The organism is Brevibacillus panacihumi W25 (genome assembly GCF_000503775.1).
Classification (GTDB): domain Bacteria; phylum Bacillota; class Bacilli; order Brevibacillales; family Brevibacillaceae; genus Brevibacillus; species Brevibacillus panacihumi_A.
Window position 1 is genome coordinate 516,122 of record NZ_KI629785.1, and the last position, 56,774, is coordinate 572,895.

The following is a 56,774-nucleotide window of genomic DNA, read 5'->3' on the forward strand; positions in this document are numbered from 1 at the left end:
GCTCCATGCCGACCTTTACGTAGCGGATATGTCCCTGCAGAGAAGTCAGGCATTGCTTGACCTCTGCCAGTGTAGAAAAGTCGAGCGCGACGATCATGCGCTCACGAGTATCGATGGTTTCTGGTTTCACACTGCCTCTCCCCTTTGATCCCCAGTCTGGTTTTACTCTATCTACACCTATTTTTTAGATAGTTACGGCGATCTTCGCGCCTGCGCGCTGTGTCGGCATCGCTTCCGTAGAGAATGTGATGGTCTCCAGGACGTGCAGCAATGCTGTCGCAGTGTCTAGGGAAGTGAGGCAGACAGCCCCGTTCTCGACTGCTTCCCGGCGGATGCGGAATCCGTCGCGCTGCGGTGTTTTTCCTTTGGTCAGGGTGTTCAGCACGATGTTGGCTTCTCCGGTGTGAATCATGTCCAGCAGATTCGGAGTGCCTTCAGACAATTTGTTGACACGGGTGACAGAAAGGCCTGCCAGCTCCAGGTAATCGGCTGTGCCGGAAGTAGCCAGCAGCTTGAAGCCGAGCTTGCGGAAGCGTTTGACGATGGACAGCGCCTCTTCCTTGTCTTTGTCTGCAACGGTGACGAGCAGCGTACCCTGTGTCGGGATGTTCATGCCTGCTGCGATCAACCCTTTGTACAGCGCTTTTGCCAATGTGCTTTCGCGTCCCATGACTTCACCTGTCGATTTCATTTCCGGACCGAGTGTGATGTCTACGCGGCGCAGCTTGGCGAAGGAAAATACCGGCACTTTGACTGATACCATTTCCTCTTCCGGATGGTAGCCTGGCGTGAAGCCTTGTTCCACGATCGAGTGTCCGAGGATCGCCTTCGTCGCGATGTTTGCCATCGGAATGCCTGTCACTTTGGAGAGGAAAGGCACGGTGCGGGAAGAGCGCGGATTGACTTCGATCACGTATGGACGGTCTTTGTAAATGACGAACTGGATGTTGAGCAAACCTTTGATCTGCAAGGCGCGGGCAATCTTCGTCGTCATCGCGATCAGTTCATCCTTGATCGCTTGGGTCAGGGATTGCGGTGGGTATACCGCGATCGAGTCGCCGGAGTGGACACCTGCCCGTTCGATATGCTCCATGATTCCCGGAATCAGCACATTTTCACCATCGCAGATCGCGTCTACTTCCGCTTCGATCCCGACCATGTAACGGTCTACCAGCACCGGATGATCCGGGTTGATTTTTACTGCCTGCTCCATGTATTCAAGCAGTTCAGGCTGATTGTAGACGATCTCCATCGCACGTCCCCCGAGTACGTAGGATGGACGTACCAGAACCGGGAAGCCCAGTCCTTCAGCCGCTACTACTGCTTCCTCCACCGAAGTGACGGTCTTTCCAGGGGGCTGCGCAATATCCAGGCTGCGCAGGAGCGCTTCGAATTTCTCACGGTTCTCAGCTGCGTCGATGTTCTCCAGGCTGGTGCCGAGGATTTTGATGCCGCGAGCAGCCAGCTTGTCTGCCAGGTTGATTGCCGTTTGCCCGCCAAACTGGACGATGACTCCTTCAGGCTTTTCTACATCCAGGATGTTCATCACGTCTTCGATGTAGAGCGGCTCGAAGTACAGACGGTCCGAGGTATTGAAGTCAGTAGAGACGGTCTCCGGGTTGTTGTTGATGATGACCGCTTCATAGCCTGCTTCTTTCAGCGCCCATACAGCATGCACGGTCGCGTAGTCGAACTCGATCCCTTGACCGATGCGGATCGGACCGGAGCCCAGAACGACGACGCGTTTTTTGCCCGTCTCGATGCGCTCGTCTTCTACCTCGTAGCTGGAGTAGTAGTACGGTGTCTGCGCTTCGAATTCTGCCGCGCAAGTATCTACCATTTTGTACACTGGTACGTAGCCATGCGCTTGGCGCTGCTCGCGCACTTCCTCTTCGGAAAGTCCGGCAAGCTCGGCGATTTTGCGATCGGTATAGCCCATGCGTTTGGCTTCATACAGCTTTTCTGCTGTCAGACCTTCTTCTAGCACCGCTTCAAAGGATACCATTTTATGGAATTTATTCAGGAAGAATAGGTCAATTTTCGTCAGGTCATGCAGTTGTTCGATCGTCCAGCCACGACGCAGCGCTTCCGCCAGGAGGAACAGGCGCTCATCGTCTGCCGCGATCAGTCTTGCTGTCATCTCCTCGTCCGAGATCTCTTTTGCCTCTTTAATCTCGATGTGGTAGCTGCCGATTTCCAGGGAGCGGATCGCCTTCATGATCGATTCTTCGAAGGTACGTCCGATTGCCATGACTTCGCCGGTAGCCTTCATTTGCGTACCCAGCTTGCGGTTGGCGGACTGGAATTTATCGAACGGCCAGCGCGGGATTTTGCTTACCACGTAGTCGAGGGTCGGCTCGAAGCAAGCGTAGGTTTGTCCGGTCACCGGATTTTTCAATTCATCCAGGGTGTAGCCGATTGCGATCTTGGCAGCCATTTTGGCGATTGGGTAGCCTGTTGCTTTGGAAGCCAATGCAGACGAACGGCTCACGCGCGGGTTTACCTCGATGACATAGTATTGGAAGCTGTGCGGATCGAGCGCGTATTGCACGTTGCAGCCGCCCTCGATGCCCAGTGCGCGAATGATGTTCAGCGCGGAGGAGCGCAGCATTTGGTATTCACGATCAGACAGGGTCTGGCTCGGTGCCACGACGATAGAGTCACCTGTGTGCACCCCTACCGGATCGATGTTCTCCATGTTGCAGACGACGATGCAGTTGTCATTGGCGTCGCGCATTACTTCGTATTCGATTTCCTTCATGCCGGCGATGCTTTTCTCGATGAGACATTGTGTGATCGGGGAGTATTTCAGCCCGCTTGCGACGATCTCGCGCAGCGTTTCCTCGTCATCGCAGATCCCGCCGCCAGTACCGCCCAGCGTGTAGGCAGGACGCACGATGATCGGATAGCCGATCTCATTGGCAAAGTCGACTGCTTCCTCTACGGTGCTGACGATCACGGATTCCGGCACAGGCTCGCCCAGCTCGTTCATCAAAGCGCGGAACAGTTCGCGGTCTTCCGCTTTCTTGATCGATTCCAGCTTGGTGCCGAGCAGCTTGACATTTTCCTGTTCCAGGATGCCTGCTTCTGCCAGAGCAACTGCCATGTTCAAGCCCGTTTGTCCCCCGAGAGTCGGCAGGAGGCCATCCGGCTTTTCCTGGCGGATGACACGCGCGACGAACTCGGGCGTGATCGGTTCGATGTAGACTTTGTCCGCCATGTTGGTGTCGGTCATGATCGTTGCCGGGTTGGAGTTGATCAGGACGACCTCCATCCCTTCTTCCTTCAAAGCTTCGCAGGCTTGTGTACCCGCATAGTCAAATTCGGCGGCTTGCCCGATCACGATCGGACCGGAACCGATCACGAGGATTTTTTTCAGATCAGCGTGTTTTGGCATGGGTTTTCTCCTCCTTAGCGGTATCCATCATGGCAAGAAACTGGTCGAACAGATAGCCGGAATCATAGGGGCCAGGGGCCGCTTCCGGGTGGTACTGCACAGAGAAGGCGTTTTTCGCTGCGTTGCGCACACCCTCAATCGTTCCGTCGTTGAGTGCGATATGTGTAATTTCCAGCTCGGTTCCTACTAGTGATTCTTCTTTGATAGCGTAGCTGTGGTTCTGGGAGGTAATGTACGTGCGTCCGGTCGCCAGTTCTTTTACCGGATGGTTCCCTCCGCGATGTCCGAATTTCAGCTTCATGGAGTCGGCTCCAGAAGCCAGCGCGAACAACTGATGTCCCAGGCAGATGCCGAACAGCGGGTATTCACCCAAAATGTCGCGGATCATCTCGACGGCTTGCGGCACGTCCTTGGGATCCCCAGGGCCATTGGACAAGAGGATGCCGTCTGGCTGGATGCGGCGAATCTCTTCTGCCGTCACATTGTATGGCACAACCACCACGTCGCAGTTGCGCTTGGTCAGTTCGCGCAGAATGCCGTGCTTGGAGCCAAAGTCCACCAGCACCACGCGATGTCCGGTGCCAGGGCAGCTGAATACGCTCTTGGTCGAGACGCGCGATACCTGATCGGTCATCAGCGGCGTGGCTTGCAGGGAGGCGACCAGCTCTGCCAGCGGGGCGTCACTTGTCGTAATCATCCCTTTCAAGGTGCCGTGGTAACGGATTTTTCTCGTCAGCATCCGCGTATCGATGCCAGAGATGCCGGGAATATCGTAGGTTTTGAGCAGCTCATCCAGGGTTTGGGTGTTGCGCCAGTTGCTTGGCATCTCGCAATGCTCGCGAACAACAAACCCGTGGATATGCGGGCGAACCGCTTCGAAATCATCGCGGTTGATCCCGTAATTGCCGATCAGCGGGTAGGTCATGGTCACGATTTGTCCGCAATAGGACGGATCGGACAGCACCTCTTGATAACCAGTCAATCCGGTGTTGAACACCACTTCTCCGCTCGTTTCCTTCGTCGCACCAAACGCGCTGCCGATGAATTCTGTTCCGTCTTCCAAGATCAGTCTTGCACGCATCTCTTGTTCCTCCTCCGTAATCGCTCCTGTTGTCTTGCCATCGAAGTCTCTCTCTTCAGAACGTTTCTTTTTTGGGCGCCTCTTGATACACGATCTTGCCGTCTACCAGTGTCAGGATCGGCCAGCCCTTGCACGCCCAACCGCTAAATGGCGTATTGGTTCCTTTGCTCGCAAAGGTACTTGGATCTATGGTTTTTTCCGTTGTCAGGTCAATCACGGTCAGGTCTGCCGGTGCACCTACCTCCAGGCGGCCATATGGCAGTCCAAATGCTTGCGCCGGTTTTACGGTCAGCAGCTCCACCAACTTTTGCAATGTCAGCTCACCGGTCTCTACCAGATGGGTGTAGAGCAGCGGGAAGGCTGTCTCCAGGCCGACGATTCCGAATGGGGCACGGTCGATGCCGTTTGCCTTTTCCTCTGCCGTATGCGGTGCGTGGTCTGTCGCGATCATATCGATGGTGCCGTCCTTCAGCCCGGCGATCAGCGCAGCGCGGTCCTCGCGGGAGCGCAGCGGCGGATTCATCTTCCAGTTGGTATCCAGGTTCTCCGGAATATCCTCGTCGCACAAGAGCAGGTGATGCGGGGTTACCTCGCAGGTCACATTCACGCCCGCTCTTTTGCCGTCGCGCACCAGGCGCACCGACTCTTTCGCGCTGATGTGGCATACATGGTAGTGAACGCCTGTCTGCTCTGCCAGCAGAATGTCGCGTCCGACATGGATGGACTCGGACTCGGACGGGATGCCAGGCAAGCCGTGACGTGCTGCTACGACTCCGTCATGCAAGGCGCTGCCCGGGATCAACAGATCGTCATCCTCGCAGTGCGCTACGATGGAGAGGCCCAGCTCCTGTGCTGCTTTCATCGCTTTTTTCATCATGGCGGTCGATTGGACGCCGACGCCGTCATCGGTCAGGGCGAAGATGCCCGCTTCCTTTAATGCCGCGAAATCCGTCAATTCTTTCCCCAATTGGCGAACCGTAATCGCGCCATACGGGATGACCCGCGCCTTGCCTGCTTCTTTGGCTTTTTCGAGAATATAGGTGACCGTCTCGACGCTGTCGATGGAAGGTCGGGTGTTGGGCATGCAGGCGATGGTTGTAAATCCGCCGCGAACTGCTGCCGCAGCACCTGTCGCAATGGTTTCTTTTTGTTCAAATCCAGGCTCGCGCAAATGCACGTGTACATCGACTAATCCTGTGCTGATCATTCCCCCGTTGCAATCGACCCACTCATGTCCTTCGCGTGGGATGGACTCTCCTATCGCTGCAATTCGTCCGTCTTCTACTAAAATTTCGACAGGTGCCAGTTGTCCGTCTTGATTGATCAGTTTGCCGTTGCCAAGGATGATACCCATGTCATTTCGCTCCCTTTCAGCAATGTTTCCAGTACGGCCATGCGCACTGCTACTCCATTGGTTACTTGTTTTTGGATCAGTGAGGTTTTGCTTTCTACGAGGTTGGTATCGATCTCTACACCGCGATTGACCGGTGCCGGATGCATGATGACCGCGCCTGCCTTCATCATCTTCGCTCGCTCCAGCGTCAGGCCGTGTTTTTGGTGGTACTCTTCTTTGGAGATGTAGAGCGCTTCTGAATGCCTCTCCAGCTGGACACGCAGCATCATGACTACGTCCGCGGTCTGGATCGCTTCATCGATCTCGACGATTTTGACGCCGTCTGGAATCTGCGCCGGTTGCGGCATCATCGTGGTCGGTCCGCTGAGCAAGAGCTTCACGCCCATTTTCGGCAGCGCGTGCAGATGGGAACCTAATACACGGCTGTGACGCAAATCCCCAATGATGGCGACAGTCAGCCCTTCCAGTCTTCCGAACTGCTGTTTCATGGTCAGCATGTCGAGCAGACATTGCGTCGGATGTTCGTTCGTACCGTCCCCCGCGTTGATCAGGTGCAGGTCCACACTCTCTGCCAACTCTTGAAGCAAGCCTTCCTTTTTCGTGCGGATGACCGCTGCTTCCACCCCCATCGCTTCGAGTGTGCGCAGCGTATCGTAGACCGTCTCCCCTTTCACCGAAGAGGAGGTCTCCGGGATAAAGTTCAACACGTGAGCCCCAAGACGTTTTTGCGCGACTTCAAAGGAAAAGCGCGTGCGCGTGCTCGCCTCAAAAAACAGGTTGGCGACAAAGCGGCCTCGCAGAATCTCTGCTTGCTCACCCGGGCGTTTCGCCCAGTATTCTCCGCGTTCCAAAAGCTGTGCCATCTGTTCTCTGCTCAAATCCGACAGGCCAATCAAGTGCCGAGTCTTGTTCATCGTGTATCCCTCCGTATGATCTGTTCTGTCCAGAAAAAAAGCTTCTCGTCATCCGGTGCCGTGTGGGCAGGCGTAGACAAGAAGCTGCGATTCTGTCTGCAGGCAGACAGGAGAAAACAGCGTTCATCAGCCTTGCCAGCCTCACGGGACCGGGTTAAAGGTTCTGAAACGTGTTGGATATTTATGCGTCTTGGGATGGGGTTGCTTCTCCCATCGCCGATTCCTTGCCTGGCAAGATCAGATGCAGGATGATCCCCAGGAAGGTAGATAAGGCGATGTTGTCGATGGCAACATGGCTCAGAAAGCCTTCCATTCCCTCAAAGCTGATTTTGTAGCCGCCGATCCCGGTAACCAGGATGACTGCCGCGATAATCATATTGCGTTTGTTTTCAAAACTGATCTTGTTGTCCACATACATCCGCAAGCCTTGTGCGGCGATAATCCCGAACAGGATAACGGAGACACCGCCGAGCACCGGAGTCGGAATGCTCATCAGCAAGGTGTTGATTTTGCCGGAGAAGGCGAACAGGATGGCGAAAACGGCTGCCAATCCGATCACGACTCTACTATAGACGCGTGTGATCGCCAGAACTCCGATATTCTCTCCATACGTAGTCGCTGGAGGTCCGCCCAAGAGAGCGGCCAGGGAGGTTGCAACCCCGTCCCCAAACAAGCTGCGGTGCAGACCCGGATCTTTCATCAGGTCGCGATCCATGACCTTGCTCGTCACCAGCAGATGTCCCAAGTGCTCAGCCAAGGTAACGAATGCTACAGGAGCGATGATGAGGGCGGAGATCCAAGCCGATGGGTTGCCGATGGCTGCTGCTACTTCTGCAAATTTGAAGTTCTGTGTAAACAGTTCATGTACGCCGACAAACCACTTTGCTTCTGCCACTTTTTGCAGGTCGATGAGATCTGGGTGGCGCAAGAGCGTGTAGAGATAGCCTACGATAATGCCGATCAGGATCGGGATCAGGGCAAAGAATCCGCGCAGCACTACAGCTGCCAGCACGGTTACCAGAATTGTAACCAAGGAGATTTCAATGGAAGTAAGGGAGATCACAGATACATTATCGACGGTAACCTTTGTGGCCATATCTACGGCCACCCCAGCGAGGCTGAGCCCGATCACCACGATTACCGAAGCGATGACGACCGGAGGCAATACACGATCCAGCCATTTTACCCCGGCCTTCTTCACGATGCCTGCCACGATCATGTAGATGATCCCGGAGAGGAAGCAGCCCAGCAAGGCTGTTCCAAATCCGTACGCCTTGCTCACCATGATAATGGGTCCGATAAAAGCGAAGGAGGAGCCTAGATAGTTCGGCAGCTTTCCTTTTGTTATCCAGAGGAAGAGCAGTGTCCCAATCCCGCTGGTAAATAGGGCTGTAGCCGGATCAAGTCCTGTCAGAATCGGTACCAGTACCGTCGACCCAAACATCGCAAACAGATGTTGGATGCTGAGCGGGAACAGCTTCGATAATTTCGGTGTCTCATGCACGTCAATGTAGTTCTTCTCGTTCATTTCTTGACTCTCCCCTGTTATGTCTTGTCTTTATCATTCTCTTTCTCGTTGGCGGCAAACAAAAAACCTCTTTGTGAGCGCACAAAGAGGCCAGCCTTTCCTTCAGACACAGGAAGGTAGTCTGCCTCTTGCCGATCTCACGGGATCGTTTTTAAAGAGGAATATGTTCTTTTTACAAGAGCTGCCTGATCGATACGATGTCCATGACATCCACCTCCGCCAACTGTACGTCGACGATTTCGGTGCGTGATGTCGGGACATTTTTTCCGACGAAATCCGGGCGAATCGGCAGTTCGCGGTGACCGCGGTCTACAAGTACCGCCAGCTGAATCATACGCGGGCGCCCGTTGTCAATTAAAGCATCCAGCGCTGCGCGGACTGTGCGTCCGGTGTAGAGCACATCATCTACGAGGATGACGGTCTTGCCTGTTATCTGATCCGGCAATTGCGAGCCTTGCAGGACGGCATCTTCGGACTTGTGCTGCAGGTCGTCGCGATAGAAGGTAATGTCCAGTTCGCCGACTGGCACCTTGACATTCTCGATCAGCTCGATCCGCTCCACGAGTCGTTGCGCCAAGTAGATTCCACGCGTCTTGATGCCGACGATGATGCAATCCTCGACTCCTTTGTTGCGTTCAATGATCTCATGGGCGATCCTGGTAAGTGCACGGCGGATAGCCGCTTCGTCCATAATGACGCTTTTGTTGATCATCTTCTTATCCCTCCTCGACGGGAACAGGTGGACAGAAAAAAGCTTCTTGTCAGGAGACAAGAAGCAGGGTGGACAATCAGTAGGCGGTACAGGAGAAACCTCATCTCTCCTGCCGTCACCTCTTGCTTGTCGATTCCGTGCCCTTGCCAGCCTCACTGGACTGGATTAAAAGGTTCCATTCGTCATGTAGGATTATGTCATAATCCAGGACGGGTGTCAATGAAAAATCGACAATCAGAGAGAATCACTTGTCCCAATAGACTTCGATCCATTCAGGCAAATAGTTGGCGTAATAGCCGATATTCCCGGTAACATGACGGATCAGCTCAACTTCTTCCCCTCCTTTATCCAGGTAGAGCGAGCCGTGGCCGGCAGCGTCCAGTCTGACAAAGAGAAGCTGCTCGCCGTCTTGTGATGGAGACGGAAACGTATCTGCCGTGTGCTCACTCCCTTTCGTGACCTGTGCAGCCTTTCCATCTTTACCTCGCATCCAAATCCGTTGGCCGGGAACCATGACTTTCTCCGGCTCGTAGTGATACTCTTTTGCCAATCCTCTAGTGAAGAACAGGCGATGCGGGGACTCTTTTGTCCAGACAGGAAAAGACTCCACCTGTCCCTTCTCCCCTTCGAAGGTCAGCTTCCCTTGACGGTCGACTACTTTCACTTGCTTGTTCTGTGTCGCCATCCGATCTGAGCCGTCGATCCAGGCAAGCTGGCTGCTGTCAGGCGACCAGCTCATCCACTCCGCGTAGGCCAAGCCTGTACCCAAATCCAGCGGCTTTTGCTTTGGCTGGCTGAGATCAAATAATTGGACAGGCACACCATCGGCTGACAACGAAGCCGAGTTGTACTGCACATAGTACGCGACCTGTTTGCCGTCTGGCGATACCTGCAAGGCCTTCGCTGCCCAGCCATAGATCTCTTCCCCCGCTTTTGGCGAATCGGCAATGGCGTAACTCGCTACCGTTTTTCCTGCCAAATCCCGCAGGCTTAGGGTCATGGGGCGATCTTTTTCTACCGGAAGCGAGACGAGAAATTGCTTTGCGTCCGGCATCCAGGCGAAATCGACGAAATCCGCCTTGACCGTTCTGATGATGCTGACGGTATTGTCCTCGTTCATCTGTGCTGTAACGAAGGATGTTTCCGTTTCAGTATTGGTACTGTTTGCTGCACCAGCAACATAGGCGAACTGATTGGTGATCGGGGACCATTTCGGCTTCTCCACGATTGGCCTCTCATCGATCTGCAAGGAAGTGCTTCCATCCTTGCTCACTGCCCAAAGATACCCTTTGGTGTAGTACGAGTCCCCATCTGGATATTTCATAAATAAAAGCCAGTGCCCATCACTGGACCAACCGATAATTTCACTGATCCCCTCCTTGGTCACCTGAACGGGCTTGCTTTTCTTGTCTGGCCCATTCAGCATCCAAAGCTGCTGGTTGCTGGTAAAGGCAATCTGTGCCGGCACCGTGACCGGATTGACCCGTTCTGGCAGTGGCTGCGTTTCTGCAGCCAGGACCCCGGCACTGCTTCCCTGACTCCATAGACTCGCCGCCAATGCAATTCCTGAAAATACTTTCATCATGGATAACAACTTGCTCTCCTCCTCTTTCCTGCCTTTCTCGCCTATTATTCGCAATTGGAAATAGTTCCAAGCGTGAACACCAACTTTTTTCATGTCATCACACCACGTTTCTTCCCTGTGTTACAATGGTACGAAAATCGCAAGGGAGAGAAAGTCGCTTGTCTGCACGCTCACCATTCCAATATCGAATATTCGGAAAAAGCCTTCCAACAATATGACGTCGACACTCTCCATTTCGTTGACCCTGGACTGCTTATTTGCGTGACTCAAGAAGCCTCCTTTCGTCATTCGGATGCTCAGCGCAAGGCAGCAGAGCAGATTGCCTGGATCGAAAAATGCGGAGCAGATGCCATCCTCATCACCTGTACGAACTACATCGCTTTGCTGGAAGAAGCAAATTTGAACTGCTCCATCCCGATCCTGAAGATCGACGAGCCTTATTTTGAAGCGCTCTGCCGCCAACCCCGGCCCCCAATTATGCTGTTTACGAATCCTGCCACAGTGGAAGGTACGGTAAAGCGTTTTACCGATTACGCGAAGGCCAAAGGAAGCGAGATGCAGCCGGATGTGCGTGTCTTGGAGGGGGTATTCCCGTTGATCATGCAGGGAAAGAAGGAAGAGTATCTGCATGAGATATGTGCTTTTTTGCACAATCTCGTGAAAGAGGATCCCGAACAAATCGTTTCCGTTGCACAATTGTCTATGGTAGAAGCGGCCCAGCAGTTTGAAAGACAGACGTCGATCCCCGTCATCCATCCTCTGGGGACACTTCAGGCGTACATCGCAGACGAATGGAAGTTGAACCGCTTTTGATTGTTCTTTGGGCATGAGAAAACTCCCCTTCCATAGCAGGTTTCCTTATTTCACCTGTCTACGTAAAGGGGAGCCTATCATTTATTGTTGTCTTAAAAAATGAATGACCTGTTCCAACTCGTCCGGCATGGGGGCCTCGAATTCCAAATGCTCCCCCGTACGCGGGTGAACGAAACCGAGTGTCTTGGCGTGCAAGGCCTGTCCATCCAGATCCAACGTCTGCTTCGGTCCGTATTTGGGGTCGCCCGCCAAAGGATGGTCGATGTATTTCATATGGACCCGAATCTGATGGGTACGGCCCGTCTCCAGCTTCAATTCGACCAGAGTGAAATTCTTGAAGCGTTCCAGCACAACAAAATGGGTGACAGCGGGTTTGCTGTTTTCAAACACAACAGCCATCTGCTGACGGTTTTTCGGATCACGGCCAATCGGCGCCTCGATCGTGCCCATCTCGTGCGGGATCACTCCGTGCACGATAGCGACATACTTCCGATTGACGCTATGCTCCTTCAATTGCGCTGCCAGACTCATATGCGCCTTGTCATTTTTGGCGACCATCAACAGACCGGACGTGTCCTTGTCGATGCGATGGACGATCCCGGGGCGCAGCACGCCATTGATCCCGGACAAATCCTTGCAGTGTGCCAAAAGTCCATTCACAAGCGTACCGCTGTAATGGCCCGGTGCCGGATGGACGACGAGTCCGCGCGGCTTGTTCACGATCACGACATCGCTGTCTTCATAGACGATATCGAGCGGCATCGGCTCCGGCAGAATCTCCATCTCCCGCGGAGGCGGCACGCGCAAGGTAAGCTCGTCTTCTGCCTGCAGCTTGTAGTTGTTTTTTACAGGTTCGCCGCCGACTGTGACGCGCCCTTCCTTGATCCAGGCCTGAACCTGAGAACGGGACCAGTCCTCGTTTTGCAGCGTAATGTATTTGTCGACCCGCTCACCTGCGTCAGACGGCTCTATATTCCAGTCATAGCGTTCAAAAAGCTGTGTGTCGGTCATGTTTGTCTCCTCGCAATGTTCATTATGCGGTTTTCTTTTTTCCTTCCAGGGCCATATCCAGCAGCAAGACTGCTACGCCGATTGTAATCGCCATATCAGCGACGTTGAAAATCGGGAAATTGATCAGGGTAAAGTCGAGGAAGTCAACCACTTGTCCGGTCATGATACGGTCGATAAAATTGCCGATAGCTCCGCCCAAAACAAGGGTTAGGGCCATGGAAACACGCGGCTGTTTTCTGCCGATGCGAATCAGCGAGACCAGGATTCCGACCACAACCACCGTGGTGATTACGATAAAGAGCCAGCGCTGATTTTGCAAAATCCCGAACGCTGCCCCCATATTGCGGTGTGAAGTAAGATGAAAGACATCCTGAATCAGCGGAATCGATTCCCCCAAAGCCATGTACTTCACCACGAGTAGCTTGGTTACCTGATCAAGAGCGATAATACCTGCTGCTGCCAATAGATAATAAAACAATGGTAAATCCTCCTTCGTCTGACTCGCGCCGACCTTCGAACACAATTGTCAAATGTATATGATACCACAAGCAACACACAGAAACAAAAACAGTCATCACCGGAACGGTCGGCGTATTTTCCGGTACAGGCGATACCCTTTGCGCACCGTATTCATCACCCATAACGGGATTTTCCAGCCGCGATCCTTGAGGAACGGCACATAGACCCGATCATACGCCTTGCGCAAATCCTTCCACTTTCGGTCCGGGATGTTTTTCAGATAATCGGATACGTCAATCAAATAGCCGCGCCCTTGATTCATCAGCACATTTTTTCCGTGTACGTCATGAGGAAATAACCCCTTCGCACGGGCGAGGGCCAGGGCTTCCTCCACATCCTCAATCACCTGCGGAGGGATCGGGATTCCGAAACGCAGGCAATCAAACAAGGAGATGCCGCTCATCTTTTTCATGACGATGTATCCTTCCTCCGCCTGATAACAGATCGGAAACCAGGGAGTTACCCCCAATCTCTTATACACCTCCACCTCTTGCTCCCATCCTGGCCGTCCTGGTGCGTAAAGCTTGAGGACCACTTCGGGAAAATCCGGATGGACAAAGACTGCCGCGTAATTGCCAGTACCCAGCAGCTCCCATGGCGCCGGCGTGTGGTGGACAACAACGGGATCAATCGGTGACTGGCTCTCCAGGCGAACATCCTGTAAAAACGATTCGATTACTCTTTGGTCTATTTTCACTCATTCTCATCTCTTTGCTGTCACCGACTTCAATCTTGATTCTAGCAAATCAAGCAAGCCAAGGAAACCAGGAATCACGTATGAGATCGTATGCGCTACCGCCAGTCTGAATTCCAGGGCAATAAAAAAAGTGCGCCATCCGACGCACGTAAAGATTATCCCTTGCTCCATTTTGCCCGCCACTGTCGGAACATCCCCACGATCCCCTGCGGGAAGAACATGACAGCGAGTATATAAATCGCTCCAAAAAAGATCATCCAGCGCTCAAAAATCCAGTGAATTTTTGCCAGGTCGGTCAGCCCTGCATGCACCAGCAGGATCAGCGCAGAGCCCAGAATGCTGCCAAACAGCGTCCCTACTCCCCCGATAATGGTCATCAGCAAGGCGTCGAGCGTGACATTGGTGCCAAACACCGCCGTATTGACAAATCGCAGGGTAATCGCGTACATCGACCCGCTTAGACCTGCCGCCAGTCCGGCCACCATGCTGGCGATGATCTTGTAGTGCAGGATTTGGTAGCCGAGCGACTCCGTCCGCTGCTCGTTCTCACGGATCGCTTGCAACACCTTGCCAGTCGGAGAATCCGTGAAGCGCTTGAGCAGGAAAAACATGAGGATCATGAAGGCAAGCGCGACAAAGTAGAGTGATGTGCGATCCTTCAAAAGATCGGGAATGTAAAAGGTAAAGCCGTCGCTGCCTTTGGTCACATCACGCCACTTCTCTGCCAGCACCAGAAACAGGCCCGCTATGGCCAAGGTCAGCATCGCATAAAAATGACTTTTCAGCCGCAGGGTCATGACGCCGATCAGGTAGCTGACGATTCCGGTCAGCACCAGAACTGCCAGTAGCGAGACCAGAAAAGACAGCAGGCTGTGATCCCAGCGATGGAGAAAAATCGCCGTCGTGTAGGCTCCGATCCCGAAAAACATCGCATGACCAAACGAAATGATGCCGGTGTATCCAAGCAGAATATCGTAGCTCATTGCAAAGACTGCATAAATAAAAATCTGCGTCATCAAGATCAAGGCACCGCGCGAATCGCTGACAAAGGGAAATCCAACGAGCAGCAAAATAACCAGGCCTATCCACCACCGCGAGGAAGCAAGACGTCTCGTTATCATGGTCATCCCCTCCCCAGCAAGCCTGCCGGCCGGAACATGAGGACTCCAAACATCAGCAGCATATTCACAGCAAGTGCCACGCTAGGAACGTAAAAGGTCATAAAGGCGCCCAATACACCCACCAAAAGAGCAGCCAACGCGGAGCCGACCATGCTGCCCATCCCGCCGATGACCACGACGATAAAGGCAAGAATTCCATAATCCATGCCGATCTCCGCGTGGATGACACCCGAATACGGAGCGAACAGCATTCCGCCGAGCGCTGCCATGCCGCAGCCCAGGATAAAAACGTACAGGAACACCTTTTTGATATTGACGCCCAAGGCCTGCACCATCTCCTTGTTCATCACGCCAGCCCGCACGATCAATCCAAGCCTGGTCCGTTTGAGCATGTACTGCAGACCCAGGAAGACGAGAATGCCGATTGCGATGACAAAAAGCCGATATTTGATCAGGATGACCCCGCCGATCAGCCAGCTTTCATCCAGATAGGAAGGGAGCTGGACACTGACCTGATTGGGGCCAAAAAAGACTTTGATACACTCGTTCATCACCAGCAGCAAGCCCATCGTCACCTGGATCTGCGACATCGTATTGGTATAGACCGGCTGGATGATCCATCGCTCCAGCAGCCATCCGAGCAATGCTCCAATCACGATTGCCCCTACAATCCCGATGACAAAGCTGCCCGTCTGGGTGTAAATCCAAACTCCGAAATAGGCTCCCCAGGCAAACAGCGCACCGTGGGCAAAATTAAGCACGTGCATCAGGCCGAAGATCAGCGTCAATCCGGCGGCCAACAGGAAGATCAAACTGCCTGTCGCGATTCCATTTATTGTCAAATTCAACAGCACTTCCAAGCGGTACACCTCCTCATGCGATGCCGAGGTATTCTTTTTTCAACGCTTCGTTCTCCTTCAGCTCTTTCATCATGCCCGTATGCACCGTCCGCCCGTCATCGATGATGTAGTAATCATCCCCGATCGTGCTTGCCATATAAAAGTTTTGCTCGACCAGCACGACCGTTACCCGCTGCTTCATTTCTATAATCACGCTCATCACCTTGTCTACCATGATCGGTGCCAAGCCCTTGCTCGGCTCGTCGATCAGCAGCAGCTCGTTGTCGTTGACACAGGCACGGGCGATCGCCAGCATCTGTTTTTGACCACCGGAGAGCAGGCCCGACGGCTTTTTCCAGAAGGTTTTCAGATCGGGAAAGAGCTGCAGGATCCAATCGCGCCGCTCCAGTGTAGCCTCGTCGGTCTTGCGCATTGCCAGCTTCAGGTTTTCTTCGATAGTCAGATCGGGAAAAACTCCCTGATCCTCCGGCACATATCCAATTCCCTTTCGCGCGATTTCGTAGGTGGGCAGATGATGAATCGCTTCTCCCTTGAAGGTGATCGCTCCGGTGGCGATCGGATTCAGTCCCATCAAAGAGCGAAGCGTTGTCGTCTTCCCCGCTCCGTTACGGCCCAGCAGAACGGTTACGCCTCCTTTTTTCACTTCAAAGGAAACGCCCTGCAGGATGTGGTACTGGTCGATATACGTCTCGATGCGGTCCACTTTAAGAAGCGTCATCATACAGTCCCCCCAGATATGCGGTTTGGACCAGTTCGCTTTTCATGATATTTTCCGGGGTGTCCTCCGCAAGCAGTCTGCCGTTGAACAACACCAGCAGCCGATCTGAAAAGCTGAGCACCATGTCCATCTTGTGCTCGATGAGAAGGATCGTCCGGTTCCCCTGTTCCTTGATTCGCCGGATGACCTCTAGAATGGACGGGACCTCCTCCAGGGACATCCCCGCTGTCGGTTCGTCCAGGAGCAGCACCTCTGTCTCCAAGGCGAGCAGCATGGCGATTTCCAGCTTCCGCTTTTCCCCGTGCGCCAGGTTTTTGGCGAGAGAATCCGCTTTTGCCCCAAGCAAAACCGTCTCCAGAAGCTCGATGGCTCGCTTCTCAAAGTGTGCGTGTTTTTTGGGGCTGGCAAACAGGCTGTAATAGACGCCCTCCTGTGCCTGGACGGCAAGACGGACGTTCTCCAACACCGTTAAAGAGGGGAAGACATTGGTGATTTGAAAGGATCGGCCCAAGCCCAGCCTCGTGCGCTTCGCCACCGACAGATGGGTGATGTCCTTTCCCTTTAGCCACACTTTGCCCTCTGTCGGCTTGAGCTGGCCGCTGAGCAGATTGAACAGGGTCGTCTTGCCCGCGCCATTGGGACCGATGATCGAGGTGAATGTGTGGGGCATGACGTTCAGGCTTACATCCTGGACAGGCTTGTGTCCGCCAAACGCGATCGTCAACCCTTCCGTCTGAAGAATCGGCTGCATGCTATCACCCTTTTTTGATTGATCTTGTGTCTATCGTTTGTTTCGAACCGGCGGAGCGGTATCCTCCGGTGACAGTTCTCCCATCAGGACAGGTACCGGCCACTCCATCCCGTCTTTTTGTTCCAGACGAATCGCGTACATGACCTGCAGCGCTTGATGGTCCTCAGGACGGAAGGTCATTTTTCCTTTTGGTGAATCAAACGACATGCCTTCCATCAGCGGGATCAGATTGTCTGCATTGGTATCGCCATTCGATTTTTTCACAGCTTCGACGATGGCCATCGCCGCTGTCATGCCGCCTGGGACGAACAGATCTGGGGCTTCGCCGTTGTGACGCTTTTTATGCTCCTCGATCAGCCAGTCGTTGACCTCGTTCTTGGGCAGATCGTAGTAATAGAGCGTGAAGCCCTCCATGCCTACCATCGTTCTCATCGTCTTCAGGGTTGCGAAGTCCGCCGTCCCCGTCGAAACCTTGATGCCTTGCTCTTGCAGCTTCATATCCGCAATTTGGCTCCACGGCGTGTTGGCACCGGACCAGATGACGAACAGATACTCCGGCTTGGCCTGAATGATTTTTTGCAAATTCGGCGTGAAGTCTGTCGTCTTTTGATCCGCGTACTCCTCCAGCACGATCTGGGCGCCCTGTTTTTCCGCCACTTCCTTGAAAGCGGCTACTCCATCGCGTCCAAACGCGTAATCAGGCGCAAGGGTGGCGATCTTCGTTCCCTGCTTGGCGATGGCGAGCGCTCCCGCGATGGCGTCCTGCGAGGAGTTGCGCGCCGTGCGGAATACGTACTTGTTCCAGTTGTCTGCGGTGATGCTGTCTGCAGCCGCAGGTTCCACCACCATGATTTTCTTGTGCTCTTCCGCCAGCGGAACGACTGCTAAAGTGTCGCCGGAGCTGGACGAGCCTACGAGAAAGTCCACCTGATCGTCTTCAATCAGCTTCGTCGCCTTTTTTACCGCTACGTCCGACTTGGTCTCGGTGTCCTCGATGATCACCTCGATCGGACGTCCTGCCACTTCATTGGTTCCTCCGGTCGCGTAGGCAATTCCCAGTTCAAAGCCGCGCGTCGTCTGTTTGCCGTAATCCTCCAGCGCTCCGGTCAGAGAGGCGAGGACGCCGATTTTGATGGGCTGTTTCGACTCGCCCTGCGAGGATGGCGCACCCTGTCCTGACCCAGGCTGGCTTGGCTGAGCCGCTGGCTGCTGTGAACAAGCGGCTGCCAACAATGTCGTCGCGACCAGCAGTGAGGTGATTGTGAACTTGAATCCTTGCTTTCTCCTTCTCATCTTCGTTCCCCCTCTATTGTCATTCGAGCCATTCCAGTACTGTTGCGGCCCAGGTATAGCCTGTTCCAGCGCTTACGGTGACGATTTTGTCTCCCTTTTGGAAAAGCTGGCGCTCTTGCCCTAGGTGCAAGCCGATGCAAGGGTCGAGCGCAGACAAGTGACCGTAATGGTCCAGATAAATGGCCTGCTCTTCTCGCAGCTCCAGTCTGTCCAGCAGTTCACGAAACATCGAGCGCTTGGTGTGAAGCGGAATCAGCCAATCGATCTCGCTTACGGAGCTGCCGCTTTTCGCCATCGCTTCCTGAACGACATGCACGAAATTGCTTACAGAGACGGGGTCCAGCCGCTGTTTCATATCCTTGGGATCCTTCACATCGAGAAAATGGAGCCGCTGCTGCACACTCTCGAGACTGGCCGGATGCTTGGAGCCGCCGCCCACTACCCGCACATCGTCATGAAAAGAACCGTCCGTGTATATGCAGGAACCGAGCACGCGGCTTCTGCTGGAGTCCCGCGAAACTAGCGCTGCTGCCCCTCCGTCAGCAAAGTTGAACATGAAGCGGGAGCGCACATTCTGGTAGTCTACCAGCTCCGCTTCCTTGCATCCCCCGACCAGAAGGATGTTGCGGATGGAGTCATCTGCGACGAGCATGTCCCGGGCTACTTTTAACGCGATGGGAAAGCAGGAGCTGACATTCATGATCTCGAAGGCGTACGCGTTCTTCAGCCCCAGCTCGTGCACGATTTTGGTGCCGCAGGTCCAGACCATGTAGTCCTTGTAGGAGCTTCCGAAGTAGATCAGAACATCGATGGAGAGCGGATCTACTTTTTCCAAAATGGGTTTCGCAGCCTGAATCGCCATATCGGAGGCGTGGATGCTGCTGTCTGAGACATGCTTTTGCACCAATCCGAATTTTTCCACAATGACATTCTCGGGAATCTCGGCCCGCTGTGCGATCTCCTTCGCGGTCTCAATTCTTGGCGGAAAGTATACGCCTGTATGGGTAATACCGATCATGCTGCTCCCCCCTGTTCCTCACGCGGCACCCGCATCTTCGCTTCTCCCTCAAGGACCAGCTCTCCATGCTGATTGCGGCATTCCGTCTTGAGCCGCATGTTCCCTTTTTCAGGGTCAAAGTCCAGCACCTCTACGGTAGCCGTCACGGTATCGTTGATAAACACAGGCTTGACGAAGCGCAGCGTCTGTCCCATGTAGACACATCCCGGTCCGGGCAAATGCATCCCCAGCACCCCCGACAGCAGGCTGGTCGTCAATAGCCCATGCGCGATCCGTTGTTCAAAGCGCGTGTTTTTCGCATATTCCCGATCGACGTGAATGGGATTGAAATCTCCGCTGAGTCCCGCGTATGTCACGACGTCCGTCTCGGTAATCGTTTTGCTGAAAGAAGCTGTCTGTCCGATCTCGTACTTAGCCATGCTGTTCCTCCTTCATAAAATCTGCTTTGATTGTTTTTTTGTCGATTTTTCCGGTTGCATTCTTGGGTAGCTCGTTGACAAAATCTATCCTCACGGGCACCTTGTACTTGGCCAGCCGCTTTTGGCAGTACAGCTTCACATCATCTGCATGAAGCTCATGTCCCCTTTTGACGGCGATCGCCGCTACCGGTACTTCTCCCCATTTCGCGTCCGCAACCCCTACCACAGCCACCTCATCAACGGCTGGCAATTGGCTGATTACCTGCTCTACTTCGAGGGGATAGATGTTTTCGCCGCCGGAGATGATCATGTCTTTCTTGCGGCCGATGATGGTGACGAAGCCCTCCTCGTCCTGCGTCACCAGATCGCCGGTCAAAAGCCATCCATCATGAAACGATTCAGCTGTCGCCTCAGGCCGATTCCAATACCCCTGCATGACGTTGCCGCCCTTGATCCACAGCTCGCCGATTTCCCCGGGGCCGACATCCTCTCCCCTTTCATCGACGACGCGAATGTCGCAAAACATCACTGGCTTGCCGATTGAACCAATCTTGCGGCCGTAGTCCTCGCGTGAAGTCATAAATACGGTCGGGCTTGTTTCCGTCATGCCAAAGCCTTGGGCGAACGGTACCCCGCGATCCAGATAGCTTTGAATCAACTCATGCGGACAAGGCGCTCCTCCGCAGTAAAACCAGCGGATCGAGTCGAGATTTGTAGTTGGAAAATTGGGACTTTTCCGAATAAAATCGTAGATCGTAGGTACGCCCATGACGATCGTCACACGATGTTCTTCGATGAGCTGAAGCGTTTTTACCGGGTCGAAACGATGAGGCACGATGACTGTCCCTCCGGCAAAAAGCGTCGGCAAAGCGAACAGTCCGATCCCGCCGATATGAAACAGCGGCAATAAGGTGAGGGATTTGTCAAAGGAGGTGAGTTCGAGTGCCAGCACGTTGTTGACAGCGTTCCAGAACATATTTTCCTGGGTGAGCACTGCCCCTTTGGGCTTTCCTGTAGTGCCTGATGTATAGCAAATGATGAAGGGAGTGTCTCCGGCAACCCCCTCCCTTCTCAGCAAGTCACTCGGATAAGCTGCCGCCTGCTCGGGTAGCTGCTGACGGGAGCCTTCTCCTTGATCGAACCAGAGTACCTGCTGAACCTCGGTGCTCGCGAGGATGGATTCCGCCTCCTGTCGAAAAGCGGTCTCGACGATCAGCAGCCGTGAGCCGCTGTCGTTGAGCTGGTATTCCAGCTCGCTAGGTGTGAGCCGTACATTGAGTACGACCGCAATGCACCCCAGCTTGGCGATCGCAAACAGCAGCATGAGGTATTCGATGCTGTTGGTCGCCCAGATGCCGATGCGTTCGCCAGGCTGCAGCCCGTACCTCACTTCAAGCATGTGGGCGTAGCGGTTGATTTCCGCGCTCATTTCTCGGTAGGTAAGCTGCCGTTTCTCATCGATGAGTGCGATTCTGCCGGGTGTAATGAAGGCTCGCTTATCAATCCAGTCCGCAATCCCGTTCATCCTACTCCCCCTTCTGATCCTTTCCTTCCTGGCGTACCAGCCCTTCAAAAATAAAGGTGATGGCATCCTGCACGACCTCGTCAGGCACCTCTTTATCCTCCCAGTAGACCCAGCGCATCCCGATGAAGGAGGTGACTCCCATCAGGCAATAGGCTACCGTCTCGGGATTGAGGTTTTTGAATTCGCCCCGCTCGATCGCGCCTTCCAGTCCTTTCAGGTAACCTTGTGCCAGCCGTTCGTAATAGGCGCGGTACAACTGCTCATCCACCAGCACGGATTGCTGGACGATACTGTACAGGTTGCGGTGGTTTTTCACCCATTTGAGGAAGACGTGGATCCCGATCTCCAACGCCTCGCGCTGGCTTTTCGCCTGAGCTACCTCCTGCTTGATCTCGATGCGGAAATCCCGGCTCAGCTGGCGGATGAGCTCCGCGTAAATTTCGTACTTGGATTCAAAGTAATTGTAGAAGGTTCCCTGTGCGACGTTGGCCTGCTGGGTAATGTCAATGATGGAGGCAGCGAAGTAACCTTTCGCCCCGAAAACCTCTTCGGCTACGTTCAGCAGCTTTTGCCGCGTCTTCGCGCCTTTCGTCGTCGCCGGTGTCTTGCTATGTTGTTTCATCGCGGGAGTTTGCTCCGTCATTTGCATCACCTTTTGTCTGAAAAGAAGTAGTTGCGCTCTCAAAACTGAAAAGTGAATCAGTTGTCAGTTTTTCTGATTATTATGATAGCGTTTTCAAAATTGTTTGGCAATTGTTTGTTGGTAAATTTTCTCTGCCATTTTCTAAAAGATTTTTAAATAGGGATTCGTTTCGAAATATTGCAAAGCTACGACCAACAGTGATATACTTTGAGAAGCGAAAATGTGATCGGCTCATTGAAATGCTGGGAGCCTGTTTATGGTTGGAGGAAATCCTCATCCATAAGCAGGCTCCTTATCGTTTTTATTAGGGACTAAAAAATCCCTAGAAACGCAAAGAGGAGCGTGGAGTATGAGAACCGTTTTTGGAGATCGTCATTTTCGCAAATTATTTTTTTCCAACCTGTTTTCTGGCTTTGGTCAAGGCATGACCATGATCGGAATATCGTGGTATTTGGTCGAATCGACCGGCACAGTCGGCGTGCTTGGCTCAACCATGTTGATTTCGGCTATCCTGTCGCTCCTCATCGCACCCTACGTGGGTACGTTGATTGACCGCTATTCTCGAAAGCTCATGCTGCAGATCGAACAGCTCGGAGGTTTTGCGGTTTTGTTCTTCCTGGCGGCTTGGGGATTTTGGGCTCCTTACGAGGAGTGGATGCTTGTCCTTCTCTATTTGGCGACGATGTTTATGTTTCAACTACATGAGCCTGCCCAGGCTGCTCTCGTACAAGAGATCTTTGAGCAAAAACAGTACAAAGCGGTCAATGCGGCGTTGGAGGTGGAGAATCAGACCGCTCTCATTCTGGCAGGAGCATGTGCCGGACTTCTTCTTGGGCAGTTCGGCCTTCATGTGGTCCTTCTCTTGAACGCATTCGCCTATTTTCTCGCTTTCGTGACGCTGACAGGGATTGATTATGCGTTTACGCCGAAAAGGCAAGCGGAAAGCGCTGCCCGAACCTCTTGGTGGGTCCTTTTTTCTCAAAGCTGGGTCTATATCAGGACGAAACCGGGTTTCCTCATCTTTGGAGTTTCCGCTCTGATGCCATTCATTGCGGTGTTGTTGACGAACCTTCTGAATCCTCTATTTGTAAGCCAGGTTCTAAGAGAAGGAGTGAACATTTATTCATTCGGAGAGGTTACATATTCCATTGGCGCGGTGGCAGCAGGCATGTGGATGGGATGGCTGAGCCAACGATTCGGCGCAATCGCCTATATGGTTTTTCATTTTATCTGGATGGCCGTAGCTCTCGTCATGACGGTCGCCATGCCGATCGGTTGGGTATTTGTTCTTTTATCGGCATTCTTAGGCTGGTGCAACGTATCGACACGGTTGATCCGTCAGAACCTGTATATGGAGTTGCTGCCGAATCATTTAATGGGAAGAGTCTTGAGCTTTTTTCGAGCTATTGGTACCTTGATGAGACTGTGTTTGCTGGCTCTGTTCACGTTCATGCTCGATTCCACCAATGCTGCTGCCGGATATTTGGTGCTCGCAGTGTTAGTCATCATCGCGGCTGCGGGAATTGCTGTTTCCATGCCTACGTTACTCAGGCAGACAGCTCCGAGGGATACGACTTCTTCTTGACATCGCGTCACTATTCGTACCAGTTTGCCCGGATGGTTGGATCATCCAGCACGCCAGATACCGTATATATTCTCTATAAAAAAGGGATGGCCCATTGGCCATCCCTTAAGCTATTCAATCGACTTATGCTTCTAAACCGATACCCGAATATCCAGAAACCAGTCCCGAATGGCTTCCTTGATTTTTTCCAGTGCCTGCTGTGTTGTAGCTTCACAATAGATGCGGACCAACGGCTCGGTTCCAGATGGTCGAATCAAGACCCAATGCCCGTCCTCCAATAACAATTTGCGTCCATCCTTCGACTGAATTTGTTGAACGGCAAAGGGACCGATCAATTGAGGTTCTGCATCCATGATTCGTTGGAGCAAGCCTTCCTGTGAGGTCAAGGGCAGGTCCAGGCGTGTGCTGAACCGCTCGCCGAACTGTTCGTGGATGTCGCGCCTGATCTCGCTGATGCTCTTGCCCTCCCAGGCGCACAGCTCTGCGATCAGCATGTTGATCAAGACGCCGTCTTTTTCCGGGATATGGCCCAGGATGCTGGCTCCTCCGCTCTCTTCCCCGCCGATCAGGACATCGCCGCGCAGCATCTGCTCCCCGATATACTTGAAGCCGACTGGCGTTTCGATCAACTCCAGTCCGTAGACCTTTGCCATTTTGTCCAGCAAGTGCGTGGTCGCTACCGTACGCACGATTCTACCTGTCAGCTTGCGGTTTTTTACCAGATGGTAGGTGAGAAGCACCAGGACATCATTGGCTGGAATGTACCTGCCTTGCTCGTCTACCACGCCAAAACGGTCGGCATCCCCGTCATTGGCCAGTCCCATCGTTGCCTTTTGGTTCAGCACCTCTTGCTTCAGCAAGGCCAAATGCTTGTCATTGGGTTCGGGAAGATCTCCTCCGAATGCGGCGTCTATGCACTCCCTGATGCCGACGGTTCGGACTCCCGCTTCCCGCAGCAAGCCGCTTACATACCCGATGCCAGCACCATGCATGGCATCGACGACCACATGCAGGGAAGATCGGCGCAACACGTCCATTTTTACCATCCGCCGCAAATGGGCCTCGTAATGTGGACGCAAAACGATGATTTGCAGACGCTTTTGTGCCTTGGCTTCTTCCAGGGAGATCGTTCGCACCTCGCCGCTCTCTGCGATCCGGGCAATCCAAGCCTCCAGTTTTTTGGTGATTGCAGGCGTCGCAGGGCCCGCGTATTCGGGGATGTATTTGATGCCATTGTACTCGGGCGGGTTGTGACTTGCCGTGATCATCACCGCTCCACTCGCGGCGAAATGCTTCACGCCGAATGCGACCGCCGGCGTAGGAGCAGCCTCATTCAGCAAATAGGTGCGTATACCGTTGGCGCTTAGTACTTTTCCTACCTCTTCTGCAAATCTTCTTCCTAAAAATCGGGTGTCATGTCCGACGATCAGCGGTTGCTCCTGTTGTCCGATCTCTTTTGTGTAGCAGGCAATCGCCTGTGCCACGATGCGAACATTTTCCATCGTGAATTCCTCTGCGACAATCGCACGCCAGCCATCCGTCCCGAAGCGGATCGCATGCATGTTATCTCCCCTCTCACACCAGCAATAACTGCGATACGTTCACTTTATGCGCAGCAACAGGCGAATAATACTTCTTTCCCGCTGACTGCCGAAGTATCTTCGCCGTTGGCTGATGTATTCACTTATACTTCTTACCGTCATCTTAGCTGATTGGGGGTGGAAAGGCTGTCGAACGCTGGGTGGGGGGTGGTTGTTCTTTTGTCGAGGGGGGGAAGGGAGTATTGTTTCGGTTACTTCTACATATCGGACTGTCATTAGTCTGAATTGTGTAGATGCAGATTTATCGATTTATCTTCAGTGCCTATAGGCAAGTCCCTGGTTCATCCTTCTCTTTGCGCCTAGATTTTAGTTTGGGTTTGGATAGCACATCTATTGCTGTAACTGCTAAACTAAATTCAACAGTATCCGCCAAATAGAAATGAACACTTTTTTCTTTCACTTGGTAACCCAGTTAAGCTATGATTACTTGTTCAACATAGCTTGGCTGGGGGATGGGAAAGGTGGAAAAATTACTGTTGTATCTTCAGGTTCATCAATTAAAAGAGCAAGGATTTAAGGTGGCAGCCATCGCAAGGAAATTGGATCTGTCGAGGAACACGGTCTATAAATATCTAGATATGACTTTTGAGGAGGCATCAGATTGGGTCAATTCCCTTGGTAACAGAAGCAAAAAGTTGAATCCCTACCGGGATAGGATTCTCAGTTGGTTACATGAACATCCAGATCTGTCTTCTTCTCAGGTCGAGGACTGGTTAAAGGAGAAATATCCTTCCATTAAGATTGGAGGAAGCACAGTTCGATCCTATGTTAGTGAGCTAAGGGAAATATACCATATTCCGAAAATTGTACATATTCGTGATCACGAAGCAGTGGACGAGTTGCCAATGGGCCAACAGGCTCAAGTGGATTGGGGAGAAGTCACGGTTAAAAATATGGAAAAAAAGGACGTGAGATTATACTTCATCACTTTTGTTCTCTCCCACTCCCGTTTCAAGTATGTAGAGTGGCAAAGCAGACCCTTTACCACAAGGGATGCAATCAGATGCCATGAAAACGCATTCGTATTTTTCGGAGGAATGCCAGAGGAATTGGTTTATGACCAAGATCACCTGATCACCGTAAGTGAAAATGCAGGAGACATTATCCTGACGAGTGAATTTCAGTCTTATAAGCAAGAACGTGGATTTCGCCTTTATTTATGCCGCAAGGCAGATCCGCAAAGTAAGGGCAAGATAGAAAACGTAGTGAAATTCGTGAAAAGAAACTTTGCCAAACACAGGGTTTTCTCCAATATCGATGCATGGAACGAACGGTCTCTGGCCTGGCTATCACGGACAGGCAATTACAATGTGCACCATACAACAAAAAAGAGACCGGTTGAAGTGCACGCCCTCGAAAAGCAACACTTGAAGCCAGTCTCTCCCCTGCTCTCTTTCGAGAGCAACCGTGGATCCAGTATAACAAGAACTGTCCATAAGGACAATGTGATTAAATATAAATCCAATCGGTACTCCCTTCCTTTAGGGACATACCGTCCAAGGGGAGAGAATCAAGTATTTATCGAGATTCATGAAGAGGAACTGATTGTCAGAGCAACTCCGCAAGGAGAAGTTCTTGCACGACATCGGCTTTGCCACGGAAAAGGAGAGCTTATAAAAAGTAGACAGCACTCACGTGATCGATCTAAAGGGATTCATGCTTATAAGGAGACCATTATCCGCCAATTTCACGATCAAGAAAAAGCAATGCTGTTTATTCATGAGATAAGCGTTCGGTATCCGAGGTATGTACGTGATCATTTGCAAATCGTTCAATATGCCATCACCCATTTCCAACCTGATATTGAGGAAGCCTTGGATGTATGTGTAAAAGACCATTTATGGAGTGCAAATGACCTCCGGGATGTTGCACAGCACCTTTCCCGACTAAAAGATACCAAGCCCTCCTCAGAACCTCGTTTCGATCAAGCAATACCAAGCAACTTCCGCAACCTCTCCGCATTACAAGCCACTTCACCAACGAGGGAAATGGATAAATATTTAAAAATACTAGGGGGCATTTGACGTTGAACAGCACCGTACAGACCATGCAAAATTACTTCCGCCATCTTCGGATGGCGGAGACAGCCAATGAACTGCCTGAATTCCTTCGTAAAGCTGAAAAATTCTCTTGGACCTATCAGGAATTTCTAGAAGAACTCTTAACCTATGAATTGAAACGGAGAGAAGCAAAAAATGCGGAGAGGAGATTGAAATGGGCCAAGTTTCCCTATCAAAAGACCTTGGATGAATTTCAGATCGATGAGCAAAAGTCAATCAGTTCCCGCCAAATCAAACAGTTGAAGGAACTGAATTGGCTAGAACAACAGTACAATCTGATCCTTCTTGGTCCTCCAGGAGTGGGCAAAACCCACATTGCAATTGGACTTGGGTTAGAAGCGATACAAAAGGGTTTTCAAGTTACCTTTTCAACCATGGGAGAGTTGATCCATCTATTGAAAACCCAAGAGTACCTCACAAAATCACAAACGCAGCTTAAAAGAATAAACGAATCCGATTTGGTCATTATTGATGATCTCATGTATATGGCAATGGATCAAAGGGAGGCAAACCTATTTTTCCACCTCATAAACAACCTGTATGAACGAAGTTCAATCATATTAACATCCAACAAAGGACCCGAACAGTGGGGAGAATTAATAGGTGATCAAGGAATTACGACGGCTATATTAGATCGATTGCTTCACAGAGTGGAAGTGATCCAACTAAACGAAGACAGCTACAGAATCAAATACAGGAGCTCTATTTTCGGAGAAAAAAGTGTTCAATCTTAATGAGCAAAAAGTGTTCAAAACTACTTGACGGTTACAATTGCAGACCCTGCAATCTCAATAAAAAGATACAAAACACTCCATAGTAAATGATTAGAAGATAGTAGTAACCTCAACTTCAACCCAAATATCTTTAAGCTGCTTTGATTTTATTCTACCATCCTTCAATAAATCCATCACATTATTAAAGATTTGTAGTGTCTCATAATCATAGAACTTCATAATGTTCCATCCTTTATCAGTCTGGGTTATTGAATATTTTTCTCCTTGATAAACGAACTCTATCTCATGCCCTAAACCTAAATCTTCTTCAAGTTGTTCAAAAGTATATCTCAACTCTTCTCCCATCCTTACCTCCATCGTTCTCGTGGTGTTTTTTTTTAATCCCAATTACGATCATGTGTACTTTCGGATGCAAGTCAACATCCCGTAATTCTCTTCCATCAGACCCAAAATATCTTCTTGTTTTCAAATTTCCATCTGTGACCATCTGCCGACTCACACCAATTCCCAGTAGGATCAATATTATTAACTGGGTTGTTGTGAATATATGTGTAGCGGTTCAGTGAGAGGGATTATCCACAGCACCCTTATACGTATCCTCCGAGATAAACCTCAATTTCAAGTCAAATATGAATATATTATCTCCACCAATAATACCCAGACCATTTACTTATTTCCTTTTATATAATCAATCATTTTCTTCACAAACAAATATATCGCGAATCCCCCGAACGCTAGAAACGTAATAGATATATAAATCGATCCTGGACGATAAACCATAGCACCAGACGAAGTTCCACGTCCCCCAATGTGTACCTCTCCCGAAATAAGTCCGTCGATTCCAGAATAAATCATGTATAGACCGAACAAAAACGAAATGACTATACCTACATCCTCAGAAAACCACTGCAACTCTTTCACCTTCCAGTCTTTGCTGAGAGTAAGAACAATGTATAGCCAATAAGCATTTTCCAAAATTCTCCTTTACAAACCTACTAGGCTACTGTAATTTAAAGAAAGTATGTAAAATTATGTAAGTCCAAAGGAGGCCAACATGAAAAAGTATCTGGTATGTTGTCTCGCATTCTTTCTTGCTCTATCTCCATTCGCTTCTATAGACACCTTGGCTAAGACTAGTCATAAGCAGATCAGTTCATCTATGGCTCCTGAAGACCTCAGTCAATTATCCTTTTCTGCTCAGTTTAAAAAAGCTAAAAAAGACAGTGTCAAGCTCGAAATCAGAGTAAAACAGACCAGCGGCCCACGTCATGAGGTCGAGAGTACCTTTGTTTTATCCAAGATCGAAAATGAAAAAATCCATCAGGTGGCAAGCGGGGAATTATACACAGGAATTATCAAGCATCAAAAGAAAGTAAAGCTGTCGTTCAACGAGCTCGAAAAAGGAAAATACAAGCTAGATTTGCAGGCATTTATGGTCATTAGTGAGGATGAGACCTGGGGCGCACGGAAAAATATATACTTTACCGTAACGGACAATGGTGTAATCGAAGGCTGGTAAGAAGCGTATTGACTCCTGCTTTTCGTCAGGAGTCTTTTTTCATCCACTTCAGAACGATCCCGTTAACCATGCAGATGAAGCGAATGAAAGGATAAAGCCGATGCCCACAGGCACCGACTTCTCCTCCCCACACATCCGAACAATCGTCTAATTCACCATCCTGCCCTTCTCCTCCCAAAAAGGCTTGCGCAGCTCCACTTTGCGAATTTTCCCCGAAGCCGTCTTCGGCAGCTCATCCACAATCTGAAAGCCTTTGGGACACTTAAATGCCGCCATCCTCTCGCGGCAGAATCGATGCAACTCTTCCTCATCAACTGTCATGCCTGGGCGTGGGACGATAATGGCGAACGGCACCTCTCCCCATTTCTCATGAGGGACCGAAACGACTGCTGCCTCCAAAATGGCAGGATGCTCATACAGCAAGCCCTCCACCTCGATCGACGAGATATTTTCTCCGCCGCTGATGATAATATCCTTCTTGCGATCCACGATGTCGATGTACCCCTCGGCATCGATCGTCGCCATGTCTCCTGTCCGGTACCAGCCGTCCACGATAGCCGACGCCGTGGCTTCCGGCTGCTTCCAGTATCCGACCATCACCATGTTGCCGCGCGCGATGACCTCCCCGATGCTTTGGCCGTCTTGCGGCACATCCTGATCCTCGTCATCCACGACGCGAATTTCGACATTGAGCATCGGGATGCCTGCCTTTGCTTTCCTGCGAAAACGGGTCTCCTCCTCTTCGTCCCGTAGATGATGCTTGATCGGGGAGACGGTGATCAGCGGGGCACATTCCGTCATGCCGTATACCTGGATAAACTCCCAGCCGAGCTGTTGCTCCACCGTGCGTACGAAAGCGGTCGGCGGCGCAGAGCCAGCGATGACCACACGCATTGGCTCCTCCAGTTTTTCGCTTTGAAACCGCGGTTCATTGATCAGCATGTTCAATACAGTCGGGGCCATGCACGCGACGGTGATGCCCTCCTTTTGGATCAGGGCGTGGATCAGCGGCGGATCGATCTTGCGCAGCATCACGTGTTTGGCTCCGACGGCCGTAAAGGAGAAAGGAGTACCCCAGCCATTGACATGGAACATCGGGAGGGTATGTAAAAGAACATCCTGGTCGGAGGCATGCAGATGGAACATGGTGTTTTGCATATTGAAGTACAAGGTGCGGTGGGAGTGCATGACTCCTTTTGGCTTGCCCGTCGTACCGCTTGTGTAAAGAATCGTCGCCAGGTCCGTCTCTTCGATGTCCACTACGCAAGGCTCGCTGCTTTCTTGTGCCAGCAAAGCCGCATAGCAGTCCCAGCCCTCCTGACCCGCATCCTGCCCGCCATTCCCCATACAAACGCGGTGAGTCACACTCCGCAGATAATTTACGATTGGCTCCACGAGAGGGACTAGCTCCTCGTCCACGAAAAACAGCTTCGCCTCCGCATGATCGACGATGTACTGGTAGTCATGCGGCAACAGGCGCGTATTCAGCGGAACGACGACCGCCCCGATTTGAAAGCAGGCGTAGAAAAGCTGCAGCATCGCGGCCGTATTGGGTGAGAGGACAGCCACCCGATCTCCCTTTTCCACACCCAATCGCTGGATCGCGCGCGCCAGTTGATGCACTTCCTGCTGAAATTCGCGGTACGTCCAGCGGCGCTCTCCCTCGACCACGGCTTCCGCATTTGGATACAGCAAGACAGCACGGCGCAGTGTGTCGTCGATTCGCAAAGCAACATGCATAGGGTTCCTCTCCTTTTATATGGTTTAATATCCATAGACTAGCAATTCCGATGATCCTCGTCAATTTACTTTTCTGAAAATTCCATCCCTTTCAAGCAAACGATGTTCGCAGAGGTAGAAGTAATCGGTGGCAAAGAGACAGTAAAGCAATCTTTTCGCCCCTAATCAAAAAAAGAAAACCCGCCATATAGATGGTCTTATCCCCGTCAAGTGGACAGTTCAAAACAAGCCCTTGCTTTACGCAGCCTCAGCTCGGTATTGAACTGGGCTGAGGCTGCGTAAACGAGCTTGAATCCGTTCGTGATTGTAAAAATGAATGTAACGTTCGATTGCTTTATTCACCTCTTCTTCGGTTCCGAAGGAATCCAAATATATACATTCTGTTTTGAGGTGGCTAAAAAAGCTTTCGATACAAGCGTTGTCCAGGCAGTTTCCTTTTCTCGACATACTTGGAGTTATGTTATACGCTTGTAATAGATTCTGATATGCTCTGGACGTGTACTGGCTTCCCTGATCGCTATGTAGCAGGACGCCATTCACGTCTCTTTTTTGTGTCGCTGCCTTCACAGTATCTAAGACGAGGGACAAATCATTCTGTTTGCTGACCTTATAGGCAATTACCTCATTATTGAAAAGGTCGTAAATGACAGACAGATACAGCCGTCTCCCGTTAAAAATGATATAGGTAATATCTGTAGCCCATTTTTCAGTAGGTCGTGACGCAGCAAACTCACGGTTCAACTTGTTTTCTGTTATCACGATTGGCTCTTTGCGTCCATAATACTTTCGTTTCCTGCGAATACGTGATTGGATCCCCAACTCTTTCATCAGTCGGTACACACGCTTATGATTAATTCGAATGCCATGGACCCGGTATAGCCACATCTTAATTCGAGGATATCCGTATATTCCATTGACCCGTTGATGACAATGCAAAATCAGCTTTTTTAACTCCTGGTCTTCCGCGTATTTTCTCGTCGGGTTCTTCTGTAAGTGCAGCCACTTATAATAACCACTTTTTGATACTTGAGCAATTTTGCATAGTAACAGAACTGGATAACGATCCGCCATCTCAGCAATAATCCGAAAAATTACTGTTTTTCCCTGATCCTTCTTCTTTCCCCCTTTCTGGCTTCTAAGAGCTTTTTTAAGAATTCTACCTCCGCTTCAAGACGCCTAATTCTTTCATCTGAAGTCATGGGGTTTTTACGAGGCCTTCCCTTGCTCATCCCTCTGGCTTTGCCTCTTTGGTCTACCAATCCTTGTACGCCGTGATCTCTGTATTTTCTAACCCATCTACGGAACATCCGTAAATCCAAACCGTAGGTTTCTTGAATTTGTTTATACGTAGCTCCTTGTTCAAACCATTCCACTACTTGTGTCTTAAATTCAAGCGAGTATGTCATTTTCCCCATAAAGAATATCCCCTCCAATTAAACAGTAATGGTCTTTCTTTTTACTGTCTACTTAAAGGGGATAATATCAAGATGCTGGCGGGTTAACGTCGTTTGGTGATTCTGCCTGATCCTCCGACCTTGGTTTTTGGCGGGGATTTTTGTGATGGTGAAAAAATCGATCCTTTGCTTGATGAGGAGCTTCCCGAGGACGAATTGCGAATAATTTTTCCCGAGCTTTGACTGGATGAGCTCGCAGGCTTCTCGAACAAGCTGCCGCCTGAGCCTACGGTACCTGTCTCCGCAGATTTTTGTCCCCGTTTGATAATGCTGCCTGTGCCTTCTTTGGTGACAGGCGGCGGAGCTTTATCCGGCGTGCTGTACTTCCCTCCCGGTTTGTTTACATCTTTGCTGGAATAACCGCGATAGCTGCCGCCATGGTCGCTCATGCCATCCAGAATATCGCTCAGCACGGAAGCGACGAAATAGGCTTTCAGGAACGAAGACTCGTAGTTCTCTTTGACGAATTCCTTCGTGTCGACCTGAATCAAGGTATCCGTCGGTTTTTCCGTATCCTGCTGCAGGTGATACCAGGCATCCGAGTAGACCAGGAACATATGCTGTGTATCTTCTGCGGACATCTCTTCCGGTTTTTCCTGCTCGACCAGCTCCTGCGCGACTTCCGGTACGGTTTTGTTCTCGACACGGTAGACGCGGGAGGATTGACCGCCATCGGCTGCACTGACGGATTCCAGCGCATAGACCTCGCTTACATCCGGCGCGATTTTGTCATTTCCGCCGGCCATCGCCATCAAAAAAATGGCGGGTATCAATAAGAGCTTTATCAGTTTGACCCACTCACGGGGCATATGCCTCACCTCCTAGCTCCCGCGTAAAACCTGCACGTCAGCAGGAAGAACAGTCTCTCCTTCGTACAACATAAAACGGCCATCCTGCCATTCGATCCGCAGCAATTGCCGCTGGTCGGATTGAAATTGCCAGATATACTGTTCGCCCGAGGCGGAAAAAGGAGCTTTTCCTACTACCAGGATTCGTCCGTGGTACTGTTCCTCCAGATGGTAGACCACGTCATCCATTTCGAGCGTCGTCGGCACCTCATCTACAGAATCCAGCCTGCCGTCGATCTCGTGATAAAGATGATAGACGGTTCGCTCGCGATCTTCGATGTACAGGTAGCGGATCTGGTTTCCGTCCTGCAAGGTCAGCATGTTCGCATTGCGGCTGGCATTGGCCGCTTTTCCAATCACCTGATAGGTGACCATCGAGACCTCGACCACATCTCCCGGTGCCAACGTCAGGATGCTTTTCTCCTCTGCTGGCGGTTCATGTTTGGCGAATAGGTTTGTAATACGTTTGAACAAGCTCATGACAAACTACCCCCTGCTGTGATTACAGGCACGCAGCGATAATCATCGCTCCGACTACGTGGAAGGAACCGGCCAGCAGCGCATGCGGCACCTTTCCCTGTTGTGTGCCTTCTTCCAGATTGAGACCTCCCGCGATGCGGAAAATCTGCTCGACGATTCTCTCCAGAACAAATAAGATCACGAATGAGATCACAGATACGAGCAAGGCTGTCCAAAGGGTTTGTGCATGGTCAATGGACTGTGACAGAATATAGCCTTGGGCAAAAAGCTTCAGCACAAAACGAGTCGTCACGGCCATATTGCCTTTTTTCATTTCTTCCATATCCTTGTATTTCGTGAACAAGGAATCAATCCACATTAACACACATAGTAAAAGTCCGCCTGCGCCGGTCCATACCAGCATGCCGAGAACTTCGATCCAATCCAAAGCTATCACCCCGTACAATCAATTGGTTATGTTCACTCTCGCCTTGGTCGGCAAGGCCGAAAAAAAGGGGAACCGCATCAAGCGGTTTACCCCTCGTATTTTTTCATTAAGGCTGCCAACTCGTCTTCTACCTGCTGGTCTTTGTTCAGCTTGGCGATCTCTTCGTCCAGGGATGTCTCTTTTTTGTAGAGTTCTCCGCTCGCCTCGGCTTCTGCTTCCATCTGCAACGCTTTCTCTTCCATGCGTTTCAGTCCGGACATCGCCGAGCTGTTTCCAAGACCAGACATCGCTTGGTTGATGGTTTTTTGCGCTTTCGCCGCATTGACGCGAGCGACCAGCGTTTCGCGCTTGTTTTTCAGTTCAGTGATCTGCTTTTTCATTTCGGTCAATTGATCACGCAGATTGTCGGCAGCCAGCTTGTTTTTTTCGTAGCCAGCCTTGTACTCGGCCACTTTTTGCTCGGCTGCTTTCTTTTCTTCCAACGCGCGGCGAGCCAGGTCGATGTTCTTCGCCTGGGCAGCCACATGTGCCTGCTCCTCGCGTTTTTTCGCCAATGCTTCCTGCTCTTCATACAGGACCTTGAATTTCTTTTCCAGTGCGATTTGAGCGGCAACTGCTTTTTCCGCTTCTTCCAGGTCATCCTGCATGTCGCGCAGGTACTGATCTGTCAGTTTGATTGGATCTTCGGCTTTCTCAATCAACGCATTCAGATTGGACATGGTCAAATCTCGCAGTCTTTTAAAAATGGACATGGATTTTTCCTCCTTAGAACCTTTATAGAAAAGCGACGATATGCCGCACTTTTCAGTGAAAAACGTCTTGACGTTTTTCATAAGCGTGAATCCGACCGCTTGCTTGCGGTCGAACAAGACGGTTTAACCGTTTTGTTACTAAGTATCTACGTGAAAGGGAATCAGAAGTTTCATGAATCCGTACAGAGTTTTTTACGATTGGATGGCCAGTTCACCCGTTTCCTTGTTTTGCAGGATCAGCCGTCCTTCCGCAGGGGTCCCATCCGCACGTACCAGCTTCATTTTCCCTGTCTTGCCCTTTTCGATCAACGCTTTGACCTGGGAATCCGTCAGCATCCGTCCGTGGTTTTCTTTCCAGATGACAAAGGAACAGCCGACGCTGTAATTGGAGCATCCATAGCCTTTTCTTCCCATGAAAATAGAACCGCTGCAGCCTGGACGCGGGCAGCCTGCAATCACGCTTGAAGCGGAAGAAGCAGATGCACGCGTACTTGAAGATTTTTTCGCTGGGGTCTTGGCTCTCACTGCTTTTGCCTGACCTTTTTCCCGCCCACGTGTTTTCGCCGGCCCATTCGCACTCTCGAACGAAGCCTTGTCGGCACGAGCCTGCAAGCGAACCTTGTCTACGATCATGGTCGCGAATTTCTTCACATTCTCCATGAAACGATCATCAGAGGCTGTCCCTTTGGAGATTTCATTCAGCCTGCGCTCCCAATGTCCGGTCATCTCAGGTGAGGTCAACAGCTCCACGCCCGCTCCGCGGATCAGCTCGATGACGGTGCGGCCCTTTTGGGTAAGCAGGATTTTCTTGCCCTGCATTTCGATGTACCCCACTTTTTTCAGACGCTCGATGGTGGCAGCACGCGTCGCCGGAGTTCCCAAGCCGGATTCTTTCATCGCATCGCGCAGTTCCTCGTCTTCGATCTGCTTCCCGGCGCTCTCCATTGCTTTCAGCAGGGTTCCTTCCGTAAAATGCTTGGGAGGTTGTGTTTCCTTTTCCTTGACGAGCGCATCAGCACAGTGCACCTCTTCGTCACGATTCAGGGAGAAGGGCTCACTCACTTCGATTTCTTCTTTTTCTTCGTCCTCTTTATTTGCATTTCGTGCTCCCCGCGTCTTTTCCTTCTTCTGATCGGCGTAGATCGCCTTCCAGCCGATTTTGCGCAGCTCTTTTACCGTCGTCTTGAATCTTTCCTTTTCGACCTCGGTCATGACTGTATGCACCTTGTACTCCGCTGCGGGGTAAAACTGGGACAGGAAACGGCGTACGATCAGATCGTAGAGCTTTTGCTCGTCAGCTGATAGTCCCTTCGCTTTGCGGTTGGTCGGCAAGATGGCGTGGTGATCCTCCACCTTCGCCGGGTTGCAGACAAAGCGGTTTCCCTTGTGGACCAGACTGCGGTCTGCGCCTCGCACGAATTCGTCGTAGGTTGTGCCTTGCAAGGCTTGGAGCGCTTTATGCATCTCGGGAATGTTTTGCTCGGTCACGTAGTTGGAGTTCGTCCGCGGATAGGAGATTACCTTGTGCTTCTCATAGAGTGCCTGCGCGAGATCCAGCGTTTTTTTGGCGGAGAACCCGTACCTGCTGTTCGCCTCGCGCTGCAGCAAGGTCAAATCGTAGAGCCTGAAGGGAAATTCTTTGGTGTCCTTCACTTCGTAGGAGGCGATCCGCCCCTGCTTGTCCCTTATTTTTTGGGCAAGCTGCTCGGCTTTTTTCTGGTCGGTGATCCGCTCTCCTTGCCAGATGCCTTTGTAGCTGGTTTCACTTTGTGCAAAATGCCCTTCCACGTCAAAATACTTCAACGAGGAGAACGCTTCTATCTGTTTTTGCCGATCATAGACCAACGCGAGTACCGGCGTTTGCACTCTTCCGACGGAAATGAGCACATTGTGCTTGGTGGTAAATGCCCGCGATCCGTTCATTCCGATCAGCCAATCTGCTTCGCTGCGGGCTCTAGCCGCTCTCGTCAGGTTTTCGAACTCCGCTCCGTCCTTCAGTTCGGCAAACCCTCTGCGGATCGTCTCCGGCGTCAGGTCAGAAATCCAGAGCCTTTTGACCGGCTGTCTCAGCTTCAGATGGCGTTGAATCAGCGAAAAGATATGCTGCCCTTCCCTCCCGGCGTCGCAGGAATTGATGAGAAGATTGCTTCGCTTCGCCAATTGAGCGATCACCTTCAATTGATCCCTGGTTTTGCGATTCGGCACCAGCTTGAATGTATCCGGAATAATCGGCAGGTCGTTGATATTCCATTTTTTGTATTTTTCGTCATAGGCATCTGGTTCTGCCAATTCGACCAAATGACCGATCGCCCAGGTAATGATGTAGCGGTCGCCTTCCAGATAAGTCCGGAAGTTCTTGGCTTTCGGCTCGATTGCGGCTGCGATGTTTCGTCCCATATCGGGTTTTTCCGCAATGATGAGTGTTTTCAAAACGTCTTCTCTCCTTCTTGAAAAACGGGGCTTGCCCGGCAAAAAAACTCTAGCGGTGATGGCGCTAGAGTCTGTAGATCTATCGATGTCTTGCACAATCTATTATATACCAATGCCGGGGACAGAAATAGCCCATTCGCTCCCTTGCCGTAGGCTCCTTCACTCGCCCCCGTTTTCTTGCATGTATGGTTGGAGCGGCACTTGCTTGCTTAAGATGAGCGAATCCCTTGGTGTGTCAAAGATAGTTTTGCAATCAATCACATCGGCATCCCCAATCAGCAAGAGAGACGATTGGGCTATGCTGTCCACTTTGACCTCGTCAACGTTCAAGCATGTATTGTCTATTTTGATCGTTAGACTCATTTGCGCTGTCCTCCTTTTTCCCTTTCCTCGAGCAGCATGCGGAAGGTTTCTTTAGACTATGCCTGTGTGCGAAGGGCGTTCGCAAAAAACAGGTATGAACACCCAATTCGTTTCCACATAGAATACAGAAGGATTTTCTGAACGAAGGGTGTGGATGAGATGCCAGCGATTGTAGGAGTCATCAATGTGAACAGTATGTCTGGCGTCTTCAACGCCGGTGATGTTCGCAATATCATGCCGATCAGCTATATTCAGACTTTTACGGGCGGAGGGTCTTTCAATTCCGGGACGAATCTGTACTTCCATATTCCCCGTTCGAACATCTACGTAAATGATTCCGGGAATGCCGCCATTCCCCTCTATGTAGAAGAAATCCTGGAGGCTGCGGCCAAGGAACGGGATCAGCGATGAATTTTTTTGTGACCCAGCATATTGTCATTCACCGTTTCAACATAAACAGTCTGACCAACTCTTCTGTCTGTCAAATCGGCAGCTCAGGCATGATCAAGCCATCTGCTCAACTGTACAACACGGGCGGATTTACAGAACCTGCCCCTCCAACCACCCTCCAACCGGAGCAATCTCCCACTGAGGAATTCGTTCCCCGTGTCCCTCTGGTCGACCCTACCTAGCAGCCTGATCTGCTGGCAGTTTGGAAAAGAAGGATGATCGTCATGTATCCAAATCAAGAACTGATGCAGTATTTTCAACAAATGAGCGATTTCCTGCTGGCCCAAAGCAAGAAGTTGGAAAGCATGCAGCACCAACTTGATCAACTGCATCAGGGCATGAGTGAATGGAAAGAAAAACAAGTGCCAAACGTGATCAAAAACGAATACCATTTCGATTTATTGAAGGTAGAAAAATTGGAGGGCACCCTGAACATCGGGTTGAATCCAAAAGGCAATGATTCGGCGATTGGCGATATGTCTATCGGTTCGGAGCAAGAAGGCCAGGCGCAAGAAGAAACGGGCCAGCCATTGTTCGAGCGTGTACAAAAAGCCGTCTACCGCTTTCTGGATAAGGACGCCTATAAGCTTCTCCGGCGGATTGAAGAGGAGTGTGGGTATCCCTTAGATCCGGCCTATCGCAAATTTATACTGGAAGACATCAAAAAACAGATCGACCCTCGTATTCGGTACTATCTGGGGCAACTGGACACTGATGAATTGGAACCTGAGCAAATAGACGCGTGGGTGGAAAAAGTTGTTCAAAAAGTAAAACGTGATATTGAAAATACTTGTGTTTCCTTTATTCAGCATTTGCCACGACAGATGGAGGGAGACAGCAGTCATGCGCTATGAGGTAACGAACGGCAAGATGTGTGTCGGAAGTCTAAATACGATTAACGTAGCGACATCTGCTATGGTGATGATCGGCGATACGCGTGAGGTCTATCTGTTCAGTGCAATTGAAGTTCCTCCCGAGGACTTGATCGTAGGCGTGACCCTTGCCCCCATCTCTTCCGAACCATCCGCATCCGAATAGAGGGGGCAGGTCCAAAGATGTCCGGGCGAACTTCAAAAGTAGAATCGTTAACGATCATCAGTATCGACCAGACCTCCGTGTTGGAGATCGGGGATTCCCGCACGGTGGAGGCTGCCTCCTATGTCCTTGCTGTTCAGCGCGAACCTGCCATCTACTATCAGCATGAGTTCCCTTTTGCAGCCTATCCTCTCTTCTCTCTTCCCCGGCCCTTGCCAGAACCGCCCGAGCCGTTTGACATCACCACATGCCAGGAAGATAACACCATCCGAGTCAAACACATCAACGCCTCCTTCCTGGCCGCTTCCGCTGTCCTGCAAATTGGTTCCAATGATTGTCTCACACTGGATACCCGTGTGAAAAACATCCGGCACTTGTTGCGAGAGAAGCCTTGATCCACAGGTGTACGAGGGTGAAGGGAGGGGTTGATCTTTGCCTTCGATCATAGGCGCAGTGAATATTAACAGCAACGAGGGAACCGTCAATTTTGGAGATACCCTGAATATCTCCCCGAAAAGCGCGACCAAAAACTACTCCGGTTCCGGCGGGAGTAATACAGGAAACATTGTCAACACGGTAAATGGAGCCAGTGCTACGAATACGTTGGATACTAGCGCCGTAGACCAGCCTATTGCGGGGAATATCTAATGCACAGTGCCGGGCAGCAGGGCACTGTGCCACTAGGCGTCTGGACAAGCCTGCATCCATACAAAAGAAAAAGAGAAGGCTTCTTCCCTCCTCTTACAATTTGGCGCGAAAGGTCGTTTTTCGCTCCCGCATGTTTTGGTCTCGAACGAGGTACAATTCGAGCAGTCCGTCCTGATACTGCGCCTTCATCCCTTTGGAGCTGACCGTCACCGGCAGCGTTATCTTGCGGCAAAAGGAACCCGCTGTTCGCTCGCTCTGTACCCGGGACGGCGTGTAGACGTGTTCGCGAATGCGTCCCCTCAGCTCGAGGACTTGCTGATCAAGCAGTGTCACCTCCAGGCTGTCACGAGCAAATCCGGGCAGCTCGCAGCAGACGATGACGAGGTGATCCGTTTGGAAAATGTCTGTGACGGGAAAAAAAGGCGTTTCTTCTACGGAAATGGAAGCGGGTTCCTCCTTCGCTTTTCGTTTTCGCGCTTTCTTTACCTTCGTCACGATTTCCTGGGGCGCTGTCTGTGTCGCCGGAGTAGCATGTTTGCTGAGCACGACCAGATTCTCCCAAAAATTGGTGTCCAATATCTGATTCATCTGGCTTAAAGCCTTCCAGGGCTGCTCCTGGTCGATGCTTAATCGAGACAAACTTTCGGATGCTTTTTGCAATTGTTTCATGGTTTCCTGCAAATTTTTCACTTGCCCTAACCTCCCCTCTCGTCCGGACGTCCTTGCTCTCTATCAGGGTATGCAGTAGGCGTTTGTCCGGGAAATAAAACTTTCTGACGCTGGGGGGCTGGAAAATGCCCCCTTTCTCCGCTATATTCAAAGAAAAAGCAGACAAGGGGTGCCTAATGATGCACATCACCCATACATTCGTACAGGTGGCTCCCGACTGCCAAGTTACCGTTGGCGTCATTCCACCGAACCGAAACGCAGCAAAGCCGACCATTCCATTCCTGGAGTATCAGCTTCTCTCGCAAAATCCCTACCGCTATACGCTCGAAGATCTCATCTACGAGGTGCACATCCGCCGTCAATCTTATTCAGCAGAGGAGCTTCAACAAAACGCGGACCGTATCCGTGCGGAGTTGTTTACGAAAAATCATCCATGTATGCGTGCTTCGATGCTGGCAAAAAAATACGGTTGGGGCATTCACTATGATCCCGAAGGAAAGCTGGCTATTTATGGAATGGAAACAGAGGAGTACCGCCGTTTCATCGAGGGTGGCCCGAATGGACCAAAGCTCGTATTCGCGGTGCGTCAATCGCGCGCCTGACCGCAGGGACAAAAAAGAAAAATACCCGCCGCAGCAGTTGTGCAGGGCGGGTATTTTCATGTGTATGTTATCCTTCTCCTTGCCCCTGATCGACGAACTCCACGACTGGGGATGATGGTGCCAGGATGTCAGGCGGCGGCTGATCGACGGGGAAGGGCTGTTCGGTGCCTTCTACCATATCCGTCTGTTCTTCTGTCGGAGGCGATGGCTCCGGCGTGGTTGGTTGCGGTACTGGCTGTGAGGGATTTGGCTTTGCCGGTTCCGGCTTCGGTGTTGAAGTCGCTGGCTGTGGCGCCACTCGCGGTTTGCTCGGCGCTTCCCACTGAGCCAGCTCTACGATGGCCGCATCGCTCAGCTTCTTCGCCGTCAAGGTGCTTCCCACCATCTCCGCCTTGAGCGTCTCCCGCACATCCCGCATGTTCTTCTGCGGCCAGAGCGAATACGGTGATTTCCACACCGCTCCATTGTCGAGCGATACCATCTTGTCTGAAGAGATGGAAGCAAAATCAAGGGCAAGCCCTTTTATTTGGTCTGGAGAAAGGTCAGTGCGAATATGCTTGCTCATGGTATCCAATATCGTCGTCAGTTTGGAGATCCCATCAATCGATACGACCTTATCCACCACGGCCCGGATTACCTGCTGCTGTCTTCTGTTACGGTCAAAGTCGCTAGAATTGTAGGCCTCTCCGCGTCGATCAATCCGGTGACGGACAAAACCCAGCGCCTGTTCACCATTTAGCACCTGCGTCCCCTTTTTCAAATTACGGTATACGCCTGCCTTGGGCAGCTCGTAAACCAGATCCCGATCTACCTCTACCTTTACACCGCCGATATTATCGATGACAGCAGTAAAGCCCTCAAAATCAAGCTCCACATAGTGCTCGATTGGAATCCCCAGCATATGTTCCAGCGTTTTTTTCAAAAAGGTCATTCCGTTTTCCGTGACTGGCTTCTTGTTGAGTTCGGCTTCCTTGCGTTTATTCTCCCCGAGAGCAAACACTTCGTTCACCTTGTGGTAGCCCGGATATCCAGGTATTTCTACGCGCGTGTCTCGCGGCAGGGAAACCATGGTTAATTTTTGTGTGACGGGATTGGCGACAGCTACAACGAGGACGTCCGTATTCAGCATGCCGATGTTCTTTCGTGTATCGACACCGACGATGACAAACGAAATAGCTTTCTTTTCTTCGTAAGGTACGGTGACGACGGGCTGCTCCGGCAGTTTATAGGGATCCTCCGTGACAACTTGCAGCGTCTTGTCCATCTGTGACAGTGCAAAGCCTACTCCGACGATCAGCAAACAAAGAAACAGGCAGCTCGCAAGGAGCAGGTACCATTTTTTCCCGCGTTTGCCCCGCTTTTTTTGCCTGGTTTTGGTTGTAGGTGCTGGTTTTTTTTCATTCCTGGTTTGCATGGCTTCAGCTCCTTTTCCTGAAAAGAGGGCCCAATCTTCGCTTCGATCATCTTTGCGCTTTTTGGAAAATTATGTCCATTCTAACACATCTGAACGAGTATTTGTAGAACTCTGCCGAATGTCTTTCAAGGCAACAGAACGTCTTGCGCTCACCAAGCGAAACAGGTAGTCTAAAACTAACAAAGAAAAAACCCGGATGATTGATCGACTTTACGGGAATCGGGGGGACTGAGAGTGGAACACGTACAGGTGCTGATCGCGGGCGGTGGCATCGGCGGATTATCCGCAGCTATCTGGTGCCGACGATTGGGATTATCCTGCCTCCTTCTGGAATCAAAAGATGTTTTGGGTGGACAGCTATCCCAGATTCACAACGAGATCCCGGACTTCCCGCCACGGGTTTATCCCAATGGAACAGCCCTGCTTGAGGAATTGCTCGGGCACCCTGTGATTCGGCAGCTTCGCCCGCGACTGGGTGAAACCATACTCCGAATCGACGCCAACACACATGAAGTACATACTTCACACCAAGTCTATCGGGCCGATTACCTGATCATCGCGACAGGGGTAAGCCCAAACATCATACCTGCGCTTGCGGATTGTCCCCGCGTGCTGTCACCCTGGTTTTCGACAACCTCGCAGGCCGCGACTGTGAAAGGTCAGGATATTGCCGTGATCGGCGGTGGTGATCGGGCATTGGAAAGCGCATCCAACCTATCCCCATACGCACGTCATATGTATTTGCTAGTCCGCAGTGACCACTTGCGGGCACGTTCCGAGTGGGTGGATCGCGTGAACCGGCTGCCCAATCTTCAGATCATGTGGCACACAGAGGTGGAGCGCTACTCCATGGAGAATGACCGGATCCAGCTGGAATTGCGTTCCGAAAAAAAAGAAGCACCAAATTCTATTACGGTTGATTGGGTCTTGCCCCGTATCGGTGTGCGCGGCAACAGTCAGGCATTTGCCTCGCTGCCCGTATTTGACGAACATTACCTCCAGACGGATCAGACGCAGAGATCCGTTCCAGAGTGGATTTACGCGATTGGAGATGTGGCCAATGGAGCCGCCTACTCCAGCATATCCCTTGCTGTTGGCCAGGCGATGAAGGCTGTCAAGCATATCTCCCTTGGTCTTCAGCAACAGCCAGAATATGAATGAGATTGCTTAGAGGAGAACGAAGCATGTACGCTTTTTCCGACGACTTCGGCTTACCTGTTACACTCACGTTTGACCCGAAGGAATACAGCTTGCAGGAGGCACGCCATGTGCTGATTTTTGCCTTCTGGCAAGGAAAACTGCTTTTTACGCGCCACCGCCAGCGCGGAATCGAACTGCCTGGGGGGAAGATCGAGCCTGACGAGAGCAGTCTCGCTGCTGCGGTCCGGGAGGCCTATGAAGAGACGGGTGCCATCCTGGACGCAATCGAGCGAATCGGGCAATATACGGTTAATGAAGAGCTGCGCAAGGATATCTATATCGCCCGGGTGCTGCGCTGCGATGCTCCTACGGGAACCGATGTCGCAGAGACTGTGATCTTCGAGGAAATTCCTGTTTCGGTAAAAGGAAATCCCTTGTTCAGCCGGATCTTGCAGGATGATGTGTACCCCTTGGCCCTCGACCGCGCATTACGTCATCCCTTTGCCACATAGATCTCCTCAAAAAACAGGCAACGGGCCGAACAAGATTCGGTCGTTGCCTGTTACTCTTTCCCTTTTTCTTTTTTGCCCCCGTTCAGGAGATGGTCGATCAGATCGCCGGGATCAAATCCGTAGTGTTTGATCGCCTCTGCTTTCCGTTTGTCCTCTTTTGACTGAGGCTCGATTCCCAGCGCCTCCGAGATTTGCCTCCAGGCTTGCTGCTCTTTTTGCTTTTTCTCCTCTTCCGCCAGATCCTCCTTGTTCGATTCGGCTTGCTGCGACTGTTGCTGGGATTGCGTCTGCTGCGGCTTGAGGAAGAAAATCCCGACGATGGCAAACACCAGCGAAAGCCCTGCGATAGAGAAAAACATCACGGTGCGCGAGATGCCGAGCAGCCAGGTAAAGACAGGCGGACCCACTGCGACGCCGATAAAGCGAACCCCGCTGTACAGCGAAGTAATCATCCCGCGCTCTGATTTTTGCACAGCGCCGACAATCATGCTGTTCAAGCAAGGCAATATCATCCCGGTTCCAACGCTGCCGATAATCAAAACTCCGATCAAGGCGTATGCCCCTTTGACAAATGAGGCGATCACATACGAAGCAGCAAGCAAAAACATCCCGATGATCACGAAAAGGCGCATCAGCTTCAGCTTTTTCTTGATGATCAGCCCTGTCACATAAGCGGCGATGCTCATGACCAGGAGTGGGATCGCCAGAAATCCGCCTTTGATCACACCGTCGATCTTGTGTTTTTTCTCCAACAGGTCGGAGAGATAAAACAAGACACCGAAAAGGGTAAACAGACAGATGCTCCCGATAAAAAAGGCGGGAATCAGCCACTTCCCATGCAGTTTGAACACGTTTCCAATGGATTGCATGTACTGCTTGACTGGTATTGGCTTGCGCTCCTGCTTCTTCTCCTTGGTCAAAAAGAGAAAGAGCAGCAAAATGATGCCGCACAGGATCGGAAAAGCGAGGAAAACCATATACCAGACAATCAGCGCCAAGAGAGAGCCAATGATGGGGCTGAGGACCTTCCCAATCCCGTTCGAGGTCTCCATAAGCCCCAAAGCCCGGCTCTCCTGCGCTCCGTCAAACAAGTCTCCGACCAAGGCCATCGCGATGGGAGCGGTTCCCGCTGCCCCAATCCCTTGCAAAATGCGACCTGCCATAATCAGCATGTACGGATTATCCATCCACAGGGACGCGAGACCGGCCAAAAGTCCGCCAAGGCCATACAGGATCAAAGCCAGAATGATGACGATTTTGCGTCCGAACCGGTCGGATAAATACCCCGCCAGCGGAATCACGATCCCGGCGGAGATGGAGAAAGAGGTAATAAGCAGACTGGTTTGGAACGAGCTTAAATCCATTTTGGCTTGCATGGTCGGGAGGACAGGAATCAACATCGAGTTTCCCAGCACCATGATCAGCGGGATGCCTGACAAGCCGATCAGATTTTTTGTACTTTGCGCCATTCGTTACTGCCACTCCTCTGTTTTACACATATACTTCGCCATCCCAGCGCAAGGCATGAATTCTCTCCCAATCCGGCTCTACCCCGATCCCCGGACCTTCCGGCAGCTTCACTTCCCCCTGGACAGGCTTGACGGGGAAAAGCTCCGTAAACGGATTCTCCATCACATCCCACTCGACTGGCTCGATCTGCTGGCTGTTCATTTTGCTCCATGCCGGCAGACAGGCCTGAGCATAGATGGCATACAGACGGGACAGACTGCCGTCATAGCAATGCGGAGAGACACGGTGGCTGAACTGCCTTGCCAGCTCTACCAGTGCGCGGTACGACTCCAGCCCTTCTGCATGCATCGGGTCCGGCTGATAGATATCGAGCGCGCCATTTTGCAGGAATGGCAAAAATTGAGGTGGACGAACCAAATTCTCGCCTCCTGCCAACGGAATCGGGAGACAAGCCCGCAATTTCACATACTCCTGTACCTGATCCAACGGCATCGGTTCTTCCAGCCACATCCAGTTGGGGTAACGGGAAATCAGATGCTCCCAGTCCCGGGCTGCCGCCAAGTCATAGCTCTGGTTGCCGTCCAAAGCTACACAAACATCCGGACCAAGGGAGTTCATCAGCGCTTCAATATGCTTCTGGTCTTCGCGCAAAGAGCGCCCGCCGATCTTGACCTTGATTTTTTTAAAGCCTGCACCCACCTGTTCCATAACCTGCGCAATCGACGTGCTCATCCATTCCGGTTCCTCCCGATACGATTGAAACGAAGCATAGACCGGGATGGCAGGATGGATGCGACCACCCCACAGGTCGCAGACTGACAGCCCGGAAGCCTTCGCCACGATCTCTGTCAACGCCATGCCTACCCCCGCTGCCGACCGCTGATGCCATTTTTTCAAGACGGCGGTGATCGACAGCCTGTCTGTCGCCTGCTTTCCGATCAGATAAGGAATGATTCGCTCGCGAAAACCCAAGTCCAAGGTAGGGAGCCAATCCAGGATCTCTCCCCAGCCATCCACACCGGATGTTGTGAGTATACGGATCAAGTACGTCGTGCGGTAGCGTTTGTATCCATTGGCATCCCCGTAGGCTTTCGGCAAACGATACAGCAGGGGGTACGTTTCAACGCGCTCGATCTCCATCATCCGGCGCAACCCTCCCTCTACAGCAAATCATCGCGGCCTTCTCGCTCCGCACGCTCTGCTTCATAGTCATCGTAAGACAGGAAGTTTCCCTTGCCTTCTCCTTTTCGCATGTACTCCTCATACGTGCCGCTGCGCATAAACTGAACACTGTCCGGTCCGTGATAACCATCAATGCCTGTATACCCGATCTCTTCGACTGCTTGCACAAAACCGTCCGGCTCATCGCTTTCGATGTACATTTCCTTGTAGTCGGTCTTGTCGTTATCTACAAATGAAAAAGGAGTGCTTGAAGTGCCCCAGGCCTCGACGATCTGCCAAGCATCTTCCCCATCAAAGCCATTCTGCCCTTCTTTTTCATCCAGAGAGGTCCTGCCAAACGGCGGCTGGAGAAATTCCTCCTCAATGGGCCGCGAGTCATTCCGGTTGGGAGCAGGCGCGTGTTCTTTGCAGGTGAGAGCATGCGGCAAGGCCTCCAGACGCTCGAGCGGAATCTCTTCCCCGCATACGGTACAAATGCCATACGTCCCATCTTCCATTTTCTGTAATGCCGAATCAATCTCCCACAATGTCTCACGATCCAGGAGATCAAGCGCCAAATCCTTCTCTCTTTCAAACATTTCCGTCCCAATATCAGCCGGATGGTTATCGTACATGGCAAACTCTTGAATAGCAGAAGACATTTGCTCCCTCATGCTGTAGTGAGCCTGTACGCGTTCTTCTATTTCCCGTTTTTCGTCCAACAATTTTTCCTTGAGAATGGCCATCTTGTTCTGGTCCACACCGGATACCACCCTTCGTTTGGTTTCCTCAACACGTAGTATGGCTTTGCCTTACCGGAAATAACCGATGCTGCATACGAGGATACCCCTCTGCCAGCAGATACCAGTAGTTCCTTTTCTCAAGAAAACGGTCAGCATGAAAAAACCTGCCCTCCCCAACCGGGAAAGACAGGCTTGATTGCGTTATTTTTATTCTTCATGAACATGAGCATAATGCTCTTCCACGACGTCAGCACAGCGTCCGCAAATCGCAGGATGTGCGGAGCGGGAGCCTACGTCTTGCTTCACCACACGGCAACGCTCGCATTTGACACCATCTGCAGCCGCTACAACCACGCTGATTCCTTCCAATTGGACGGCTTCGGCTGGTGCGGCAGCATCTTGGCTGTGCAGATCCACATGAGCCACGATAAACAGATCCGCGAGATCGTCCATGGCAGCCAAGGTTTTTGCAACCTCTTCGTTTTGCGGATACAAAGCGAGTTTGGCGTCTACGGAGTTGCCGAATACCTTGTTGCGGCGCGCTTCTTCCATCGCTTTGAGCACTTCGTCACGGACTTCCAGGAAAGCATTCCATTTTTGGAGAGCTTCTCCGGAGAAGCTGAGATGCTTCTCTTCCGCTTCCGGCATGTCGGTCAGCTGCACGCTTTCCACTTCCACGCCCGGGATAAAGCTCCACACTTCATCAGCGGTATGCGGCAGGATCGGAGCCACCAGTCTTACCAGTGTCAGCAAGCAATCGTACATGACGGTTTGCGCAGCGCGGCGCTTCGTGCTGTTTGGCGCTTCTACGTACAGTCTGTCTTTGCAGATGTCCAGATAGAACGAAGACAAGTCGATCACGCAGAAGTTATGAACGGCATGGAAGACAGTATGGAACTGGTATTCGTCATATGCCTTGCGTGCGCGCTGTGTCACCTGTGCAGCTTTGGCCAGAACAAAGCGATCCAATTCGCCGAGATTTTCATAGGCTACACGGTCGCGAGCCGGATCAAAGCCGTCCAGATTCCCCAGCAGGAAACGGAAGGTATTGCGGATTTTGCGATACACTTCGGCGATTTGATTCAAAATCGCGTCGGAAATGCGGACGTCAGACTGGTAATCCACCGAAGCAACCCACAGACGCAAAATATCTGCACCCATCTTGTCGATGACCTGCTGCGGCACGATGACATTCCCCAGCGATTTGGACATTTTGCGTCCTTCTCCATCGAGGGCAAAGCCATGGCTCAATACGGATTTGTACGGCGCTGTGCCATATACCGCAACCCCTGTAGACAAGGAGGAGTTGAACCAACCGCGATACTGGTCGGAGCCTTCCAGATACATATCCGCCGGCCAGCTCATGCCGCGCTCTCTGAGTACAGCTTGATGGCTGGAACCGGAGTCGAACCAAACGTCCATGATGTCGGTTTCTTTGCGAAATTCCTTCGTATCACATTTCGGGCATGCCAAGCCTTCTGGCACCAGTTCGCTCGCTTCACGGGCAAACCAGACTGAGGAGCCCTCTTTGCGGAACAAGTCGGCGATACGGTTGATTGTCGTATCGTTGATGATTGGTTCATTGCAGCATTTGCAATAGAAGATCGGGATCGGTACGCCCCAGACGCGTTGACGAGAGATACACCAGTCACCACGATCAGCAATCATATTAGCCAGGCGTGTTTCTCCCCATTGCGGGATCCACTTCACCTGTTTGATCGCTTCCAGCATTTGCTCACGGAAGCCGTCGATGGACGCAAACCATTGCTCGGTCGCACGATAGATTACCGGTTTTTTGGTGCGCCAGTCATGCGGATAGGAGTGCGTAAAGAAGCTCAGTTTGAGCAGCGCGTTGTTTTCTTTCAGCTTCTCGGTAACGACCTTGTTGGCATCCTCGTAGAACAAGCCTTCAAATCCGGGCGCTTCACTGGTCATTTTTCCTTCATGGTCTACCGGGCAAAGCACGCCAAGTCCGTATTTTTGACCGACCATGAAGTCGTCTTCCCCGTGACCAGGGGCGGTATGAACGCAGCCTGTACCGGCATCGAGTGTGACATGCTCGCCCAGAATGAGCGGAGAAGTGCGGTCGTAGAACGGGTGCTGCGTCAGTACCCCTTCCAAGTCGGCACCTTTGTGTGTCGCCAGGACTTGCACGTCTTCCCAGCCGATTTCCTTGCTAGCTGTTTCAAGCAGGCCGCTGGCTACGAGGAATTGGCGATCTGCCACTTTCACTACGCTGTACTCCAATTCCGGATGGAGAGAGATAGCCAGGTTGGCTGGCAAGGTCCAAGGAGTAGTTGTCCAGATCACGACGCCTGTCTGGGTATCCAGCTTGCCTTTGCCGTCCACGACCTGGAAGCTGACGTAGATGGAAGGAGACCGCTTGTCTTTATACTCGATTTCGGCATCAGCCAGCGCGGTTTCCGAAGAAGGCGACCAGTAGACGCAGCGCAGTCCTTTGTAGATATATCCTTTTTTGGCCATTTCTCCAAAGACGCGGATTTGGTTCGCTTCATATTCCGGCAGCAGCGTAACGTAAGGATTTTCCCAATCCCCGCGTACACCCAGGCGTTTGAACTGGTCACGCTGCTTGTGGATGTAGGACCAAGCGTACTCTTCGCAACGCTTGCGGAAATCGTTTACCTCAATCGAACGGCGATCCAGCCCTTGTGCATTAATGATCGCCTGTTCGATCGGCAATCCATGTGTATCCCAGCCTGGCACATAGGGGGCATCAAAACCCGCCATCGATTTGTAGCGGACGATCATATCCTTGATAATTTTATTCAAGGCGTGGCCGATATGGATATCCCCGTTCGCATACGGAGGACCGTCGTGGAGAACAAAAGGAGGACGTCCTTTGGTACGCTCCTGTACTTTTTGGTAGATGTCCTTCTCATCCCATGCCGCTTGCATTTGTGGCTCACGCGCAGGCAGATTGCCTCGCATCGGAAACTCGGTTTTTGGCAATTGAAGCGTTTTGCTGTAATCCATAGCCTCATTCACTCCTATAAAAATAAATAAAAGCCTTCCCTCATCCCAAAATAGGGACGAGAGAAAGCTCCCGTGGTACCACCCTGATTAAACGAGTTATGCCGCATGCAAAAGAGACGGCAAAAACTCGCTTCACTTCATTACATTCCGTAACGGGAATGACTCGCGCACTTACTTGCCAATCCATCGAAGCATGGAGTCAGCTTTCGGCTATTGAACTCCCGGGTGATATTCCGCAAGGCTGCTGGACGGGCTTTCACCTGACCCCGACTCTCTTAGCAGCGGACCTTACGTACTCGTCCCGTTCATCGTTTCGTTCAAATATCAAAATTTGTAATCCATTATAGTCTCATCATCGACAAAGCGTCAATCTTTTATTCCACGGCAACGGCGGAATCAGCCTGTTCAATATCGTCCCAAGCGCCGTGCTCCAGCATTTCCAATTGGGCTTCGAGCAAGGTGCGAAAACGCATCCGGTAGACGGACGCACGCTTTTTCAACTCCTCGATCTCGATGGCAATCTTGCGCGATTTCGCGAGCGCTTCATTCACGATGCGATCTGCATTCTTCTCTGCTTCCTTCAGGATCAGCTGCGCTTCCTTGCGCGCATTGGACTTCACGTCCTCAGCCGTCTCCTGAGCGACCAGAATTGACTTGCTCAGATTTTCTTCCAGGCTTTTGTAATGGTCTACTCGCTCATTCAAAATGGCGATGCGCTCTTCCATTTCCTTCTTTTCCTTGATCAGGAGTTCAAAGTCCTTGATGACCTGATCCAAAAATTCATTCACTTCATCGATATTATACCCTCGAAAGCCAGTGCTGAATTCTTTATTGTGTATGTCCAGCGGCGTTAAAGACACATGAACCCCCCACTTTTCCCGATAATCGTTCCACTTTATTTCGACAAGTCGTGCAGCATTTCCTTCCGATACCGCAAATTTTTAGCCCATCGCCCTTATTTTTACCCTAATCGACCAGCCCTACCAGCATCCGAAGCCTGCCGCTTCGGGTCGGTCCCGTCACATCGAGGACCTTGAATCGACCGAACCCTGCCAGTGACACCATGTCACCTGCCTGCAAGGGATGCGAAGGATCTTCCACGACCCTCCAATTCACCTTGACCTTGCCTGCGCGGATAGGGACCAAGGCTTTGGCTCGTGAAAAATGGTACACCTCGCCCAGCACTGCATCTGCTCGCGGAGAGGGTACTGTAATTGTTTTTTCCGTAAAACGCGGAGCCGGGGGCGTAAATGCTTCCCAAGCCACGCGCTCGAAGGAGACCGGTGTCCGGTGAATCTGTGTGACCTGGGTGCAGACAAATTCAGCTACCTCCTCTGCTACGACAACAAAGCAGTCATCATCCACCAGCATATCTCCGAATTTTTCCCGCTTCAATCCAACATGAAGCAGTGCCCCCATGACATCGCGATGCTGCAATGCATGAAAGCGTTGGTCTGCGACGATCCGCAAGAGAACCAATCTGTAATCCTCGGGCTCGACAGGCAAGTAGTCCGGGTGGAGCAAGACACGAACCCGCTCAGCTCCCTCGTACCCGCCGCTTGCGGATACCTGCACATCCTGCACCTGTGATGCGAGACTTTGAAAAATCGACATTTGTCTGGGATCGAGAAAATCAGTAAGGCGCATGGCCTGCTTCCGCTCTACTTGCGTCAGCATTTCCAGCGCCCGTTCTACAAATGGACGTTCTTCTTTTCGAAAATGGTCAAATACACTCATCTGTCAACCCATCCCGCCTACACGATCTTGAACAGAATGGAAAACAGGCCATACCGGGCAAAATGCAGGGCAATCAAAGCCACGATCGGAGAAATATCAATAAATCCAAGCGGCGGGATAAAACGGCGAAACGGAGCGAGATACGGCTCGACCAGACGTTCGAGCAATTGACCGATTCCCGTATCCCTCATCTGGGGAACCCAGGACATCAAGATATAGGCAATAATCATGTATTGATACACAGTAAAAGCAAAATCCAGAATCGTAAAGAGGTAATTCATTAACTCACCCTTTTTTTCGTCGTAGGTTGCTACTCCTCTATGACACTCGAAATCGTACCCTGGATATCGACATGGTCAGGTGTGCAGACAAAAATCGTGTCCCCAACTTTTTGAATGTCACCATTCAAAGCGTAGACAGTACCGCTTAGAAAATCGATGATCCGTTTGGCCTGCTCCTTTTCCACGCGATGCAAATTGACCACTACTGGTCGCCGATGGCGCAGGTTGTCCGCGATATCCTGTGCATCGCTGTAATGGCGGGGTTCACAGAGAATCAAGCGAATCCCCTCCTTTTCCCTTGCCTGGAACGGCACTACATTGTTGGTTCGTCCTGTTGCTTGCCGCTTGGCAGAAGACTCCTGCTGCTCTTCACGCTGCTCTTCCACGGTTTCTTCGATGTATTCCTCGCTGTCCAACCCCAAGAACCCCATCAGTCGATTCATGACTCCCATTCGCCTTCCCCCTCTCTCTTTTGCTTATGTATCGCCGTTCAATTCTTACTCAGGCTTGACCAGTATCGAGCCGAGCCGGATATATGTCGCTCCCTCTTCAATCGCAACCTCAAAGTCGCTGGACATTCCCATTGAAAGCTCAGTAACCTGTGCATGGGGAAAGTTCCATTCATTGATGCGATCTTTCCACTCCGCCAGCCCGCGAAAAACGAAACGCGCCTCTTCTGGATTATCGACAACAGGTGCCATTGTCATTAATCCAACGATCTTTATATGTTTCATATTACTGGTTTCCTGCAAAAAAGCCAATACGTCATCAGGACTAAGCCCAAATTTTGTCTCTTCTCCGGAGATATTGATCTGTAAAAAGCAAGAAACGACCTGATTCAACGCTTCTCCCCTTTTATTGAGCTCCTGCGCCAGCGAAATCCGATCCAGCGAATGAATATAGGCAAAACGTCCGACCACCTCTTTGGCCTTATTCGTCTGAAGATGGCCGATGAAATGCCAGTTGCCTCTGTCGCCGTACTGCTCGTATTTCGGCAAGGCGTCCTGCAAGCGATTCTCGCCGATATGCTCCACGCCTACCGCGAGCAGATCACTGATTGTTTCTGCTCCCACGTATTTGGTTACGGCAATGATTTTGACGTCCTCCCGCTTGCGATTGGATCGCTCACAAGCAGCTTCGATTCTCTTCTCGATCTCGTCTAAGCGCTGTCTCAACACTTCCTGCTCTGTGCTCATGCTCATGTTGCTCACTCCACTCCTTTACTTCTGTCTCCAGCCTATATAGGATGCCATCCTGCCTGTAGTCCCCTTTTCCCGCGCTTCCTTGCGATGGGAAAAAAACAGGTCTGTTCGGCAGCTTGTACACCAATTTGTCATGAGGATATGGGATTCCTCCACGCCTGCCTCGAGCAAAACCAGTCGGTTTAAACTTCGCAGATCCAGCATGTAGTTGCCGTTCTTCTGCGCTGGCGAGACAGCCGATTCCCAGTCCTTTACGCTTGTACGTACCTGCTCCATGATTCGTTCATCCACCTCATAGCAGCATCCCCCGATAGAGGGTCCCAGTGCCACCAGCAATTGCTCTGGCCGCGTCTTTGTCCGCTGTACGATCGCCTGGACCATTTCCTCGGCAATACGCTGAACCGTTCCCTTCCAACCAGCGTGCGCCAGACCGATCGTCCCTGTATCAGGCGCCAAAAAATAGAGCGGGACACAATCCGCATAAAACGATGTCAACAAGATATTGGGCTCGGTCGTATACAAACCGTCCGTCGCCGCAATGACGTCCTGGAGGCTTTCTCTGCCCGCTCCACCGGCCATGACCTGACACACTTGACTGCCATGCACTTGGTCCGCGCACGTCCAGGCGTCAAATGGCATGTGCAGCGCCGCGGCCAACTGACGCCGGTTCGCCACTACTTGTTCAGGTACATCGCCGACATGCAAGCCAAGATTGAATGAGTCGTACGGCTGTCCGCTTGCCCCTCCTGTCCGAATCGTAAAACCGGCCACCAAGCCGGGGAATTGCTCCTCCCAGTCCAGCAGATGCATCAATGGTTTTTCCTCGTCTCGAACAAACGGTTCTTTCATCCTTTCACCTTCCCTCATATGGCTAATCATACCATAGCCGAAAAGAAAAGAAAGGCTATCCCTGCCTTTCTTCGGTGCCTTATCCGTACTCGTCAGGACTGGTGTTCTTCGCTTCTACCCGCAAGGTTTCCTCCATTCGAACAAGAACGACATCCTTGCCGATTTTCACAATGTTGCGCCAGGGAATGACGTAATCATTGCCCGAGGAAAAAAAGCCAAGGAATTTTCCCGGTCCTGGAATTACGATAGATTCTACACGACCGTGGCGCAGATCAATTTCCAGATCCGATATTTGCCCCAAGCGCTTGCCATCTAAAATATTGACCACTTCTTTTGTTTGGAAGTCAGATATTTTCACCATGGATGACCTCACCTACTTTTCTTCCGTTACTTCAGTATATGAAACGATTGGGGAATATGTCCGTTGACATGCAAGAGGATACAAAAAACCCGGACGGATTGTACATACTCCGCCGGGCTCATTTCCGTGGGCTGCTTACGATTGAACGTGCTTTTGCATATGGGCGATGGCCGCTTTCTCCAATCTCGAAACCTGGGCCTGCGAGATCCCGATTTCCTCGGCGACCTCCATCTGGGTTTTGCCTTCATAAAAACGCATGGACAAAATCATTTTCTCTCGCTCGCCGAGCCGCTGCATGCCTTCTCGCAGCGCAATCTCTTCCACCCAGGTTACATCCTTGTTTTTCTCGTCACTGATCTGGTCCATGACGTAAATCGGATCTCCGCCGTCCTGGTAGATCGGTTCAAACAAGGAGACCGGGTCCTGAATGGCATCCAGGGCAAAGACGACATCTTCCTTGGCCACATTCAGTTCCTTGGAAATCTCTGTGATGGTCGGTTCGCGTGAGTGCTTGTTGGTCAGGTTGTCACGTACCTGCAGCGCTTTGTAAGCAATGTCCCGCAACGAACGGGATACGCGTATCGGATTGTTGTCGCGCAGATAGCGACGAATTTCACCGATAATCATGGGTACTGCATACGTAGAGAACTTTACATTTTGCCCTAAATCAAAGTTGTCAATCGCTTTCATCAATCCGATGCAGCCCACTTGAAACAAGTCGTCCACGTACTCTCCACGATTGTTGAAACGCTGGATCACGCTGAGTACCAGACGCAGGTTGCCGTTGACCAGTTTTTCACGGGCTGCCAGTTCGCCGCTTTGCAGGCGCTCGAACAATTCTCTCATCTCTTTGTTGGTCAGTACCGGAAGTTTGGAGGTGTCTACCCCGCATATCTCCACCTTATTGCGCGTCACGTCTTTCCCTCCTCGAAGCAAGAAAAAAGTTCCTAACCCGGTTGTCTTGAAAGGCCGCGTGCTGACGCGTGGCCGACGAGAGAGTGGCAGTTACCACTATCTGGCTCGGTGTTAGGAACAGTATCTCCTTCGATTGGGAAAATATGCGTTAGACCATTTTGTTGAATTCTTTTCGCAACCGTTTTATAATTCGCTTTTCCAGCCGGGAAATATAGGACTGGGAGATGCCAAGAAGATCGGCTACGTCCTTCTGGGTCTTCTCCTCCTCGCCTGCGAGGCCAAAGCGCAGCTCCATGATAATCCGCTCGCGCTCCGAGAGCTTATCCAGCGCTTTTTTCAAAAGCTTGCGGTCGACTTGGTCCTCAATATTTTTGTAGATCGTGTCGTTTTCCGTCCCGAGTACGTCCGACAACAAGAGTTCATTGCCGTCCCAGTCGATGTTCAACGGCTCGTCAAAGGAGACCTCGGAGCGAATCTTGTTGTTGCGGCGCAAATACATCAGGATCTCATTTTCGATACAGCGGGAGGCGTACGTAGCCAGCTTGATGTTTTTGTCGGGATCGAACGTGTTCACTGCCTTGATCAATCCAATGGTGCCGATGCTGACGAGATCCTCAATGTTGATCCCCGTGTTTTCAA

The 56,774-nt window shown here is 51.5% G+C and carries 60 protein-coding genes, 1 pseudogene and 1 other annotated feature (2 of these 62 running past the window's edge); of the genes and pseudogenes, 14 read left to right on the forward strand and 47 right to left on the reverse strand.

All coding sequences use genetic code 11. The features are described from left to right. From pyrF to T458_RS43445, 8 genes are all read right to left on the reverse strand, one after another. A protein-coding gene (pyrF, locus tag T458_RS43410) for an orotidine-5'-phosphate decarboxylase (RefSeq protein WP_171819405.1) crosses the window boundary here: on the reverse strand, positions 1-97 show its 5' end (the start). It extends 608 nt beyond the left edge of the window; 97 of the gene's 705 nt are visible here — the first part of the coding sequence; it begins with the start codon at positions 95-97; its stop codon lies beyond the left edge, outside the window. 87 nt (positions 98-184) lie between these two features. Next, on the reverse strand, positions 185-3,397 hold the full coding sequence (gene carB / locus T458_RS43415; protein WP_023557351.1) for a carbamoyl-phosphate synthase large subunit: 3,213 nt from the start codon (positions 3,395-3,397) through the stop codon (positions 185-187). Next, on the reverse strand, positions 3,381-4,478 hold the full coding sequence (locus T458_RS43420; RefSeq protein WP_023557352.1) for a carbamoyl phosphate synthase small subunit: 1,098 nt from the start codon (positions 4,476-4,478) through the stop codon (positions 3,381-3,383). Before T458_RS43420 ends, carB begins: the two co-directional genes overlap by 17 nt. Positions 4,479-4,533: 55 nt before the next feature. Beyond that, a complete protein-coding gene (locus T458_RS43425) occupies positions 4,534-5,832 on the reverse strand; it encodes a dihydroorotase (RefSeq protein WP_023557353.1) in 1,299 nt (432 codons plus the stop codon). Beyond that, complete coding sequence (locus T458_RS43430; RefSeq protein ID WP_023557354.1) at positions 5,802-6,746, reverse strand: aspartate carbamoyltransferase catalytic subunit; 945 nt, start codon at positions 6,744-6,746, stop codon at positions 5,802-5,804. The genes T458_RS43425 and T458_RS43430 overlap by 31 nt, the downstream gene beginning before the upstream one ends. A 181-nt stretch (positions 6,747-6,927) precedes the next feature. Then, positions 6,928-8,274, reverse strand: coding sequence for a solute carrier family 23 protein (locus T458_RS43435; protein WP_023557355.1), 1,347 nt, complete (start codon positions 8,272-8,274; stop codon positions 6,928-6,930). A gap of 172 nt (positions 8,275-8,446) precedes the next feature. Next, complete coding sequence (gene pyrR / locus T458_RS43440) at positions 8,447-8,986, reverse strand: bifunctional pyr operon transcriptional regulator/uracil phosphoribosyltransferase PyrR (RefSeq protein ID WP_023557356.1); 540 nt, start codon at positions 8,984-8,986, stop codon at positions 8,447-8,449. Positions 8,987-9,230: 244 nt separating this feature from the next. After that, positions 9,231-10,571 carry a TolB family protein gene (locus T458_RS43445; protein WP_429846736.1) on the reverse strand — a complete coding sequence of 447 codons (1,341 nt, stop codon included), beginning with the start codon at positions 10,569-10,571 and terminating at the stop codon, positions 9,231-9,233. A gap of 72 nt (positions 10,572-10,643) precedes the next feature. Here T458_RS43445 and T458_RS43450 point away from each other — a divergent pair, with 72 nt between their 5' ends. Next, positions 10,644-11,384 (forward strand): aspartate/glutamate racemase family protein, encoded by a 741-nt coding sequence (locus tag T458_RS43450; RefSeq protein ID WP_023557358.1) that lies wholly within the window; start codon positions 10,644-10,646, stop codon positions 11,382-11,384. 81 nt (positions 11,385-11,465) lie between these two features. Here the strand turns inward: T458_RS43450 and T458_RS43455 are convergent, their stop codons facing one another. From T458_RS43455 to T458_RS43505, 12 genes are all read right to left on the reverse strand, one after another. Further along, a complete protein-coding gene (locus T458_RS43455) occupies positions 11,466-12,395 on the reverse strand; it encodes an RluA family pseudouridine synthase (RefSeq protein WP_023557359.1) in 930 nt (309 codons plus the stop codon). A gap of 22 nt (positions 12,396-12,417) precedes the next feature. Then, the gene (gene lspA, locus T458_RS43460; protein ID WP_023557360.1) at positions 12,418-12,873 is read right to left on the reverse strand and encodes a signal peptidase II; all 456 of its coding nucleotides are present in this window, start codon (positions 12,871-12,873) and stop codon (positions 12,418-12,420) included. Positions 12,874-12,969: 96 nt separating this feature from the next. Next, positions 12,970-13,611, reverse strand: coding sequence for a serine/threonine protein kinase (locus T458_RS0128950; RefSeq protein WP_031305887.1), 642 nt, complete (start codon positions 13,609-13,611; stop codon positions 12,970-12,972). Between the two features lie 155 nt (positions 13,612-13,766). Beyond that, entirely contained in the window at positions 13,767-14,738 is a 972-nt protein-coding gene (locus tag T458_RS43465; protein WP_023557361.1) for a branched-chain amino acid ABC transporter permease, read from the reverse strand. Then, a complete protein-coding gene (locus T458_RS43470; RefSeq protein ID WP_023557362.1) occupies positions 14,735-15,592 on the reverse strand; it encodes a branched-chain amino acid ABC transporter permease in 858 nt (285 codons plus the stop codon). The genes T458_RS43465 and T458_RS43470 overlap by 4 nt, the downstream gene beginning before the upstream one ends. Before the next feature lie 13 nt (positions 15,593-15,605). Then, positions 15,606-16,313, reverse strand: coding sequence for an ABC transporter ATP-binding protein (locus T458_RS43475; RefSeq protein WP_252989837.1), 708 nt, complete (start codon positions 16,311-16,313; stop codon positions 15,606-15,608). Beyond that, positions 16,297-17,061 carry an ABC transporter ATP-binding protein gene (locus T458_RS43480; protein WP_023557364.1) on the reverse strand — a complete coding sequence of 255 codons (765 nt, stop codon included), beginning with the start codon at positions 17,059-17,061 and terminating at the stop codon, positions 16,297-16,299. Before T458_RS43480 ends, T458_RS43475 begins: the two co-directional genes overlap by 17 nt. A 30-nt stretch (positions 17,062-17,091) precedes the next feature. Further along, the gene (locus tag T458_RS43485) at positions 17,092-18,354 is read right to left on the reverse strand and encodes a substrate-binding domain-containing protein (RefSeq protein ID WP_023557365.1); all 1,263 of its coding nucleotides are present in this window, start codon (positions 18,352-18,354) and stop codon (positions 17,092-17,094) included. A 19-nt stretch (positions 18,355-18,373) separates the two neighbouring features. After that, complete coding sequence (locus T458_RS43490) at positions 18,374-19,372, reverse strand: 3-oxoacyl-ACP synthase (protein ID WP_023557366.1); 999 nt, start codon at positions 19,370-19,372, stop codon at positions 18,374-18,376. Next, positions 19,369-19,791 (reverse strand): MaoC family dehydratase, encoded by a 423-nt coding sequence (locus T458_RS43495; RefSeq protein WP_023557367.1) that lies wholly within the window; start codon positions 19,789-19,791, stop codon positions 19,369-19,371. The genes T458_RS43490 and T458_RS43495 overlap by 4 nt, the downstream gene beginning before the upstream one ends. After that, complete coding sequence (gene menE, locus T458_RS43500; protein ID WP_023557368.1) at positions 19,784-21,316, reverse strand: o-succinylbenzoate--CoA ligase; 1,533 nt, start codon at positions 21,314-21,316, stop codon at positions 19,784-19,786. The genes T458_RS43495 and menE overlap by 8 nt, the downstream gene beginning before the upstream one ends. 1 nt (position 21,317) lies before the next feature. Continuing rightward, positions 21,318-21,959, reverse strand: coding sequence for a TetR/AcrR family transcriptional regulator (locus T458_RS43505; protein WP_023557369.1), 642 nt, complete (start codon positions 21,957-21,959; stop codon positions 21,318-21,320). Positions 21,960-22,308: 349 nt separating this feature from the next. On the opposite strand from T458_RS43505, the gene T458_RS43510 reads away from it, so the two are divergent. Continuing rightward, positions 22,309-23,544, forward strand: a complete 1,236-nt coding sequence (locus T458_RS43510) for an MFS transporter (RefSeq protein ID WP_023557370.1) — start codon at positions 22,309-22,311, stop codon at positions 23,542-23,544. Between the two features lie 131 nt (positions 23,545-23,675). Here the strand turns inward: T458_RS43510 and T458_RS43515 are convergent, their stop codons facing one another. Next, positions 23,676-25,106, reverse strand: coding sequence for a phosphoglucomutase/phosphomannomutase family protein (locus T458_RS43515; protein ID WP_023557371.1), 1,431 nt, complete (start codon positions 25,104-25,106; stop codon positions 23,676-23,678). A gap of 512 nt (positions 25,107-25,618) precedes the next feature. Between T458_RS43515 and istA the strand changes: the two genes are divergently transcribed. Continuing rightward, positions 25,619-27,169 (forward strand): IS21 family transposase, encoded by a 1,551-nt coding sequence (gene istA, locus T458_RS43520; protein WP_144083832.1) that lies wholly within the window; start codon positions 25,619-25,621, stop codon positions 27,167-27,169. A gap of 2 nt (positions 27,170-27,171) precedes the next feature. Continuing rightward, the gene (gene istB, locus T458_RS43525) at positions 27,172-27,939 is read left to right on the forward strand and encodes an IS21-like element helper ATPase IstB (RefSeq protein WP_023554153.1); all 768 of its coding nucleotides are present in this window, start codon (positions 27,172-27,174) and stop codon (positions 27,937-27,939) included. Positions 27,940-28,029: 90 nt separating this feature from the next. On the opposite strand, the gene T458_RS43530 is transcribed toward istB, so the two are convergent. Then, positions 28,030-28,284 carry a hypothetical protein gene (locus tag T458_RS43530; protein WP_023557372.1) on the reverse strand — a complete coding sequence of 85 codons (255 nt, stop codon included), beginning with the start codon at positions 28,282-28,284 and terminating at the stop codon, positions 28,030-28,032. 128 nt (positions 28,285-28,412) lie between these two features. Next, positions 28,413-28,552: pseudogene (locus T458_RS58045) on the reverse strand (RHS repeat-associated core domain-containing protein); the annotation flags it as partial. A gap of 441 nt (positions 28,553-28,993) precedes the next feature. Here T458_RS58045 and T458_RS43540 point away from each other — a divergent pair. Continuing rightward, entirely contained in the window at positions 28,994-29,458 is a 465-nt protein-coding gene (locus T458_RS43540) for a hypothetical protein (protein ID WP_023557374.1), read from the forward strand. Positions 29,459-29,605: 147 nt separating this feature from the next. On the opposite strand, the gene T458_RS43545 is transcribed toward T458_RS43540, so the two are convergent. From T458_RS43545 to T458_RS43585, 9 genes are all read right to left on the reverse strand, one after another. Then, positions 29,606-31,198 carry a long-chain-fatty-acid--CoA ligase gene (locus tag T458_RS43545; RefSeq protein WP_023557375.1) on the reverse strand — a complete coding sequence of 531 codons (1,593 nt, stop codon included), beginning with the start codon at positions 31,196-31,198 and terminating at the stop codon, positions 29,606-29,608. Positions 31,199-31,435: 237 nt separating this feature from the next. Next, positions 31,436-32,353, reverse strand: coding sequence for an IS3 family transposase (locus T458_RS43550; RefSeq protein ID WP_122913037.1), 918 nt, complete (start codon positions 32,351-32,353; stop codon positions 31,436-31,438). Further along, the gene (locus T458_RS43555) at positions 32,290-32,613 is read right to left on the reverse strand and encodes a helix-turn-helix domain-containing protein (protein WP_023557377.1); all 324 of its coding nucleotides are present in this window, start codon (positions 32,611-32,613) and stop codon (positions 32,290-32,292) included. The genes T458_RS43550 and T458_RS43555 overlap by 64 nt, the downstream gene beginning before the upstream one ends. 83 nt (positions 32,614-32,696) lie before the next feature. After that, entirely contained in the window at positions 32,697-33,461 is a 765-nt protein-coding gene (locus T458_RS43560) for a DUF4247 domain-containing protein (protein ID WP_023557378.1), read from the reverse strand. A gap of 12 nt (positions 33,462-33,473) precedes the next feature. Then, positions 33,474-33,980, reverse strand: coding sequence for a DUF4178 domain-containing protein (locus T458_RS43565; RefSeq protein WP_023557379.1), 507 nt, complete (start codon positions 33,978-33,980; stop codon positions 33,474-33,476). A gap of 22 nt (positions 33,981-34,002) precedes the next feature. Beyond that, positions 34,003-34,407, reverse strand: coding sequence for a DUF350 domain-containing protein (locus T458_RS43570; protein ID WP_023557380.1), 405 nt, complete (start codon positions 34,405-34,407; stop codon positions 34,003-34,005). An 86-nt stretch (positions 34,408-34,493) separates the two neighbouring features. After that, positions 34,494-35,159, reverse strand: a complete 666-nt coding sequence (locus T458_RS43575; RefSeq protein WP_023557381.1) for a PspA/IM30 family protein — start codon at positions 35,157-35,159, stop codon at positions 34,494-34,496. 192 nt (positions 35,160-35,351) lie between these two features. After that, entirely contained in the window at positions 35,352-37,589 is a 2,238-nt protein-coding gene (locus tag T458_RS43580; RefSeq protein WP_023557382.1) for a type IA DNA topoisomerase, read from the reverse strand. Between the two features lie 159 nt (positions 37,590-37,748). Further along, complete coding sequence (locus T458_RS43585) at positions 37,749-37,952, reverse strand: hypothetical protein (RefSeq protein ID WP_023557383.1); 204 nt, start codon at positions 37,950-37,952, stop codon at positions 37,749-37,751. Between the two features lie 159 nt (positions 37,953-38,111). Between T458_RS43585 and T458_RS43590 the strand changes: the two genes are divergently transcribed. From T458_RS43590 to T458_RS43615, 6 genes are read left to right on the forward strand one after another with little or no spacing between them, the layout of a single operon-like run. After that, the gene (locus tag T458_RS43590) at positions 38,112-38,363 is read left to right on the forward strand and encodes a spore germination protein (RefSeq protein ID WP_023557384.1); all 252 of its coding nucleotides are present in this window, start codon (positions 38,112-38,114) and stop codon (positions 38,361-38,363) included. Beyond that, positions 38,360-38,584: a spore germination protein GerPB gene (locus T458_RS43595; protein ID WP_023557385.1), complete on the forward strand. Its 225-nt coding sequence runs from the start codon at positions 38,360-38,362 to the stop codon at positions 38,582-38,584. Before T458_RS43590 ends, T458_RS43595 begins: the two co-directional genes overlap by 4 nt. Before the next feature lie 42 nt (positions 38,585-38,626). Next, positions 38,627-39,256, forward strand: a complete 630-nt coding sequence (gene gerPC / locus T458_RS43600; protein ID WP_031305893.1) for a spore germination protein GerPC — start codon at positions 38,627-38,629, stop codon at positions 39,254-39,256. After that, entirely contained in the window at positions 39,246-39,440 is a 195-nt protein-coding gene (locus tag T458_RS43605; protein ID WP_023557387.1) for a hypothetical protein, read from the forward strand. Before gerPC ends, T458_RS43605 begins: the two co-directional genes overlap by 11 nt. A 17-nt stretch (positions 39,441-39,457) precedes the next feature. Further along, positions 39,458-39,832, forward strand: a complete 375-nt coding sequence (locus T458_RS43610) for a spore germination protein GerPE (RefSeq protein WP_023557388.1) — start codon at positions 39,458-39,460, stop codon at positions 39,830-39,832. A 37-nt stretch (positions 39,833-39,869) separates the two neighbouring features. Continuing rightward, complete coding sequence (locus tag T458_RS43615) at positions 39,870-40,085, forward strand: spore germination protein (RefSeq protein WP_023557389.1); 216 nt, start codon at positions 39,870-39,872, stop codon at positions 40,083-40,085. A 93-nt stretch (positions 40,086-40,178) separates the two neighbouring features. Here the strand turns inward: T458_RS43615 and T458_RS43620 are convergent, their stop codons facing one another. Next, positions 40,179-40,775 (reverse strand): Hsp20/alpha crystallin family protein, encoded by a 597-nt coding sequence (locus T458_RS43620; RefSeq protein ID WP_023557390.1) that lies wholly within the window; start codon positions 40,773-40,775, stop codon positions 40,179-40,181. Between the two features lie 155 nt (positions 40,776-40,930). On the opposite strand from T458_RS43620, the gene T458_RS43625 reads away from it, so the two are divergent. Next, positions 40,931-41,356: a DUF6157 family protein gene (locus tag T458_RS43625; protein WP_252989838.1), complete on the forward strand. Its 426-nt coding sequence runs from the start codon at positions 40,931-40,933 to the stop codon at positions 41,354-41,356. Positions 41,357-41,423: 67 nt separating this feature from the next. Here T458_RS43625 and T458_RS43630 read toward each other — a convergent pair whose 3' ends face one another. Continuing rightward, positions 41,424-42,770, reverse strand: a complete 1,347-nt coding sequence (locus tag T458_RS43630) for an LCP family protein (protein ID WP_023557392.1) — start codon at positions 42,768-42,770, stop codon at positions 41,424-41,426. Between the two features lie 234 nt (positions 42,771-43,004). Here T458_RS43630 and T458_RS43635 point away from each other — a divergent pair, with 234 nt between their 5' ends. Next, positions 43,005-43,931 carry an NAD(P)/FAD-dependent oxidoreductase gene (locus tag T458_RS43635; protein WP_023557393.1) on the forward strand — a complete coding sequence of 309 codons (927 nt, stop codon included), beginning with the start codon at positions 43,005-43,007 and terminating at the stop codon, positions 43,929-43,931. 23 nt (positions 43,932-43,954) lie between these two features. Next, positions 43,955-44,422: an NUDIX domain-containing protein gene (locus T458_RS43640; RefSeq protein WP_023557394.1), complete on the forward strand. Its 468-nt coding sequence runs from the start codon at positions 43,955-43,957 to the stop codon at positions 44,420-44,422. Between the two features lie 50 nt (positions 44,423-44,472). Here T458_RS43640 and T458_RS43645 read toward each other — a convergent pair whose 3' ends face one another. The 13 genes from T458_RS43645 to sigE all read right to left on the reverse strand — a co-directional run. Further along, the gene (locus T458_RS43645; RefSeq protein WP_023557395.1) at positions 44,473-45,891 is read right to left on the reverse strand and encodes an MFS transporter; all 1,419 of its coding nucleotides are present in this window, start codon (positions 45,889-45,891) and stop codon (positions 44,473-44,475) included. 22 nt (positions 45,892-45,913) lie between these two features. Then, on the reverse strand, positions 45,914-47,032 hold the full coding sequence (locus T458_RS43650; protein ID WP_031305895.1) for a mandelate racemase/muconate lactonizing enzyme family protein: 1,119 nt from the start codon (positions 47,030-47,032) through the stop codon (positions 45,914-45,916). Between the two features lie 20 nt (positions 47,033-47,052). Next, on the reverse strand, positions 47,053-47,814 hold the full coding sequence (locus T458_RS43655) for a TraR/DksA C4-type zinc finger protein (protein ID WP_031305897.1): 762 nt from the start codon (positions 47,812-47,814) through the stop codon (positions 47,053-47,055). A gap of 189 nt (positions 47,815-48,003) precedes the next feature. After that, a complete protein-coding gene (ileS, locus tag T458_RS43660; RefSeq protein ID WP_023557398.1) occupies positions 48,004-50,790 on the reverse strand; it encodes an isoleucine--tRNA ligase in 2,787 nt (928 codons plus the stop codon). Positions 50,791-50,839: 49 nt separating this feature from the next. Further along, positions 50,840-51,108 (reverse strand) — a binding site (T-box leader). Positions 51,109-51,164: 56 nt separating this feature from the next. Further along, the gene (locus T458_RS43665; protein WP_023557399.1) at positions 51,165-51,650 is read right to left on the reverse strand and encodes a DivIVA domain-containing protein; all 486 of its coding nucleotides are present in this window, start codon (positions 51,648-51,650) and stop codon (positions 51,165-51,167) included. A 106-nt stretch (positions 51,651-51,756) separates the two neighbouring features. Further along, a complete protein-coding gene (locus T458_RS43670; RefSeq protein WP_023557400.1) occupies positions 51,757-52,527 on the reverse strand; it encodes a YlmH family RNA-binding protein in 771 nt (256 codons plus the stop codon). A 17-nt stretch (positions 52,528-52,544) separates the two neighbouring features. Continuing rightward, positions 52,545-52,808 carry a YggT family protein gene (locus T458_RS43675; protein WP_023557401.1) on the reverse strand — a complete coding sequence of 88 codons (264 nt, stop codon included), beginning with the start codon at positions 52,806-52,808 and terminating at the stop codon, positions 52,545-52,547. Positions 52,809-52,837: 29 nt separating this feature from the next. Then, a complete protein-coding gene (locus tag T458_RS43680) occupies positions 52,838-53,260 on the reverse strand; it encodes a cell division protein SepF (protein WP_023557402.1) in 423 nt (140 codons plus the stop codon). A 45-nt stretch (positions 53,261-53,305) separates the two neighbouring features. After that, complete coding sequence (locus T458_RS43685) at positions 53,306-54,004, reverse strand: YggS family pyridoxal phosphate-dependent enzyme (protein ID WP_031305898.1); 699 nt, start codon at positions 54,002-54,004, stop codon at positions 53,306-53,308. Positions 54,005-54,028: 24 nt separating this feature from the next. Next, on the reverse strand, positions 54,029-54,859 hold the full coding sequence (pgeF, locus tag T458_RS43690) for a peptidoglycan editing factor PgeF (RefSeq protein ID WP_023557404.1): 831 nt from the start codon (positions 54,857-54,859) through the stop codon (positions 54,029-54,031). Positions 54,860-54,938: 79 nt separating this feature from the next. Continuing rightward, positions 54,939-55,220, reverse strand: coding sequence for a YlmC/YmxH family sporulation protein (locus tag T458_RS0128955; protein ID WP_031305899.1), 282 nt, complete (start codon positions 55,218-55,220; stop codon positions 54,939-54,941). A gap of 135 nt (positions 55,221-55,355) precedes the next feature. Beyond that, positions 55,356-56,135: an RNA polymerase sporulation sigma factor SigG gene (gene sigG / locus T458_RS43695; protein ID WP_023557405.1), complete on the reverse strand. Its 780-nt coding sequence runs from the start codon at positions 56,133-56,135 to the stop codon at positions 55,356-55,358. A 148-nt stretch (positions 56,136-56,283) separates the two neighbouring features. Further along, positions 56,284-56,774: the 3' portion of an RNA polymerase sporulation sigma factor SigE gene (sigE, locus tag T458_RS43700; protein WP_023557406.1), read on the reverse strand. The gene runs 232 nt beyond the window's last position; only the last 491 of its 723 coding nucleotides appear in the window; the start codon falls outside the window, past its right edge — the gene reads right to left on this strand; it ends in the stop codon at positions 56,284-56,286.

Coding starts and splice junctions, on each gene's coding strand:
- carB (WP_023557351.1), bottom strand. CDS start 3,397: ATGCCAAAACACGCTGATCTGAAAAAAATCCTCGTGATCGGTTCCGGT.
- T458_RS43420 (WP_023557352.1), bottom strand. CDS start 4,478: ATGCGTGCAAGACTGATCTTGGAAGACGGAACAGAATTCATCGGCAGC.
- T458_RS43425 (WP_023557353.1), bottom strand. CDS start 5,832: ATGGGTATCATCCTTGGCAACGGCAAACTGATCAATCAAGACGGACAA.
- T458_RS43430 (WP_023557354.1), bottom strand. CDS start 6,746: ATGAACAAGACTCGGCACTTGATTGGCCTGTCGGATTTGAGCAGAGAA.
- T458_RS43435 (WP_023557355.1), bottom strand. CDS start 8,274: ATGAACGAGAAGAACTACATTGACGTGCATGAGACACCGAAATTATCG.
- pyrR (WP_023557356.1), bottom strand. CDS start 8,986: ATGATCAACAAAAGCGTCATTATGGACGAAGCGGCTATCCGCCGTGCA.
- T458_RS43445 (WP_429846736.1), bottom strand. CDS start 10,571: ATGATGAAAGTATTTTCAGGAATTGCATTGGCGGCGAGTCTATGGAGT.
- T458_RS43455 (WP_023557359.1), bottom strand. CDS start 12,395: ATGACCGACACACAGCTTTTTGAACGCTATGACTGGAATATAGAGCCG.
- T458_RS43465 (WP_023557361.1), bottom strand. CDS start 14,738: ATGACCATGATAACGAGACGTCTTGCTTCCTCGCGGTGGTGGATAGGC.
- T458_RS43475 (WP_252989837.1), bottom strand. CDS start 16,313: ATGATGACGCTTCTTAAAGTGGACCGCATCGAGACGTATATCGACCAG.
- T458_RS43480 (WP_023557364.1), bottom strand. CDS start 17,061: ATGCAGCCGATTCTTCAGACGGAAGGGTTGACGATCGCGTTTGGCGGA.
- T458_RS43485 (WP_023557365.1), bottom strand. CDS start 18,354: ATGAGAAGGAGAAAGCAAGGATTCAAGTTCACAATCACCTCACTGCTG.
- T458_RS43490 (WP_023557366.1), bottom strand. CDS start 19,372: ATGATCGGTATTACCCATACAGGCGTATACTTTCCGCCAAGAATTGAG.
- T458_RS43495 (WP_023557367.1), bottom strand. CDS start 19,791: ATGGCTAAGTACGAGATCGGACAGACAGCTTCTTTCAGCAAAACGATT.
- menE (WP_023557368.1), bottom strand. CDS start 21,316: ATGAACGGGATTGCGGACTGGATTGATAAGCGAGCCTTCATTACACCC.
- T458_RS43505 (WP_023557369.1), bottom strand. CDS start 21,959: ATGACGGAGCAAACTCCCGCGATGAAACAACATAGCAAGACACCGGCG.
- T458_RS43510 (WP_023557370.1), top strand. CDS start 22,309: ATGAGAACCGTTTTTGGAGATCGTCATTTTCGCAAATTATTTTTTTCC.
- T458_RS43515 (WP_023557371.1), bottom strand. CDS start 25,106: ATGCATGCGATCCGCTTCGGGACGGATGGCTGGCGTGCGATTGTCGCA.
- T458_RS43530 (WP_023557372.1), bottom strand. CDS start 28,284: ATGGGAGAAGAGTTGAGATATACTTTTGAACAACTTGAAGAAGATTTA.
- T458_RS43540 (WP_023557374.1), top strand. CDS start 28,994: ATGAAAAAGTATCTGGTATGTTGTCTCGCATTCTTTCTTGCTCTATCT.
- T458_RS43545 (WP_023557375.1), bottom strand. CDS start 31,198: ATGCATGTTGCTTTGCGAATCGACGACACACTGCGCCGTGCTGTCTTG.
- T458_RS43555 (WP_023557377.1), bottom strand. CDS start 32,613: ATGGGGAAAATGACATACTCGCTTGAATTTAAGACACAAGTAGTGGAA.
- T458_RS43560 (WP_023557378.1), bottom strand. CDS start 33,461: ATGCCCCGTGAGTGGGTCAAACTGATAAAGCTCTTATTGATACCCGCC.
- T458_RS43565 (WP_023557379.1), bottom strand. CDS start 33,980: ATGAGCTTGTTCAAACGTATTACAAACCTATTCGCCAAACATGAACCG.
- T458_RS43575 (WP_023557381.1), bottom strand. CDS start 35,159: ATGTCCATTTTTAAAAGACTGCGAGATTTGACCATGTCCAATCTGAAT.
- T458_RS43585 (WP_023557383.1), bottom strand. CDS start 37,952: ATGAGTCTAACGATCAAAATAGACAATACATGCTTGAACGTTGACGAG.
- T458_RS43590 (WP_023557384.1), top strand. CDS start 38,112: ATGCCAGCGATTGTAGGAGTCATCAATGTGAACAGTATGTCTGGCGTC.
- T458_RS43595 (WP_023557385.1), top strand. CDS start 38,360: ATGAATTTTTTTGTGACCCAGCATATTGTCATTCACCGTTTCAACATA.
- gerPC (WP_031305893.1), top strand. CDS start 38,627: ATGTATCCAAATCAAGAACTGATGCAGTATTTTCAACAAATGAGCGAT.
- T458_RS43605 (WP_023557387.1), top strand. CDS start 39,246: ATGCGCTATGAGGTAACGAACGGCAAGATGTGTGTCGGAAGTCTAAAT.
- T458_RS43610 (WP_023557388.1), top strand. CDS start 39,458: ATGTCCGGGCGAACTTCAAAAGTAGAATCGTTAACGATCATCAGTATC.
- T458_RS43625 (WP_252989838.1), top strand. CDS start 40,931: ATGATGCACATCACCCATACATTCGTACAGGTGGCTCCCGACTGCCAA.
- T458_RS43630 (WP_023557392.1), bottom strand. CDS start 42,770: ATGCAAACCAGGAATGAAAAAAAACCAGCACCTACAACCAAAACCAGG.
- T458_RS43640 (WP_023557394.1), top strand. CDS start 43,955: ATGTACGCTTTTTCCGACGACTTCGGCTTACCTGTTACACTCACGTTT.
- T458_RS43645 (WP_023557395.1), bottom strand. CDS start 45,891: ATGGCGCAAAGTACAAAAAATCTGATCGGCTTGTCAGGCATCCCGCTG.
- T458_RS43650 (WP_031305895.1), bottom strand. CDS start 47,032: ATGGAGATCGAGCGCGTTGAAACGTACCCCCTGCTGTATCGTTTGCCG.
- ileS (WP_023557398.1), bottom strand. CDS start 50,790: ATGGATTACAGCAAAACGCTTCAATTGCCAAAAACCGAGTTTCCGATG.
- T458_RS43670 (WP_023557400.1), bottom strand. CDS start 52,527: ATGAGTGTATTTGACCATTTTCGAAAAGAAGAACGTCCATTTGTAGAA.
- T458_RS43675 (WP_023557401.1), bottom strand. CDS start 52,808: ATGAATTACCTCTTTACGATTCTGGATTTTGCTTTTACTGTGTATCAA.
- T458_RS43680 (WP_023557402.1), bottom strand. CDS start 53,260: ATGGGAGTCATGAATCGACTGATGGGGTTCTTGGGGTTGGACAGCGAG.
- T458_RS43685 (WP_031305898.1), bottom strand. CDS start 54,004: ATGAGCACAGAGCAGGAAGTGTTGAGACAGCGCTTAGACGAGATCGAG.
- pgeF (WP_023557404.1), bottom strand. CDS start 54,859: ATGAAAGAACCGTTTGTTCGAGACGAGGAAAAACCATTGATGCATCTG.
- T458_RS0128955 (WP_031305899.1), bottom strand. CDS start 55,220: ATGGTGAAAATATCTGACTTCCAAACAAAAGAAGTGGTCAATATTTTA.